The sequence below is a fragment of the Nostoc sp. DedQUE08 genome (assembly GCF_034530895.1).
GTDB lineage: Bacteria > Cyanobacteriota > Cyanobacteriia > Cyanobacteriales > Nostocaceae > Nostoc.
In genome coordinates, this window is record NZ_JAVRCD010000049.1 from 1 (window position 1) to 57,671 (window position 57,671).

Here is a 57,671-nt window from a genome sequence, read left to right on the forward strand (position 1 = left end):
ATGGACATTGCACAGTAGATGACCTCAATTCATCCCTCTATTATGCAACGCCTTTCTTTTTATTGGTGAAATTATCCCTAAGTGTAAATATTTGAAGCATTCATAATTTCTTACTTCTTTGAACAGGTCTTTATACTCTGCACAATATTCATCTACGATCGCAACTGTTGGCTGGGCATCTCTTGCCAAATGTTTTAGGATTTGTAATTCTACATCCATTGCCCTGCTTACCTTCCAGAGTTTTTTCTTTTAATCCTTTTATTCAGAATACTCGGAAAGTGACAGAAGAGGGATATCAAGGCATTGTTTCCAGTTATCTTTGCATTAGGTGGTGAAACAGCAACGGCAGAAATTGCCCGTGCAATTGTGGATGTAGCGCGATGGTGGAGATAATTTAACGGGATTTACAATGCCCCTACCCAATAGCCATTCAAATGAGAATTGCTATAAAGAATAAACAATAAATTTCAGTTGAATGTACATCACTACCCAGAAAGAGGAATTTAGCTATGCTTACATCAATACATCGCTCATGGTATTACTTGCACAGTACTAACTGCTGTGACTGAAGGTGTAAACCCAGCCAGTTTACCCAACTTCTGGGGTACAAAGTCGGTTTCTTTGCTACCTTGAACCTCAGATAAGTAGCAATCTCGCACCGCCAACAACAAGCCTTTGATAGCATCTGGTGTGCCTGTTTTGACTAAATCATCTGCCTTTTTGAAAAAATGCGATCGCCATTTGCCATCGTTATTGCCATACAATTCTATTAAATACCAACCTGCAAGATACTCAGCTAAAGGATCGAGACAAAAACGAATTCTATCTTTGGCAGAACCGATAGTTTGAATCAGGTGCAAACGTTTTTCCAGATAATTGAGGTGTGCTTCCGGGTCATCAATACCCAAAGCTGCTAATGCAGCAATAGCATTTACACGCTTGGCGGTTCCTGGTTGATAACTTTGCTGCAAGCATTCCCAGGCGATGGTTTTGGTAATTTGATGAACAGTGCGGTCATCGAATTGTTCGTCTGTAACATCACGATTGAGTTCATTGATATAACCCAGCATCAAATTAGGAATATTCTCTGGCAACGCAGAAATATTAGATGTTACGTCTTTACTGGCGATTAACTGTTCAGCATAAAGTTTAGCTAGCAAAACAGTGATATTATTTTGACCGACCATCAGAGAAAGACGGTTACAAGCGTCAAAAAATTCCTGGTCAGTAAAGCGATCGCGTTTACCTCGCTGCATGAGATAAGCTTCCATAAAGGACGATAGTTTATTAGCCTCAATCCGCAAGGGTTTAATTATCGTCTTATTAACCCGCCCCAGCTTTTCCTCAAGTCGGGAAGTAATCACCAATGCATTCACCGGAAACTCTGGCGACTCCGGCTCAATTGCTTCTCGTGTAGTGGCATTCATTTCTGAGAATCGGTCTACAATCACTAGAATGCGTTTCTTTCTTAACAAACGTAACAGTAATTCTTGACAAATCGGCTCTGGTTCATCAATTAAAGCTTGCAACTGTCCTCTGATGGCTTCTAAAAGCGGCGACTTACCTTCAGTTACCCGAAATTCTTCTTCTAACAGCACAGGTAACATCAAATGTTTGCAGAGTTGTTGGTCTTCATCTTCAGCCATTGCCCAGCCAGCGATTCGACACGCTAAACTGGTTTTACCTACACCCCCTTCCCCACCAATTACTAGACAACTACGTTGTTTCTCGAAAGTTGAGCGCAAATTCTCATTCATCAGTTGGGGAACTGTTGTACCATCCAGAACAACGGGAATGGGAATGTAACAGGCGCGACTGTTAACTGTATCCTTTTTGGGAAATTGTTCGCGGGCTGCTTTGATATATTTAGCTACCCACGCATCTAATACTCTGGGATGGTAATGAAACCAGCCAACAAATAGCACATATCGCAGAGGTACATTAACGCTGATAAATGGGAGAGAAAAATCTGTGTAGGGTTTGAGGGCGTTGTTAATTTTTAACAACCATAAAGGGGCTACCCGCAAGAAAATTAACCAAATAGAAGGCAATAAGATAAGGTAAGCGGCAATTCCCAAAAGTAATTTATGCTTAAATAGCGATTCTAGAACTCTATCAAAGAGGCGAGTTTCTTTTTCTGCTTTCAGGGCATTGAGAGGGCGACGTATCAGCCTAATGTCCGTCTCTGTGAATTTATCTTTGTATTTTTGTATAGTTGCCAATACCTGCTCAAAGTCTGAGATGACTTTCTGTAACTTGGAGGTAGGTAAAGCATTTGCTTTGTCCTGAAAGCCTGCCGCTATTCCTCCTAAACCTTTGATAGCACCTAAACGCACATAAAATTGGTTATCATTCAACAGGGCAATTAAATTCGGGACAGAAGATACTGCTTCTGTACCCATTGCACCCAAAGCGTAGGCAGAATTGTAACGTACAGTGGGGTTCTTATCTTTTAAGGCAGCAGTTAATACTGGGACAGCTACTTTCGCTTCTACACCAATTTTTCTGAGTGCAGAAGGAACATAAATGCGAACGAATTGCTCCTTGTCTTGTAATGCCGCCATCAACGATGGAACTGCTGCTTTGGCTGCTGTACCAATATTTCCTAAAGCTAAGGTGGCGTACAGGCGGACTTGTCCATCTTCATCCTGCAATGCTGCACTTAAGGCTGGAACTGCTGGTGCTGCTTCTGCACCCAAATCTCCTAAAACTGAAGCGGCGTGCCAACGAAGATTAATATCCTGATTTTTCAAAGCTTCAATCAGAGACGGTACTGCTGGGGAACCGATATTAACTAATGCATCTGCTGCAAGGCTTCTGATGTGGGCATCGTTATCTATCAGCTTCTCAATCAGAGGAGCAATTTTGCTGTCAATAGTGATTTGCGCCCAACTATTGCTTGTGCATAGTAGGAACAGTGTCAGGCATAAGACAACCACCTTGAGCGCACTAAGTAATACTTGTCTGGTATGCTTTGTCATTGAATCGGATTGAATCACCCGATGAACAACTCCAGTCAGAGAAACTATACCTAAGATTGTAATCTAACTGTCAATGTGGGTTAGCGATGTCTACGACGGGCTATGACGCTCGCAGACTCGCTATCGGCGTCGCACTGGTTTACCCCCGCTTTCAACCTTTGGCTTCAACGAAAAGTCAGCACGGGAGATTATAAAGCCTTACCAAATCAACCACTCTTGTAATGGTCACAAAATTACTGACTGGGAAAAATTTGAAAAATTTGTCGAGGTTAATGGGGATAAAACTCAAGTAGAGATGGCTATTGTTTGCATAAATCCTGGAAGATTAAAAATCTAAAATTGAATACAGTTTTGTCTTTAATAAACATTTTGATGAAATTCATAAACAGATTTTTCCTGATAATCTGAAACAAAAGTATTATTAAATACTGATATTAGGATGTCAATATATTTCCACAGTCCCAAACAGATGAAACAACTAGTAACCGAATCACCATCCACCTGGCGTTTTATCCCAATGCTTCAGACATCAGGAGGAGTACAAATGGCGATCGATGCTTGGTTGTTCAACCAATGTGAAAAGGGACAGCACCCGCCTACCTTGCGTTTTTATACCTGGTGTCCTTATGCTCTTTCTTTGGGACATCTGCAAAAACAATGGCCTGCCCAATGGCATAATCTGATTTATCAGGGACAGCCACTCGATCTAGTTCGTCGGCCAACGGGTGGTAGGGCTGTTCTCCACCAAGGAAACTTGACCTACTCTGTGATTACCTCAGCTAGTACTGGAAAAAGCTGGGGTACTTATGAAAAAATCTGTAACTTTTTAATCCAAGGCTGGCAAACCTTGGGTATTGAGTTAAGTTATGGTTCTGCTGGACGGGGTTACATTCATAATCCCAGTTGTTTCAACACAGCAACAGCAGCTGACTTAGTTACTGCCGATGGAAGTAAATTTATTGGTAGTGCCCAACGCAAGGGGAAAAATACCATTCTTCAACACGGCTCGATGATTTTATCTACAGACAAAGGTTTATTTCAGCAAATCTTTGAACAACCGGCTCCGTGGAATACCTCACTTTGCAATACACAGGACGAGGATAACTGGATTGCAAAGATTGTGGAGACATTGACAGAGACGGCAAGACAATACTTTGGTATAGAACTAGTTACCCAACCATTTACCGATCTCGAATGGGAAGATATCCTCAAATTGCGATCGCTGTATGAAGTGCGTTAGCGTAGCTCACCGTAAGTCTCGCCTGTTGCAAAACTTGAGATTATGTAATAAATACGTATAATACCAAAGTTTTTTGGAAGTAAAATCGCTGTACAGTGTAGTTTTGCAGTGTAAATAAAAAGTTGACATTTCAATTTACATCATTTGCTGTAAAAGCGATCGTTTCATTCGTTGCCACACCAGAACAGCGTAACTTCAGTATCACTCAGAAGGATCTGACTGTTCAATCTCTGTTTTTGTAGATTGCATAGACGTTTGTGATTTTGACGATTAGTCTATTGAGAGCGTGTTCGCTGTGGGTGTGCCAGATCGTTTAGTAAACTACCGTTATCTCCCTATTCCCCTATATTCAGCAATTTCGCCATCGCTAACCGTTGCAGTTTACCGGTAGCACCACGAGGTAGTTGCTCTAAAATGTGAATTTGCCTGGGAACTTTGAAGTCTGCCAGCATAGTTGCACAGTGAGCTAAAAGTTCTTTTTCGCTAGCTTCTGCTTTTAGAACAACAGCTGCGTGGATATCTTCTCCTAAAGATTTGTGGGGGACGGCAAAGGCTAAGGCTTCGGCGACGGCGGGATGGCGTAGCAAGACATCATCCACTTCTAAAGGAGAAATTTTTTCCCCACCCCGGTTAATCAATTCTTTAATCCGTCCAGTCAAGCGGAGGTAGCCATCTGCATCAACTGCACCCTGATCCCCTGTACGGAACCAACCATTCACAAAAGCAGTGGCGTTAGCTTCTGGATTGTTTTCGTAGCCATCTATAACGTTGGGTGCTTTTACCACCACCTCGCCCAAGCTTCCCTTAGATAACAGGTTGCCTTCAGAGTCCATAATGCCGACTTCTACGCCAAAGCCATAACCTACAGTACCTGGTTTTCTGACTTTTGGCGGTAGGGGATTGGTGGTCATTAAGTGAGATGCTTCAGTCATGCTGTAAGATTCCACCACAGGAGCATTCAGAGTTGCCTCTAACTGTTCAATGATAATCGGCGGCAAAGAAGCGCTACTAGAGCGAATGAAACGAAAACGGTTCGTTTTGACAATTTCTGGGTTGCGGCTAGCGCGCGCCAAAATTGTCTGGTGCATAGTTGGCGCTGCGGAGTACCAGGTGGGTTTGTAGGTATCTACCAGTTTCCAAAACTCCAAGGCATTGAAACCATTGGGACAAACTAATGTACCACCCGAAGCCAGAGTTGCCAGCAAACAGCCCACCAATCCGTGAACATGGAACAAGGGCATTAGGCATATTGTAGTATCAGCTGCTGTGAGTGAGTAAGCACTAATCAGATTGCCGGCTGAAGCAATTAAGTTGCGATGACGAATCGGCACACGCTTGGGACGACTGGTAGTGCCGCTAGTGTGGAGAATCATCGCTATATCATCAGCGTTGGGGGCTGTGGGATTCGCGGATTCTGCTGGTTGTGAACCTGTTTTGACTGATTCAAAGCTTAATGTGCCGTCAGTATTTATCTTGGCATTAATCACCATCATATCAGGTGTGACACTAGCAATGGCTGCTTCTGACCCTTCAGACAACGTAATCAGTGCTTTTGCTTGGGTATCTTGGTAGTAAAAGGCAAATTCTTCTTGTTTGTATTTGGGATTTAAGGGTGCAGCAGTGCCACATAAGGCAGCAGCCAAAAAGGTAATTGCCATTGGTGAACCGTTAGTCATGGCAATGGCAATGCGTTCTCCCCGTTTCAATCCAAAGCTGTTGAGTTGAGATACCAGTGCAATAACATTCTCGCGCAATTGCTTATAGGTTAGCGATCGCCCATCAGGTGTAACTAGGGCTGGATGATTGTCTTCTCCTACTAAAAGCTCAAATAAATTCATTGGTTTTTCCAACCTGTAAATATATGATTTAGCTTAAACAAAAAATTGTTACTTAGCTTTGAGTTATGAGAGAGTGCTAGAATGCTGTTATTAACAACAATGTTTTAAACATCCTCATAACAATTTCTCTGACAGATTTTTGTTATGGAGATCATCCTGTAAAATCATAAAAGTATACATTGAATAAATTTGTGGCTCTGCGCTCAAACAGATAGAGTTATTACGATTAATTCTCAAAATGCTTTGGGAGTACGCCCTTGGATATAAACTAGAATAAATTCATTCAATAGTTTATATAAATATCTGTGTACTCAATTTTCAAAATATATTAATAGCAATTATGAGTCCCATAAAAATTACTATGTTGGGCGAAAGCTTGGAGCGCCAAGGTGGAATAGTTTCTGTGGAAAAGCTCATTCTTGAAGAAACTACTTCTGATATTCAAATTAAACACATTACAACTTTACCAAATGGTTCTACTGTCTATAAAGTGTTAGTGTTTTTGCAAGCAATAGGTGAGTTATTTTGGAACTTATTAAACCAAAGAGCTGACCTAATTCACATCCATGTTTCAGATAGAGGTAGCGCTTTTCGTCATTCAATCACTACTCTGATTGGTTGGCTATTTCAAAAGCCAGTAATTATTCATACTCATAGTGCTGATTTTCATTTGTTTTACTCAAAACTACCCCAATGGCTTAAGCAGTGGCTAAGTTGGTCGTTTTGTAAATGTACGCGTTTCATCGTTTTATCAGATAGCTGGAAAAAATTCTACATTGAGAATCTTGGCTTGAAATCAGAACAAGTTATTGTTCTGCCTAACCCGGTAAAAATTCCCGCACAAATACCACAGCGAAGAGATTCCAAACAAATATTTTTCTTATTTTTAGGGCGCATTGGTGAGCGCAAAGGTACTTTTGATTTAATTAAAGCATTTGCTTCTATGCCTGTTGCTCAACAAAGCCAAGCTAAGTTAGTTATAGCCGGGGATGGAGATGTAGAACAAGCTCGTAGTTTGCTCCCAACTCTAAATCTTACTGACTACATCACTATTCTTGATTGGGTAGATCGAGAAAAACGCGACGATCTTTTCACTAAAGCTGATGTCTTTGTGTTACCTTCCTACAACGAAGGTTTGCCTATGGCACTATTAGAAGCAATGAGTTGGGGTTTGGCAGTTATCACTACTGGAGTGGGAGGAATACCCGAAATAGTTACTCAAAATCAGAATGGTTTATTAGTTGATCCGGGGGATATTCAACAATTGTCAGAGGCAATGCAATCTTTAATTGCAGACGAAAATCTGAGAATATCTTTGGGAAATAATGCACGAGTCAGAGTTAAAGACTTGGACATCAACAAATATCTTACATCTTTAAGAGGTATTTATACAGCAGTTATCAATTGATAACCATCTTGATGAAAGTAGGTTTAAGTTACTTACCCTATGTATTAAACACCAAATTCAAAAACGACGTAATTTATTCTGTATGCAAGGATAATAGATGTTATCAAGGAAGGAATTTAATTTAAAATTATGAAAATTTAAGGTAGCGATAAAGGTATTATTATTTTATTGTTCTGATTCTTCTAAACTTGGTATACTGGCTAATAAGTGAGGGAATGCAGAAATGAAAACTTTTCCGGAAGTTAAATTGCTTGATACAAGATTTCATAAAGTTCAAGTACAAGAATTAGTTGATTATTTAATAGAAGCAGCAAAAAATAAAAAAAAGACAGTTGTAGGACATGTGAATATCAGAGCAATGAATTTCGCTTATGAAAAGTCTTGGTATCGAGATTTTTTGAATAAAGCTGATTTAGTATTTTGTGACGGATTTGGTGTAATGGTAGGAGCTAGATTCAATGGTTATTCAATGCAATCTGCACATCGAATGACAGCACCAGATTACATAGAAGATTTAGCATTCAAGTGCGAGCAAGAAAACCTTTCTTTATTTTTGTTAGCTGGAAAACCTGGCGTAGTAGATAAGGCAATTACTAAGTTAGGATTGATTGCGCCTAATTTACGCGTACAAGGACATCATGGTTATTTTGATAAATCAGGAAAAGAGAATGATTTGGTAATAGAAAAAATTAATAAATTCCAACCAGATATTTTATATATTGGTTTTGGTATGCCATTACAGGAACGCTGGATTTTAGATAACTTCAATAAAATTGAAACTACTGTATTTTTACCTTTAGGTGCTTGTCTAGATTTTTATACTGACTCTATATATCGCGGCCCGCGTTGGCTGACTGATAATGGTCTGGAGTGGTTAACACGCTTAATTACTGAACCTACTCGTTTAGCAGACCGTTATATTGTAGGCATTCCATTATTTTTTTATCGCGTAGTTAAAAAGCGAATCACTCAAGGAATGATAACAAATCGCTAAATAAATTTTTCTAAATTTTGCATTTGTTATAACCATGACTGCCCAAAAGTGGCTAATTCTTTCCCCTACCTGTGCAGCCAAGACTAGAATTAGAATTGATGTGACATTCTTCTAGTAGCCAAAGTGCCAGACTCTCTGCCATTAAGCGATCGCTATCTTGCCTTAATCGATGAAATTGTCGAAACCACCCTCAAGGGCAAAATTAGCTCTGTAGAACAGGTGTATCAAATGCTGCTTAAAGGAATCTCTTCCGGTACAGGGGAAGTCTTTGAGCTAGCTTTGAGCGATCGCCTGAATTCCCTCCAAAGCCAAGTAGATAACGAAAAAGACGAACTTAAGAAAGCCAAGGCGACTCGCTCTTTGAGAGCCATTAAGACCATTCAAAGTCAATGGCAACGCTGGCAAGAGCAAAACAAAGCAACAGAAGCGATCGCCTCCGCAGTTACAGAAATCACCACAGCCACCGCTGCCGAGCGTCTAGCGACATTTATCCGAGTTACTGACCCCAATCAGAAGTATCCGCTAAATTTACAACAGTTACAGCAGTTGTCCAAGGCATTGCAGCAATTTGCCCAGGCAGATGCTGATTTACAACAATTTTCCGAAGGGATTACCCGTGGTTTAGCTTCTTGGCAGCGATTGCAAGACAACTTGCTCAGTTGGATGTACGAGCAAAAAGAATCTCTGGGGTTTGGCGGTGTACCGGGAGAACGCGGCCCTTGGGCAAGTTGGGCAAAACAACTCAATAGTGAGTTACCCCAAGCACTGCTTCGCACTTTAGCTAGGGAAGAATCCGCAATTGAGTTTGCCGAACGACAGCGTGGTATTACCCTCAGAGATTGGGTGGAAATGGCATTAATTTTACAGTTCTTGCAACGGGGACTAATTAGCTGGTTTGACCAACAAGCTTACGATATTAAGGCTGGGCCAAAGTTGTCCATTTCCACTTTTTTGACCTTTGCGGTGATTTGGAGTCAATTAGCAAGTGGTTTTAGGAGCATTGGGACAATATACAGCGATGCCTGTTCTCAAATCATGCTCCAGATTTTGCGAACCTTTGCCCAGCGTCCGTATTTTCCCTTTTACGGCGGGATTTTTGCCTCTTTTACTGGCACTTATTTACGAGATGCCCTAGATTATTTAGATGAACCACTGCGACGAGGCGAGGGAACCCAAGAAAAAGCGCGGATTTTGACACTTTTAGGTTATTCTCAGCGTGCTTTAGGACAATACCAGCGCTCAATTGATTTTCATCAGCAAGCGTTAGAGATAGCCAGAAATGCAGGCGATCGCACCTGTGAAATTGCCAATCTCAACCACCTCAGCCGTACCTACGTACAACAGCAAGATTATGCTGAAGCAATTAATTACAGTCAACGAGCATTAATACTGAGTCGGCAAGCAGGCGATCGCACAGGAGAAGCAAACGCGCTGGTAAATTTGGGTTACAGCGAAGTCATGCAAGCTCAGGAATTGGAAAACTTAGAACCCGAAACCTATGAAGCCGCAATTAATTATTTGGAACAAGGTTTAAAATTATCAGAAAAATTAGGCGATCTGCAAAGTAAAGCCTTATGTGTCAGCAGCTTAGGAATTGCCTATTTAGTAATCGGAGAACACCAAACTGCAATTAAATATCTTGAAGATGGTTTTAAAACAGCGCAAGTTTCCGGTGATTTGTATCTCCAAGGGCGGAACTTAGTTTATTTAGCAGAAGCTTATTATCACCTGCAAAATTCTGAAAAAACTGTTTACACAGGTTGCTTGGGAATGTATCTTTTAGAGCAAATTGCTTCTAATGAGTGGCGTCAAGCAGCAGGGTTACTGACAATTTTACAAGGACAAATCGGGGCAGAAGCTTTCCAAAAGTTCTTACAACAACATCGCCCGAAAATTATTGCGGTTATCGGTGTAGATGGTTACGATCACATTCCGCAATTGTTAGAAGAATATAAAGGAGATATGTGAGAACCGAAAAAACCAGGCGATCGCTCGCTCCACAGCTTAACAAATCACAACAGTCTCCTCAAGTATATTTTCTAGCATAACTCTATATTTAGCTTGCTTATTTAAATGAACTGTGGTAATTTCATTGTAGTTAAAACTACTGTAATTCGATCGGTTTGCAGTAGTTTGCTACACTACTCTAGTTAATAAATTTGTTGTCAATAGGTAGTTGAAAAGCTGGTATCAGTAAATTAGTAACGTATTTACGGTTATTAGCCAAAAGTTATTTGTAGCATTGTCCACTGGACATGATTAAACAATACGTCTTTGCAGCGATAAAAACTGCGTAGTTTACCGCCGTAGGCATCGCCCACCGAGCCATAATTCTTTATTGTTATCGCTAGTTTAATGGTGAAGCGATCTCTATCGACAAACCTTGAGGCTTTCAGCAGCAGTGAGGCAACGCTGTAGGTCTACCCAATCCATACGTAGGAGTTGAAAATTATGGTGCAAACTTCTCTCGTCCGCCCCAGCAATCCCTTTCAGCCACCGACTTTCGTTTCCATTGAATCAGAGCGTCGCCATCGCCAAGAACGCTTGGCAGCAGCTTTTCGGGTATTTGCGCGTTTGGGTTTTGCTCAAGGATTGGCAGGACATATCACTGCCCGAGATCCCGAACTTACCGATCATTTTTGGGTAAATCCCTTTGGGATACATTTCAGTCGCATTCGCGTATCAGACCTGATATTGGTAAATAGTGAAGGTCAGGTAGTCCAAGGTGAAGGCAAAGTTAGTCAAGCAGCATTTGCCATTCACTCTCAAATCCACGAAGCCCGCCCCGATGTCATCGCAGCGGCTCATGCTCATTCTTTCTATGGCAAAACTTGGTCATCTTTGGGTCGGTTGCTCGATCCGATTACCCAAGATTCCTGTGCTTTTTACCAAGATCATGCTCTATTTGATGATTTTACAGGCATTGTCTTAGAAACAAGCGAAGGAAAACGCATTGCCCAGGCACTAGGAACGAGCAAAGCGGCGATTTTACGCAACCACGGAATATTGACCGTGGGACACAGTGTGGATGAAGCCGCTTGGTGGTATATCAGGTTAGAGGATACTGCTAAGGCGCAATTGCTAGCAGAAGCTGTAGGAAAACCCATCCTGATTGACCACGACATCGCCTTAAAGATCCAACAACGCGGTGGTACTCACCAAGCAGGCTGGGGTGGATTCCAGTATTTATGGGATGAAATTACCCACGACCAACCAGACTTATTGGATTAGGGAATAGGGATTGGGGATAGGGCATTGGTCGAATGGTACTAAGAAAACCCTAAAGGCTTGTTTCGTCTTGTTCCCAGCCTAGAGGCTTGAGAATGTATTTAAAGTGGGCTTCTGCCTCTTGTCAAGCTACTGGAGGCTCCGCCTCCTAGAATGGGTTCCCAGCTTAGAGGCTCTTAACCAGTCAGAACGAGACTTATTGGATTAGGTATTGGCCAAACAGGGTATGGAGAAGAGACAAAGGAGACAAGAAAAAAGGGGGACACAAGGGAGAGATTTTCAATAATTCCTCCTTGTCTCCCTTGTCCCCCTTGTCCCCCTTGTCTCCCTTATCCCCCTGCTCCCCAACATTTTTAGGAGAATTAATTATGCCAATTGAATTTATTGGATTGATTCGGACAAAACGGACTTCGGAATTAAATAGTGCATCAGGTGGTCTGGGCGATGACATCATCGATCCAGCTTATGTTCGTGAATTTGCCAAAGCCCATGAAGAAGGAGGCTTTGACAAAGTATTGATTGGCTATAGTTCTAGTAGCCCGGATGGTTTGACTGTTGCTAGTTTCGCAGCTTCAGCAACCGAGCGATTGGGCTTTTTAATTGCTCATCGTCCGGGTTTTGTGGCACCAACTCTGGCAGCTCGCAAGGCAGCTACCCTTGACCATTTTACCAACGGTCGGATCGCAATACATATTATTACCGGTGGCAGTGATGCTGACCAGCAAAGAGATGGTGACTGGCTAGATCATGACAGCCGTTACCGTCGCACCGATGAATATTTAGAAATTGTTCGTCGTGTCTGGACAAGCGACACTCCCTTTGATTACGAAGGTGAATTCTACCGCATCAAGGATGCTTTCTCTGCGATCAAGCCGCTGCAAAAGCCCTACATCCCGCTTTACTTTGGTGGTGCATCTGGGCCAGCCGTACAGGTAGGAGCCAAACACAGTAATGTCTATGCCTTGTGGGGTGAGCCAATTGCCGCAGTTAAAGAACGAATTGCAGAGGTGCGTGCTGCCTTACCACTCGATCGCTCCATTCGCTTCAGTGTCTCTCTGCGACCGATTCTTGGTGCTACAGAACAACAGGCTTGGGAAAAAGCACATAGTATTTTAGCGCGAATTCAAGAGTTACGAGGAGGCGCAAAATTAGCTACCCCAGCTAGACCACAGGCGGTAGGATCGCAACGTCTGCTAGATTTTGCCGCCAAAAATGAGATTTATGATAAGCGTCTATGGACACCGATCGCCGCAGCTACTGGTGCGGCAGGTAACACTACTGCTCTAGTGGGTACACCAGAACAAGTCGCAGAGGCTTTGGTTGATTATTACGATGCAGGTGTGACTACCTTATTGATTCGGGGCTTCGATCCTTTAGAGGATGCGATCGCTTATGGGCGTGATGTTATACCTTTAGTACGTGCAGAAGTCGCACGACGAGAACGGCAAACAGTTGGAGTCAGCAGTTAATACCCCGGTAAACAAAGATAAACTAGGCTAAAGCCCTCTTGCTTCTTGCTTTATTCCAACTACAAATTTTGACGCAGACCTACTTGGAATAATTTACTCAATACTCAAAGAAGTCCTGCTGATTCATATAATCGTTTAAGCATTGCTGAAATTTTTGTACCATAATCTAAATCTGCTGACCATCGCCCTGATAGCTGATCGATTAATGGCGCAATCCCGCGTGTGACAAAACGAAATCTGGGATCTACTACTTCCTGTACCAAAGGTTCTAAACTAGCGTAAGCTTTCAAATGTTGAACGTGCGCCCTAACTCCAATTCTCGCACTTGGGAAAGACGCAGCCTCCGAACCGCCACCGATCGCACCTAAGCCTGCAAAGTTATTTTGCTCAGGTTTAATATCACCACCAAACCGTAAAAATCCCGTTTCTACACACATTTGGCAAAAGGCAATATCATAGTTCACTCCCTCTATACCTGCTTCTTCCCGATAAAGTTTGGGGATGTCAGGAAACTTTGTTATAGCATTTTCATTATTATTTCTTAAAAATAATTGTAACTGTACTTCGGAAGTATTACCGTTCGACATTACCCGCGAAAATTGACCGGGGCAAACTACTAAATTCGAGCGCAAGCTAACAGTACGCGTCGCTGCATCCCAATTAACTGCAACATTAAAATCTCGCAGTTCGATTGCTTTGACATAAACTACTTTGTGATAGGTAATGCGATTGACATTAGCCGCTTTTGAAAGGTCAATTCGGAGAAGGTCTACTAAATCAATGGGGATGTAAGCATTCCCATTAACTAAAATTCCTTGCTCGGTGTAACTTTGTCCATTAATATTAATATTAATAGGTGGATAATTTACTTGGGCTGGAGTTCCGGGAGTGGGGTCAATTACACGACTCCAAGTCACCAATCCATCGACAATTCCCAAAGCAAAATCGCGGCGACGAGTTTGCAGCAAAGCCCGATCCTCTGGATTGCTGAGAAACCCCACTTGCATCAACAAAGCTGGCAGCGTTGTCTGGCGACAAAATGCTAAACTACCCAATCCACTATCTGTATCTGGCTTGACTCCCCGATTCGGTAATTGGGGTACGCGGCGCAACAATCCTACTAGTAACTGTTCAGCATTGCTCTTGCGATCGCTATTATTAGTGATGTAGAAAACGCTAGCCCCACGCACAGAAGGGCTGTTAGCCGCATTAGCTGCAATTTCTAGGGCGACATCACCCCGGCGGCCGCGGGAATTGATCCAAGAGATAGTTTGGGCGGCGCTTAAGTCATCAGGAACCGCTAAAATTTCCAAACTCCGCGCTCTCAGTTCCGTGACAATCAAATCCCGCAGCAAAATCATTTCTTTTGCTTCACTTGTACCACCTGCGATCGCACCTAGGTCTATTCCTCCCGCTTCTTTGCCTCCATGAGCTGCTGATATAAAAATACGCCCCATTTTCAGTATTTCCTCTGATAAAATTAAGTTTAAGCAATTGTATACATCATTCTTGGTCTAGCAACAAGAATATAATAGCGATCAGAAGTCATTTGTCCTTTGTCCTTTGTCCTTTTTTCAAAGTTAATGCCCAATGACCAATGACCAATGACCAATGACCAATGACCAATGACCAATGACTAATGACTAATGACTAATATATGCAAATCCCCCGCTTGCACCCAGACACAATTGAGGAAGTTAAACTACGGGCTGATATTGTAGATGTCGTCTCGGAATACGTAGTTTTACGCAAACGAGGAAAGGATTTTGTCGGTTTGTGCCCTTTCCATGATGAGAAATCTCCCAGTTTCACCGTTAGTCAAACCAAGCAAATGTATTATTGCTTTGGCTGTCAAGCTGGGGGAAATGCGATTAAGTTTGTCATGGAGTTGGGAAAGCGTTCTTTTGCTGATGTGGTGCTGGATTTAGCGCGGCGTTACCAAGTACCTATACAAACTCTCGAACCCGAACAACGTCAAGAATTACAGCGTCAACTATCTTTGCGCGAGCAGTTATATGAAGTTCTGGCTTCCTCAGCACAGTTTTATCAACACGCCTTGAGACAATCCCAAGGACAAAAAGCACTTGAATATTTGCAATCTAACCGCCAACTCAAAGAAGAAACTATACAGCAATTTGGTTTAGGTTATGCTCCCGCAGGATGGGAAACTCTTTATCGTTATTTAGTGGATGATAAACATTACCCAGTGCAAATACTGGAAAAAGCGGGATTGATTAAGCCACGCCGGGAAGGTGGTGGGTATTATGATGTATTTCGCGATCGCTTGATGATTCCCATCCGTGATGTCCAAGGACGCGTTATTGCCTTTGGTGGGAGAACTTTGACTGATGAACAGCCTAAATATCTGAATTCACCCGAAAGCGAACTTTTTAGTAAAGGTAAAACATTATTTGCCCTCGATCGAGCCAAAGATGGTATTTCTAAACTCGATCGAGCCGTGGTGGTGGAGGGATATTTTGATGCGATCGCTCTCCACGCCGCTGGTATTAATAACGCTGTTGCCTCACTCGGTACAGCTTTAAGCTTAGAACAAGTCCGGTTAATATTACGCTACACCGAATCGAAACAATTAATACTCAACTTTGATGCTGATAAAGCTGGAATCAATGCCGCAGAACGGGCGATTGGTGAAATTGCCGAACTCGCATACAAGGGCGAAGTTCAGCTAAAAATTCTCAATTTACCCGATGGCAAAGATGCTGATGAATACTTGCATAGTCACACTCCAGAAGATTATGGAGAACTGCTAAAAAATGCGCCACTTTGGCTAGACTGGCAGATTCAGCAAATTATTCAAGACCGAGACTTAAAACAGGCTACTGATTTTCAGCAAGTAACTCAGCAAATAGTCAAATTACTTAAAAATATTGCTAACAGCGATACACGCAACTATTACGTTTCTTACTGTGCAGAAATACTCAGTTTAGGAGATACCAGACTTATACCCTTAAGAGTCGAAAATCTGTTAACTCAAATTGCTCCGGCTGCGGCTACATATTCTAGGCCTGTGTCAGCGAAGAAAGCATGGGGAGGTGGCAAATCCTCACTGTCCATTCCCAACTCCTCACTCCCTACAGAACGCAGCCTTTTAGAACACGCAGAGGCATTATTATTGCGAATTTACTTGCATTGTCCCGAACAGCGTCAAATGATTGTTGACGAACTAGAGGAGCGAGATTTGCAATTTAGTCTTTCCCACCACCGATTTTTATGGCAACAGATTTTAGAAATTTCATCCGGTGATGGAGAGACGCAAAGTTTTTCGTCTCTACCAAATTTAATTTCCCGCCTTCAAGATCGGTTCTTAGAATTTGACAGCGAGATCGGGTTAATTTCCCATTTATTTCATGTGGATGAAAAAAACCAAAAAGAAATACTGCGGACTGGGCAAGTAGTTCAAGCTGCGATCGCTTGTATGGATTTAGTGATGCTTGAAAAACGCTATCGTCACTTTTTGGAACTATGGCAACAAACCGATCCAGAAGCGGAACCAGAGCGCTATGAATACTATTATCAGGCTTTCTACACTGAAAAAATCAAGCTTCAACAAATAGACCGACAACGCTTGTTTTCCATCACCGAGCTGTTATAGTCTTGCACTCACGCTCAACCTAAATATTGATTAGTAGGGGTGCAAGGCCTTGCGCCCCCCTACTTCTAAAATGGTTGTATCCCCAGCAAAGTTAGTAAATCCAGAGAGGCGAGGTGTTGATAAGCTCGATCTATAACTCGCTTACCTCTAAGAAATCCTGTATTAGCTCCAGGACAAATATACTGGAGAGTTTCTGGTGTAAAACGTTCTAACAATAATCGAAGACTCTGAATTTGCCTTGGCCAGTGAAAGGTTTTAGCTGTCCGTAATGGTACTGCTTGACCGTGCTGGTTAGGGAGTAAATGGCGACCAGAAAATAATATACCCCCAAGTTCGCTGTAGTAGAGACAAGATGAGCCGGGAGAATGCCCTGGTGTCCAAATCACTTGCATAGCTGCATCAAGAGTAAATTCTTGTCTAAAGGTAGTTACGGTTAAGCCTGGTAATAAATACGCTTCTTGCTCTTGAATCAGCACCTCGCAGCCAAAAGCTTGCTGAAATTCAGCAGTCTTGCCAATAGCACCGCGATGGGTGACAAATAACCAACGCACGCCTCCATGCGCTGCTAAAAAATCTTGATTTGTTTTTTCTAGTGCAGGGCAATCTATGAGGATATTGCCTTCATTTCTTACAATAAAATAAGAGGTTCCCCCTAATGTGTCCCGATTGGGTGGAAAGGCAAAAATGCTCTCTTGTGCGAAGTCCGATTGCAGAGAACCTCCGCTGAGAACTTCGTCAGGGAAGACAGCCCGTGGTGGCTTAGTTGTATGACTTGGCTGTTGAGGTAAAGGGCACATAATCAAAGAACCGAAACTGAGGAGTTGTGGACAATTTGATGACAGTGCGGAAATTCTCAAGAATTGCAACTTGAGCGTTAACCAGCACTGTTAACCGTTGTAAAAAAAATTGGGATTTGAGGTCTGCCTTGTAGTTAATGCTATGGTGCTGAAGCTACTGGTGGGGCGTTTTGTCAAAATTACTGAAGAGAACATGGCATTTTGGTTTCTGTTTATCCTCCTGCTGGGGCTTGCTACTTATCTAATGGTGCAGCGCAGCGTTGCTCGCATCACCCGCACACCAGTATGGTTGTTGTGGCTGGTTTTAATGACACCAGCATTTCTGTTGAGTGGATGGACGCTAATCTACGGAGCGAAACAACCTCCACCGCCAGGGCTGATCCTCTGGTCAGTATTTGTCTGCACAGTCTTGTACTGGGTGTTGTTTCAATGGGGGCGTCAAGTACCAACAGATACGCAGACAGACGAAGCCCAAACCCCAGCCTCAGAATCACAACCGACTATCCAGCCTATCCCAGAACCAATAGTGCGTCCCATTGAACCAGCCGAAGAAACTCAACTGCGAAATTGTTTTCCTTGGTCTGTATACTACGTTCAAAATATTGAGTATCGTCCACAATCTGTGATTTGCCGGGGTCAGTTGCGAACTAAAGCTAGCAACGCTTACCAGCAGATTAAAACTAATATTGAAGCACAATTTGGCGATCGCTTCTTGCTGATTTTTCAAGAAGGCTTCAATGGCAAACCTTTCTTTGTCCTAGTTCCCAACACTCAAGCTGCGAAACAGACAGATACACCACGACGCAACCAGGAACGATTAACTCGACCAGGATTAGCGCTGATGCTGCTAGTAGCTACTTTGATCACTACTACCTTGGTGGGAGTGCAAAATACTGGTGTTACTCTGCCGCCTATCTGGCAAATTGGATCTTTGTTCAAACTTCTATCTAACCCAGATGTCCTATTCAAGGGATTGCCTTATGCTTTAGGACTGATGGCTATTTTGGGCACTCACGAACTTGGGCATTATTTAACAGCTAAATTTTACAAGATTCGCTCGACGTTGCCTTACTTTATTCCCGTGCCTTTCTTCTTGGGAACTTTTGGCGCATTTATTCAGATGCGTAGTCCTATTCCCAACCGCAAAGCTTTATTTGATATTAGTATCGCTGGGCCAATTGCAGGTTTTGTTGTCACCTTGCCACTACTAATATGGGGTTTGGCTCATTCTGATATAGTTTCCCTGACTGAAAAAACCCGACTTTTAAATCCTGATGCTCTCAATCCTAAATATTCAATTTTACTGGCTATACTCTCGAAGTTAGCTTTGGGAAGTCAGTTAACAGCAACATCAGCCCTCGATTTGCATCCAGTTGCAGTAGCAGGTTTTTTAGGACTAGTTGTCACAGCGTTAAATTTAATGCCTGTGGGACAATTAGATGGAGGTCACATTGTCCATGCGATGTTTGGACAACGAACTGCGATCGTAATTGGTCAAATCGCTCGTGTGTTGTTGCTGTTACTTTCTTTAGTTCGGGAAGAATTTTTGGTGTGGGCGATTATCTTATTATTTATGCCGTTGATTGATGAACCTGCACTGAATGATGTCACTGAATTAGATAACAAACGTGACGTTTGGGGGTTACTGGCAATGGCTTTGTTGATTGTAATTATTTTGCCATTACCGCAAGCGATCGCTAACTTTTTGCAAATTTAAAAAGTAAACATATCAGCGATCGCATTCTCAAACTTTATCGTTTTGCTAATTCTGGAGTCCGCCCTTTTAAGCCAATCATCAATTTCAGCATAAATACTTTTAATATAGGTACTCGCTGCAAAAACCATAAACCCAGACGACGAACCACCACCACGGGGAAGAAATTATTAGAGAACATCCGATCTAACAAATCGGTGAAACCTAAAATTGTCAGATTCTCTAGCTTGCGCCAGCGTTCATAACCTTTGAGAATCTGAATATCGCCAATATCTTTACCCGCTTTGTGCGCTGCTTGAATTACTTGCGCCAAAGCTGCGGCATCCCGAATACCCAAATTTAAACCTTGTCCGCCGACGGGATGGCAATTGTGCGCCGCATCACCAATTAATGCCAGTCGCGGGAGAACATAGCGATCGCTTTGCATGAGTTGTACTTGAAAAACAAAGCGATCGCCAAGTAATTCCAGTTTCCCCATCCGATTGCCATAGCGGCGGCTGAGTTCTGCCAAAAATTGCTCGTCATTTAAAGCACACAAAGCTTTTGCTTCTTCATGGGGGGCTGTCCAGACAATGCGGCAACGGTTCCCCGGTAAAGGTAAAATCGCAAAGGGGCCGCTAGACCAAAATCTTTCGTAAGCGGTGTTATTGTGGGGTTTTTCTGGTTTGACAAAGGCGACAATGCAAGATTGCCAATATTTCCAGCCCGAAGTTTTGATTCCAGCTGCTTGCCGAATTGGCGATCGCGATCCATCTGCTGCTACAACTAATTTGCTGCGAACTGTCTTGAGGCGATCGGCAATTTTTATCTCGATGGCGACTATATTCTGCTGGTATTGCGTATTTACCACTTCCGCCGGACACAAATAAGTCACATTGGGGCAATCTTGGACGAAATCTTGCAACGGCTGCAACAAAGCTTGGTGTTCCGCTACATAACCCAACTCTGCTGTATTTATATCATCTGTGGTAAATTCGACCACATCGGGGTGATCGGCATCCGAAAGACGGACTCGGCAATACTTGGCGATTTGCGGCAACATTTTGTCCCAAACGCCAATTCCTTGATAAATTAGCGACGAAAGTTTGTGAACTGCATAAGCTTGTCCCTTGGCTACCGCCGCAGATGCTACTTTCGCCTCAATCAGCAAGACACTCAAGCCAGAATCTTTTAAAGCAGAGGCTAGAGTTAACCCAATAATCCCACCGCCGACAATTACCAGATCGTATTCATATCCCCGCTCATTTGGCGGTGTTAATTGAGGGGAAATTTGCTCAAGCTGCGTTGTGGTCATTGTTAAGTTAGATTACAGCGTCTTAACTCTTATTTTGACGCGATCGCGCCTTCTTGAGCAAGTTAACAATTCAAAATTAAATAGGACTTACGCACCCAAAAACCTGAAAACTTGATCCCCCCTAACCCCCCTTAAAAAGGGAGGGATATAAAAAGCCCCCTTTTTAAGGGGGTTGGGGGATCTCTTATTCATCTGAATTATTTGCTGACTCGATAGACTGGTCTAACCTGACGATAAGTATTAAGTAAGCTCAGAAATTTCTGACCATCAAAACTTATCGGGTCAACTTTTTTACCAGAACGGTCTACTAAATGGTGCGTAGTGATGCGATCGTCTGGAACTTGACTTTGAGCAATTAACCAAGCAAGAGAATGATATTGAGCTTCCGTGTAGCCGCTATGGGTTTGTTGGCTGCTACTGTCATAACTATCTGGCGGTGTTTCCAAAGAGACGTGATAAGCAAAATTATTCACAGACGCGGGTAAATTCGGATTAGTCTGTACAGTTTCCACTCCCTGCGAACCATCAAACACAGAGTTAGCTGCACCAAAAGCCCGCTTGTCTGGCGGTACTAGATAAACTACCGTTCCGTCTAACTTGATTAAAGCGTGGTAACTTGCTTGCACACCTTCATCGCTATGGGCTACTTGAAAGAAATTGATGGCGCTAGAAGCTGAATAACCAGTTTCATGGATGACGATAATTGGTTGATTGTTGAGAGGAACGCCGTTAACATCTTGGGCGTAACGTTCACCGTAGTTACTTGGATCGACTGAGACAACTTGATAATTAGGTCTGTACTGTGCAAAAGCTTGAGTGGTTATGTATCTTGCGACAGGCTGGTTAGTCTTGACTGGGGACTTGATAACATTTTGAAATTTCTTCTCTGGCTCTTTCGCTGATTGAAATTGCGCTTGGGGATATTTACTGAAAGCTGTAACCTGTGGATTGGCTGCACGGGAGGTTGTCGGATTGTTGTGTAATTTTGTTGCTCGTCCAATTAGCAGCACTACAATTAGAGTGGCGAACATCAGCCAGATTAGTAGCACCCTAGTCACCCAGTCTGTAAACTTCATTTTTCTAATACCCGTAAAACCGTAGATATTAATTTATAGCTAAACTGGCGTGTCAGTTGTAGAGGCGCACTTCTGTAAACCCCCTACCGCTTATAGTATCCAAATAATAATCGCTATAATACCTTAATTCTAGTCAAATATACCTTGATAATCCCTGCAATGGTACTGTTAAAAGCCATTTAATTTCAATGCCGTGGGTAGTGAATTCGTAAGTGTGAAAATCTTCATCGTGTAGCGCTCTTAATGATGTTTTACCCACATCCTCTTCACCAATGACTAGCAGTTTAGAAAGATATTATCCTTTGGCTTCTAACCTGGCTCGAAGATAGTTCAAAATTGCCTGCGTTCCCTGCTCAACAATTTCAGGCGGCGGCGAGCTTAGTTGTGGATTGTTCTTGAGGAATAGCCTTGTCAAGTTTGAGAGTTGACAGATTTCTAGCGGTAGGCTGCTGAGTTGATTGTTAGAGAGGTATAGCTCAGTCAAGTTTGAGAGTTGGCAGATTTCTGGCGGCAGACTGCTAAGTTGATTGTCAGAGAGGTCTAGCTCAAGCAAGTTTGAGAGTTGACTGAATTCTGTCGGCAGACTGCTGAGTTGATTGTTAGAGAGGTGTAGCTCAGTCAAGTTTGAGAGTTGGCAGATTTTTGGCGGCAGACTACTGAGTTGATTGTGATTTAGGACTAGCATTGTCAAGTTAGAGAGTTGGCTGAATTCTGACAGCAAACTACTGAGTTGATTGTTAGAAAGGTATAGCTCAGTCAATTTGGAGAGTTGGCTAAATTCTGGCGGCAGGTTGCTGAGTTGATTGTGATTGAGGGCTAGCGTTGTCAAGTTGGAGAGTTGGTTAAATTTTGGCGGCAGGTTGCTGAGTTGATTGTGATTTAGGGCTAGCGTTGTCAAGTTGGAGAGTTGGCTAAATTCTGGTGGCAGATTGCTGAGTTGATTGTGATTTAGGGCTAGCGTTGTCAAGTTGGAGAGTTGGCTGAATTCTGACGGCAGACTGCTGAGTTGATTGTTAAAGAGGGATAGCCATCTCAAGTTGGAAAGTTGGCAGATTTCTGGCGGCAGGCTCCTTAGTTGATTGTTATTGAGGTCTAGCGCTGTCAAATTGGAGAGTTGGCAGACTTCTGGCGGTAAGCTACTGAGTTGATTTTGATCGAGGGCTAGCGCTGTCAAGCTTGAAAGTTGGCTGATTTCTGGTGGCAGACTGCTGAGTTTCTTGTTATAGAGGGATAGCACCGTTGCTTTTTCCCTGGCAGCTCGTTCAATAATTTGCAACAGTTCTTCGTTTGTCACCTGCAAACCTCACCAACTTTGTAGCGATATTTACCAGATTAGTGTATCGCAGGTTATGGGGAGTGAGGCTAGATTAATGTGTTCTATCTGCGTAGAAAGGGCTGTAATATTTAAATTTGCAGGGTGCTTAGGATACAATACTTGTCGTAGGCGATCGCTTGGCAATAACATTTACTCCTTAACGGAGTTCAAAGACTCGTTAACGGAGCTAAAAGACTCGTTAACGGAGTTCAAAGACTCATTCACGGAGCTAAAAGACTCGTTAACGGAGCTAAAAGACTCGTTAACGGAGCTAAAAGACTCGTTAACGGAGCTAAAAGACTCGTTCACGAGTATAAAAGACTCGTTAACGGAGTTCAAAGACTCATTCACGAGTATAAAAGACTCGTTAACGGAGCTAAAAGACTCATTCACGAGTATAAAAGACTCGTTAACGGAGTTCAAAGACTCATTCACAAAGTTCAAAAGGTGTGCTAGCGCGAAAGCGGAACACATCCTACAACTACGATCGCTTTATAATTGCGATCCTAAATCATTCGTGAAAAATTAGATCCCCGACTTGTTCGAGAAGTCGGGGATGTGGACATCGCGCATTTTCACAACTCATTTAGGATTGATATAATTGCGATGTCTACGATGGTCACTGAGCTTGTCGTTCGCGGAGCGTCTCGTAGAGAAGTGCGGGCTATTCGGCGTCGCAGCTATAAAACAAATCCATAAGTACTTATCCCAATTCTCTTGATGGAGAAACGGTTTCGTTAATTTGAGAAGACGGTTTATTCAAGAAGAAACTCCAAATTCTTTGAATAGCTATTATTAGAAAACCAATCACGATCGTTCCTGCTACCACTGGTAAAGCTAGCGCCAGCACAGACAGTCCGATGGCGATGAGCAGCTCAATGGTTGACACAACAGGATTGGTTAATCCACCGGAAACGCCTGTAGAACTTATCCGCAATATATTCGTTAATCCCTGAGTTAATCCTGCGGTTCCACCACCAGCAACTAAAGCTAACGTCCATTGCGCCAGTGGATTCATCTCTGGAGCAACAGATGCTGTGACAATTGTCCCGGTGATAAATGCCGCAGGAGTGGCAACAACATCCAGCAGATGATCCAACCAAGGAATGTAATAACCGATAATTTCTAGCGAACAAGCGACTGCAAAAACAATTACAGCTTGAGGTGTTTCCACCCAATCAAAGTTAGTCGGTAAATCTAAATGTCCAAAAACTGAAGCCACACTCAATGCTAGCAGTGGTACAAATACTCGAAAGCCAGCCGCCGCGCTCAAACTAATCCCCAGTAATAATTCAATAAATGTATTTAGATTGAACAAAGAATTTAAATCCATAGTAAGACTCAAGTTATACTCCTAGTGTTTTTTCCATCTTTGAGCTGAACGGAGTAACAACTCTAAGCTGTGATCCCAAGATAAGAAACTTGGCAGAAATATTTCATCTGACTATATGTAGAATCAGTTAAATCCCACCTGTGTCAATACTGCGTAGGTTTTGCCTAAAAAATAACTCCAATGTAGGTTGCGTTTCGTTCCTCGGTAAATTACCCCCCTTAATCCCCCCTTATAAAGGCTACCGTGTATACACAAGTCGAGTTGGCAATCAAATCAACAAAAAACAACAGAAAATTTTTTTTAAAATCTTTGATTTTCCGTTAGGACTCTATCAATAAGCTGACACTATTGATAATCAGTTCGCTTAACTCAAAACCTTGCCTACCAAGGCTTGTATCTTACCAGGCAATGATTTTAGGACTTGTGTATACACCGTAGCCTTATAAAGGGGGGAAATAAGAAATCCAGTTCCCTCCCCTTTATAAGGGGAGGGTTAGGGTGGGGTAAAAGCTTGGTTAATAAGCTATTTCAGACTTGTATGTAAACCGTAGCCTTAGCAAGGGGAGAGGAGACAAAGCGTATCTTTGGTGGGGTTCTTCGGCTCTAATAAGCAATCAAGCCACATGATATAAGGACGCTTTTGCATAATTCTGCCGTCGCCAACCTTGATAAATCAGGTCAAAATGAGCCAATGGTGAGTTTCAGCAAAACAGACTTTATGAAAAGATGCCGAAAATATCACAATCTTGGAAAATAATAAAGTAAGTCGAGTATCACAAGACTCACTTGATATCCTCATTTATTCTAGGAAAATATGACTCATTCTTTCCTTGAACGCCTGCGTAGTCCAGATAGCCCAGTCCTCGTTTTCGACGGGGCGATGGGAACCAACTTACAAACCCAAAACCTGACTGCTGAAGACTTCGGCGGCCCGCAGTATGAAGGTTGTAACGAATACTTAGTCCACACCAAACCCGAAGCTGTCGCTAAGGTTCACCGAGACTTTCTTGCGGCTGGTGCTGATGTCATTGAAACCGATACCTTCGGCAGTACATCCCTTGTGCTGGCAGAATATGACTTGGCAGACCAAGCCTATTACCTCAGCAAGACAGCCGCAGAATTAGCCAAGCGTGTGGCTGCGGAATTCTCCACGCCAGAAAAACCCCGGTTTGTGGCAGGTTCCATCGGCCCCACAACTAAACTCCCAACTTTGGGACACATTGACTTTGACACCATGAAAGCTACTTTTGCCGAACAAGCAGAGGCGCTGTGGGATGGTGGTGTCGATTTATTTCTGGTGGAAACTTGCCAAGATGTGCTGCAAATTAAGGCAGCGCTGAATGCCATTGAAGAAGTGTTTGCCAAAAAAGGCGATCGCCGTCCGTTGATGGTGTCTGTGACAATGGAAAGCATGGGGACAATGTTGGTTGGTTCAGAAATCAGTGCTGTGCTGACAATTCTGGAACCTTACCCAATTGATATTCTCGGTCTAAACTGCGCCACAGGCCCAGACTTGATGAAACCACATATCAAGTATCTGGCAGAACATTCACCTTTTATCGTTTCCTGTATACCCAACGCGGGTTTACCTGAAAACGTTGGCGGTCAAGCGCACTACCGCCTGACACCGTTAGAATTACGGATGTCGCTGATGCATTTTGTTGAAGATTTGGGTGTCCAAGTGATCGGGGGTTGCTGTGGGACGCGTCCAGAACACATTCAACAATTGGCAGAAGTCGCTAAAGGTTTGAAGCCAAAAGTTAGACAACCAAGTTTAGAACCAGCAGCAGCATCAATTTACACCACTCAGCCCTACGACCAAGATAATTCCTTCTTGATTGTTGGCGAACGTCTCAACGCCAGTGGTTCCAAGAAATGCCGCGATTTGCTAAATGCGGAAGATTGGGATGGACTCGTTTCAATGGCGAGGGCGCAAGTCAAAGAAGGCGCACACATCCTTGATGTCAACGTCGATTATGTGGGACGCGACGGCGTGCGCGATATGCACGAATTAGTTTCGCGCATTGTCAATAATGTGACATTGCCTTTAATGCTTGACTCCACCGAATGGGAAAAGATGGAGGCGGGTTTAAAGGTTGCTGGTGGTAAGTGTTTGCTGAACTCCACCAACTACGAAGACGGGGAACCGCGCTTTTTGAAGGTGCTGGAGTTAGCGAAAAAATACGGTGCTGGTGTAGTCATTGGTACTATCGATGAAGATGGAATGGCGCGGACAGCAGACAAAAAGTTTGCGATCGCTCAACGCGCATACCGTCAAGCTGTAGAATACGGCATACCACCCACAGAAATATTCTTTGATACCCTTGCCTTACCCATTTCCACCGGGATTGAAGAAGACCGAGAAAACGGTAAAGCTACAATTGAATCAATCCGGCGGATTCGTCAAGAATTGCCTGGATGTCATGTAATTTTGGGTGTTTCCAATATTTCCTTTGGTTTAAATCCAGCCTCGCGGATGGTGCTGAACTCGGTGTTTTTACATGAAGCGACGACGGCGGGAATGGATGCAGCCATTGTCAGCGCTAATAAAATTTTACCGCTCTCGAAGATTGACGCCCGCCATCAAGAAATCTGTCGCCAGTTGATTTATGACGAACGGAAATTTGAGGGTAATGTTTGCGTTTACGATCCCTTGGGAGAGCTTACCACAGCGTTTGCCGGGGTAACAACTAAACGCGATCGCTCCTTAGATGAAAGTCTCCCCATCCCAGAACGTCTCAAACGTCACATCATCGATGGCGAACGCATCGGCTTAGAAGAACATCTGAAAAAAGCCTTAGAAGAATATCCCCCCTTGGAGATTATCAACACCTTCCTGCTAGATGGCATGAAAGTTGTCGGGGAATTATTCGGTTCTGGACAAATGCAGCTACCCTTCGTTTTGCAATCTGCGGAAACCATGAAAGCGGCGGTGGCGTTTCTCGAACCGTTCATGGAAAAATCAGAATCGGGTAACAATGCCAAGGGAACCTTTATCATTGCCACAGTCAAAGGCGATGTCCACGACATTGGTAAAAACTTGGTGGATATCATCTTGTCCAACAACGGCTACAAGGTGATTAACTTGGGGATTAAGCAGCCGGTGGAAAACATCATCAACGCTTACGAACAGCATAAAGCTGATTGTATTGCAATGAGTGGTTTGCTGGTAAAATCCACCGCCTTCATGAAAGAGAATTTGGAGGTATTCAACGAAAAGGGAATTAGTGTCCCTGTGATTTTAGGTGGTGCGGCGTTAACTCCCAAGTTTGTCTATGATGATTGCCAAAATACCTACAAAGGTAAAGTTGTTTATGGCAAAGATGCCTTTTCTGACTTGCACTTCATGGATAAATTAATGCCAGCAAAGGCAACTAATAACTGGGAAGATTTGCAGGGATTTTTGAACGAAGTTGAAACTGCTGAAGTTTCGACTAATGGCCACAAAGAACCAAAAGCGACAACTGCTGAAGAAACATCTGCTGAACCAAAAGTAGTAGATACAAGGCGTTCCGAAGCTGTGGCAATAGATATTGAACGTCCCACACCGCCTTTCTGGGGAACGAAGTTATTGCAGCCTAGTGATATTCCCATCGAAGAAATATTCTGGCACTTGGATTTACAAGCTTTGGTTGCTGGACAGTGGCAATTCCGCAAACCAAAGGAACAATCTAAGGAAGAATATCAGGCTTTCTTAGCGGAGAAAGTGTACCCAGTTTTAGAAAGTTGGAAACAGCGGATTATTGAGGAGAATCTGTTACATCCGCAGGTGATTTACGGATATTTCCCTTGTCAAGCCGAGGGGAATTCTCTACATATATATGACTCAGAAAGTCAATCACAACAGATTGCAACTTTCGAGTTTCCCAGACAAAAGTCTTTAAGGCGGCTGTGCATAGCAGATTTCTTTGCACCGAAGGAGTCGGGAATTATTGATGTCTTCCCAATGCAAGCGGTGACTGTCGGGGAAATTGCCACAGAGTTCGCTCAAAAGTTGTTTGCTGCCAATCAATACACCGATTATCTGTATTTCCACGGTATGGCGGTGCAGGTGGCGGAAGCTGTAGCTGAGTGGACACACGCTAGAATTCGCCGGGAGTTAGGTTTTGCTGCTGAGGAACCCGATAATATTCGGGATATATTAGCACAACGCTATCGTGGCTCGCGGTATAGTTTTGGGTATCCAGCTTGTCCAAATATCCAAGACCAATACAAGCAACTGGAGTTATTGCAGACTGACAGGATTAACTTGTATATGGATGAAAGCGAACAACTTTATCCAGAACAGTCTACCACTGCGATTATTACCTATCACCCGTTAGCCAAATACTTTAGCGCGTAAAATCCTACTCGTTAAAGTAATACGTTTGGTGTTAGTGATATTTTGCCCTGAAAAATCCCCCTTCAAAGCCTCTCTTCTTCTAGGCTACGGTGTGTATACAAGTCCTTCTCACCCCCTCTAACTCCCCCTTGCTAAGGGGGAGAACCGGATATTTCCCTCCTTAGTAAGTAGCAGAACCGGATATTTCTCCCTTGTAAAGGGGGAGAACCGGATATTTCCCCCCAATACATCGGGGGGATTAAGGGGGGTAAATCCAAGGTTTGGGCTTCATTACCAAGATGTGTGTGTACCGTAGCCTTCTAGGAGATGTAGTGTATACAAACGAAACAAGGTACTGTTATTTTGATGATTGTTCCGGGAATCCTGTAGTTGTATACCCACCAAATTTATTAATCTCTCAGCTTAGGTAGGCTTATTTATGCAACTCATCACCTCGTTAGATATTAGAAATTCAGAATATTTATCAAAAAATCGCCTCATCAGTTATCATCACCAGTTGCGTTTAATTTTTTCGCTGGGTAATCAGGTAAAAAACGTTCTGGAAATTGGGATTTTTAATTCTCTATTAACAGACATCCTGAAGAATAATGGATACAACGTCTCCACTGCTGATGTTGACCCCAGCCTCAAACCAGAAATAATTTTAGATTTGACTACAGATTTTTCCTTACCAAAAGATAAATTTGATGCGATTGTCTTATTTCAAGTGCTGGAACACTTCCCCTACCCTGAGTCAGAAGAAGCATTGAGAAAACTTGCTATTGCAACCAAGAAATTTTTGGTGATTTCAATTCCTTATTGCACTCAATACCTTTCGTTTCAAGTGAAAACCTCTTTCTCCGGCAGACCAAGGCATTTACTATTCAATGTGCCAAAATTCTGGAGTACAACGCCAGTCTGTGACGAACACTGCTGGGAAATGGGTTTAAAAGGATATCCGAAAACGCGGATTTTAAACTCTGTTGCCAAAGCTGGGTTAACTGTTAAGCAAGAATTTATCGATCCTACTTATCCATACCATTATTTTTTGGTGTTGGAGAAGAATTCTAGTAATACTTAAACAGCAATCTGGGGAGTGGGGAGTCGGAAGTAGGGGAATCCGAATCAGAAAATGGCGGCAAACAATGCTCAAAAAAGGTGCGATCGCCTCAGCTATGCTTTTAAAATCCTAATTGGTATCATACCCTTCTATGTTCTCCGGGTTTATCCTGGAAAACAGATGGCTAGGTTGTATTACCTACTATCATCGTTTCAGATACTAACATCGAAAATTACCAATTATGCTAGAACAAGGCACTATCAGTATTCATACTGAGAATATTTTCCCGATCATTAAGAAGTCGCTCTATTCAGATCACCAAATCTTCTTGCGGGAACTGGTATCCAACGCTGTAGACGCCATCCAAAAGCTAAAAATGGTATCCCGTGCCGGCGATTATGCTGGAGACATCGGCGAACCAGAAATTGAAATTGCCATTGACAAAGATAAGAAAACTCTATCAATTTCTGATAACGGTATCGGGATGACCGCAGATGAAGTTAAGAAATATATCAATCAAGTCGCCTTCTCTAGTGCTGAAGAATTTATTCATAAGTATGAAGGCAAATCAGATCAACCGATAATCGGCCACTTCGGTCTTGGTTTCTACTCTTCTTTTATGGTGGCGCAAAAGGTAGAAATTGATACCTTATCCTATCAAGAAGGGGCACAGGCGGTTCACTGGTCTTGTGATGGTTCGCCAGCTTTCACCCTGGAAGAATCGCCCAGGACAACTCGCGGTACTACTATTATTCTCAGCCTGCAAGGGGAAGAAGAAGAATTTCTCGAATCTGCACGAATCAAGAATCTTGTCAAGACATACTGCGATTTCTTGCCAGTCCCGATTAAACTAGATGGCGAAGTAATAAATAAGCAAAAAGCACCGTGGCGAGAGTCTCCAAGTAATCTGACTAAAGAAGATTATTTAGAGTTTTACCGCTACCTGTATCCTTTTCAGGAAGAACCTTTGTTATGGGTACATCTAAATACAGACTATCCCTTTATCATCAACGGGATTCTGTATTTCCCGAAAATGCGACCGGATGTAGATGTTACCAAAGGGCAGATCAAGCTATTTTGCAATCAAGTTTTTGTTAGCGACAACTGCGAAGAAATTATCCCGCAATTTTTGATGCCGATGCGGGGTGTGATTGATAGTACCGATATTCCCCTAAACGTATCGCGCAGTGCTTTGCAAGGCGATCGCACCGTGCGGAGAATTGGTGACTACATTGCCAAAAAAGTAGGCGATCGCCTCAAAGAACTTTTCCGCGACAACCGCGAACAATACATTAGCGCGTGGAAAGACCTCGGCACTTTTGTAAAATTCGGCGTTCTCAACGACGAGAAATTCAAAAAACAAATCGAAGATATCATTGTCTTCCGCACCACCGCCAAGTTGACAGAAAAAGTTGCTGCTGAAACTCCAGTCGTTGAAGTACAGTCTTCAGACGGCGATGCTTGGCAAGATGTCACTCCTTCACCCAGTTCTGACTCAGCACCCAGCGCTCCTTATACTACGCTGAAAGAGTATCTAGAACGCAACAAAGAACGCAACGAAAATCGGGTTTTCTACAGCACCGATGAAGCAACCCAATCTACATACATAGAACTGCACAAAAATCAAGGCTTGGAAGTCCTTTTTATGGACTCCTTCATCGACACTCACTTTATCAACTTCCTAGAGCGGGAATATCAGGATGTGAAGTTTACGCGGGTAGACTCAGATTTAGATAATACCCTGCTGGAACAAGATAAAGATAAGGAAATTGTCGATCCCAAGACGAATAAAACTCGGAGTGAGACGATCAAAGAGTTATTTGAGAAATCCCTCAACAAACCCAAACTCAACATCCGTACCGAAGCTTTGAAATCAGACGATCCTCATGGTACACCACCTGCGATCGTGCTTTTACCAGAAATTCTCCGCCGCCTGCGGGAAATGAACGCCATGATGCAGCAGCAGTCAGCAGAGTTTCCCGAAGATCACATTTTGCTGGTGAATACTGCTCACCCGCTAATTCAAAATCTGGCAAATATTAACCAAGGTAGTATCATTCAAGGTAACGGTGAATCGTCTACAGATCAGTTAGTGAACTTGATTTGTCAACACGTTTACGATTTAGCGCTGATGTCTCAGAAAGGATTTGACGCTGAGGGAATGAAATCCTTCGTCGAGCGATCGAATGAGGTACTCACCAAGCTGACGGAACAAGCGAGTAAATAGTGGTGAGTGGGCATTGGGCATTGGTTCAATAACTAATAGTTATTCTTCCCCTGCTCCCCTGCCTCCCCTGCTCCCCCTGCTCCCCCTCCTCATCTCCCCACTTCTGCTGCCTAAGACCTAAAATGGAAAGGCTGTATTAAAATAACAATCTGGAGATAGTAGCTATGTCCCGTCGCTGTGAATTAACTGGTAAGAAGGCAAATAACGCTTTTTCTGTTTCTCACTCCCACCGCCGTACTAAACGCCTTCAGCACGCTAATCTGCAAGACAAGCGGGTTTGGTGGGAAGCCGGAAATCGCTGGGTGAGATTAAAATTGTCTACCAAAGCAATTAAAACCCTACAAATTAATGGGTTAGAAGCAATGGCAAAAGAAGCTGGCATTAACCTAAATCATTACTAAGTAATCTGGATTTCATAACCTGAAACTTTTGTAGGTTGGAATATAGGTGATTCGTAGTGGCGCACAGCTAGCTGTGCGCCACTAGTGTTTATTACACCTTGAGTAGCAGGTAGGCTCTCTATATTTTGAATTCTGTTGGCAGTAAGAGAGAAATATAGGAATCCATTTTGATTTGGAGAACTAACTTGGTTTTGCAGGCAAGAGGCAAGACCAAAAAGACTCTTTGAATTATACTGAGTTTTTTCACGCAATCAAATATGAGTTCTTTATGTAATTTTTACACTACGGATAAATCCCGGTGTCTCTGAATAAAAATACTTACCAGTTTTCTATTTTTAATAATTGAAGTTAGACCGCTCTATACCCAAAATTAATTATGAATTGATTTTGTAATTGCTCAACACTCTTAACAAGAGACCGAGATAGAGATTAACTGAATAAATAGAAAAACTGCCCGACCTCAAACAACTATCGAACAAGGCAAAAGAAGCCTTGATAGTAAAGCTATGAAGGAAAATCCAAAAACTAAAAACCGCACAGCAAACTACAAGTAATCAAGACTCTCTACTAACCAAGACTAGTTGAGCAATTACAAATAAACAAGGGAATACTGAAAGCAGGTAGTCTATTTTATTTATAATTTATGACAGCGAATAGTTATGAAGCGTCGAACCACTTAGGGCTGCAAGAGTGTCACAAACAGCTACAGCTAACGGTTCAATATCAAAAAATATTGGCGAGGATTCTAGCTAAGATTCGCGCATCTGTAAATATAGAATCTCTCTGTTCGACTTCTTGTCAAGATATTTGTCGGCAATTGAAGATTGAGCGAGTTGCAATCTACCGCTTCAATGAAGACTGGAGCGGTAGTTTTATCAATCGCTTGGGCTTTGCAGAACATCCTTGGGATGCATTGACCGCCTTTGGACAGGATTTAGTTTGGGAAGATTCACATTTGCAAGAAACTCAGGGAGGGCGATATCGCAAAAATGAGCCGTTTGCTGTAGCTGATATTTACGATGCAGGGCACGCTCGTTGTCATATTGAAGTATTAGAACAGTTTCAGATTCGGGCGTATGCGATCGCACCGATTTTTATTGGTGCAAAATTGTGGGGAATGCTTGCAGCTTATCAACATTCCGCTCCTCGGCAATGGTATCCTCACGAAGTCGAATTCTTTGCCCAAGCTGCCAGCCATCTTGGTGTAGCAATGCAGCAGACAGAAACCCTAGAACAAACCAAACAACGCACAGCAGAACTGCAAGATGCGATCGCACGCCAACGTGCGTTGACGGAAGTGGTAGGAAATATTCGCTCCTCTGTAAATACTGAAATTATTCTAGATACTGCCTGTCAAGAACTCTGCAAACTCCTGAAGTTAGAGCGGGCAGCAATTTATCGCTTTAATGAAGATTGGAGCGGCGAATTTGTCAGCCAATTCGGCATGGTAGAGGCGCAGTGGGATAGAATCAATCCCTTTGGCAGAAATCTCGTTTGGCAAGATACCCACCTCCAAGAAACGAAAGGTGGACGCTACCGCAATAACGAAAGTTTTGTTGTCAACGACATCTACCAAGCCGGACACTCGCGTTGTCACATTGATATTCTGGAGCAATTTAAGATTCGGGCGTATACCTTAGCGCCCATCTTCATCGGCCCAAAACTGTGGGGATTGATAGCAGCATATCAACACTCTGGGTCGCGTCAATGGGCAAATTACGAAGTGGAGTTTCTGGGACAAGTAGGGGCACAATTGGGAGTCGCGATTCAGCAAGCCGAGAATTTGGCTCAGTCAAAACAACAGGCTTCTGCCCTACAAGATGCGATCGCAAGGCAACGAGCATTAACTGAAGTGGTTGGGAAAATTCGCTCCTCTTTAAATATTGATTTAATTCTAAAAACTACTTGCCAAGAAGTATGTAAACTGCTGCGAGTTGAGCGGGTTGGCGTTTATCGCTTTAATCCAGACTGGAGTGGCGAATTCGTCAGTAATTTTGGTATGGTTGAGGCACAGTGGGACAGTATTAATCCCTTTGGCAAAAATCTCGTTTGGGAAGATACCCACCTTCAAGAAACCAAAGGCGGACGCTACCGCAACAACGAAAATTTTGCTGTAGAGGATATTTATCAAGCTGGACACTCGCGCTGTCACCTAGAGATTTTGGAGCAGTTCAAGATTCGCGCTTATGCGTTAACCCCAATTTTTGTAGGACGGAATTTGTGGGGATTGCTGGCTGCCTATCAACATTCCGCACCGCGCCAGTGGGATAGTGTGGAAGTGGAATTTTTGGGACAGGTTGCTAGCCAACTGGGAGTGGCACTGCAAAGTTCTCAAATGGTGACTCAAATTCAAACTCGCGCTGATGAACTGCAACAATCGGCTGAACAGCGCCGGATTTTATTTGATTTGGTCGTCAAAATTCGGGAATCTTTGGATTTGGAGACGATCCTTAAGACTACAGTACAGGAAGTGCGGCGATCGCTAAATACAGATCGAGTTGGCATTTTCCGCTTCGATCCGAATGTTGGTTTTTGCAGTGGTGAATTTATTGCTGAAGATGTCTTACCCAAGTTCGATTCTGCCCTCGCTGTGAAGGTGCAAGACTATTGCTTCGGCGATCAATACGCACCCCAATATCGCCAAGGGCAAGTGCAAGTAATATCTGATGTCAACAGCGTTGGCTCGAAAGTACCTCATCTGGATGTGATTGAGCGATTCCAAGTCAAAGCACAGATTATTGTGCCATTGATGGAAGGGGATGAACTGTGGGGGTTGTTGTGCATTCACCAATGCACCCATACACGTCATTGGGAAGAAGCGGAATTGGAATTTGTCACTCAAGTGGCGGCTCAACTCAGTGTAGCGCTGCGTCAAGCCAACTTATTTCAACAATCTAGTTTGCTGGGTCAAACTCGTGAAGAAGCGAATCAACTCGCCCAAGCACTGAATGAACTGCGTACTGCCCAAATGCAAATTATCCACGCTGAAAAAATGGCCAGTTTGGGGCAACTGGTGGCGGGAGTTGCCCATGAAATTAATAACCCGATTAATTTTATCCACGGCAACTTAGAACACGCTCATCAATACACGCAAGAATTGCTTCGCTATGTGCAACTTTATTGGCATCATTATCCTGATGCCGCACCAGAAATCCAAGAGTTCTTCAAAAAAGCCGAAATAGCGTATTTGGTCGAAGATTTACCTCAATTATTCCAGTCCATGCAGGTCGGCACTGAACGCATTCGGGAAATTGTCACATCTTTGCGGAACTTCTCGCGCCTAGACGAAGCTGACTTCAAACCAGCAAATATTCACGAAGGCATCGACAGTACATTAATGATTTTACAAAACCGTTTGAAGCCTTCAGCTGATAGCCTCACCATTCATGTGAGCAAAGATTATGGTACTTTACCTCTAATAGAATGCTATCCCGGTCAGTTGAATCAGGTATTTATGAATTTGCTGTCCAATGCCATTGATGCTCTAGAAGAACGAACCACAAAGGAATCTTCTGAAGCACTGGCAAAAAACCCCTGCAAAATCCGAATTTCTTCCTCCCTGCTCAATAAAGATTGGATTGTCATTCGCATCGCCGACAACGGACTCGGCATAGATGAAAAAGTCCTTTCTCGACTGTTCGATCCATTTTTTACTACTAAGGTTGTCGGTAAAGGTACAGGTTTGGGACTGTCTATCAGCTATCAGATAGTTACAGAAAAACACAACGGTAAAATATACTGCCAATCTGAGCTTGGCAAAGGTACAGACTTTGTGATTGAGTTGCCGATTCGTCAGGTAACAACTAAAAAATAACTAGCTAATAGCAATTCTTTATGAAGGCGCATAGAAAGAACCCCACCGCCTGCGGCACCTCCCCTTGGTAAGGGGAGGTTGGGAGGGGTCAAAATAATGTGTAGCCTCATATAAAATTGGTATCAGGTCAAGGAGTTAGACCAGGAATAAACAAAGAAGCAAAGTGATGATTTTTCCAACTCACCTGAAAAATTATCACTCGGCACTCAGTACTGTTTTGGTAACAGCAGTATTACATAATTGTTTTACCTTTTCTGTTACCCAATCAACACGATCCTTTCCCCAAAACCTCTCACCTTCAACTACCCAAGTCGGGACTCCGGGACAGCCAAACTGTTCGTATTCTGCCAAAGCTGCCACTGCTGCAAGTTTTGCTGCTTCCCCGTAGATTAACTCAAGAATGCGATCGCCATTCAACCCAACATCATCTGCAACTTTCTTAATCACAGACTCATCGTTGACATCAAGCTGATCGATGTACGTCGCTCGAAAGAACGCGGCATCAAGCAGATGCTCCTTCCCAGTTCCACAAGCCGCGTAATACGCTCTTGCAGGAAGTTCTTCGCGGCCAAACTTCATTTTCTCCCAGCGTTTTACCCACCGACCAAATTCTTCAAACTCCTTGAGCCGAATTTCAATGCCGTACTTTTTTGCCCACCGTAGACAATCTTCTTTGTGATACGACGATAACAGGGCGTTTTCACTTCGTCCTTGTAAATCAACTATCTTTATACCTCGCTCCTTTGGTATGTAAATTGGTCGTCGTTCAATATCAACAGGTAAACCCTGCAAAGCTTTTTCAGCAAGAGCGATACCAATATATGAATTTGACGAATGGTATATCGAGTATGAGTATACTTTGATTCGCTGCGACATCTTGGCTACCGTAGCTACCTAACTGATAATATTACGAACTAGCGATCGCAGCAGTAGGCAATATTCAATCATCAAAGTCCCCAATCCCCAATCCGTATCTGATTGCTACAGTCGCGGTGAAAAATACTAAGCTGGTAGATAGCACGTTAAAACTTTAGCGGAAATTCGCGATCGCATTCATCGGCGGTTTAGAATTCCCCATTGGCGAACTACCTGTAATTACATTATGTTTGATGCATTATCTGACCGTTTAGAATCCGCCTGGAAAAAACTGCGGGGACAGGACAAAATTTCTCAATCCAACATTCAAGATGCATTGCGCGAAGTGCGCCGCGCCCTGTTGGAAGCAGATGTCAATCTCCAGGTAGTAAAAGATTTTATTAGCGAAGTCGAAGCCAAGGCACAGGGAGCCGAGGTGATTACCGGCGTGCGACCTGACCAACAGTTCATCAAAATTGTTCATGATGAACTGGTGCAGGTGATGGGAGAAGAAAATGTTCCCATCGCAGAAGCCCAGGCACAGCCTACTATTATTCTCATGGCTGGGTTGCAAGGTACTGGTAAAACCACAGCTACCGCTAAGTTAGCCTTACATCTGAGAAAATTAGAGCGTAGCTGCTTGTTGGTGGCGACAGACGTATATCGCCCAGCAGCGATCGACCAGTTGGTGACGTTGGGTAAGCAAATTGACGTACCAGTATTTGAACTAGGAAGCGACGCCGATCCCGTAGAAATCGCAAGGCAAGGTGTAGAACGCGCCAGAGCAGAAGGTGTCAACACGGTAATTATTGATACTGCTGGTCGTCTGCAAATTGACGAAGATATGATGGCGGAATTAGCCCGCATCAAAGCAACCGTCCAACCCCATGAAACTCTGCTGGTCGTGGACGCGATGACTGGTCAAGAGGCCGCAAATCTTACCCGCACCTTCCACGAACAGATTGGAATTACTGGGGCAATTCTCACCAAGTTAGATGGTGATAGCCGTGGTGGTGCTGCGCTTTCGGTGCGAAAGATTTCGGGAGCGCCGATTAAATTTGTGGGCGTGGGTGAGAAAGTCGAGGCACTGCAACCGTTTTATCCCGATCGCATGGCATCCCGAATTTTGGGAATGGGCGATGTGCTAACTTTGGTAGAAAAAGCCCAAGAAGAGTTTGACTTAGCTGATGCTGAGAAAATGCAGGAGAAAATTTTGTCAGCAAAGTTTGACTTTACTGACTTTCTCAAGCAGCTGCGGATGCTAAAGAACATGGGTTCTCTGGGAGGCTTGATCAAGATGATTCCAGGGATGAACAAGCTTTCAGACGATCAACTCAAACAGGGAGAAACCCAGTTAAAGCGCTGTGAGGCGATGATTAACTCCATGACTCGCCAAGAACGCCACGACCCCGATTTATTAGCCAGTTCTCCCAGTCGGCGGCGGCGGATTGCTGCTGGCTCAGGCTATAGAGAGTCAGATGTCAGCAAACTGGTGGGTGATTTCCAAAAAATGCGATCGCTCATGCAGCAAATGGGTCAAGGCGGCTTCCCTGGAATGCCGGGAATGTTCGGCGGTGGCGGCGGTATGGGCAACGCCTTCGCCGGTGCTGGTAATCGTCCCGCAGCCCCAGGATGGCGAGGTTATGATGGTGCCTCAGCCACAAAAAAGAAAAAACCCAAAGATAAAAAGAAAAAAGGCTTTGGCAATCTTTAGTCATTAGGCATGGGGCATTGGTAATTTGCTAATGAGCGAATGGCACTAACGAAAAGGCGAAAGGCTTGTGTCACCTCGTTCCCAGTCTGAAGACTGGGAATGTATTCCAAGAGGCTCTGCCTCTGGTCAAGCCACTGGAGGCGGAGCCTCCAGGCTCTTAACCCGTTAGGGTAAAGCTTATAGCTTTACAATCGTGCCATTCGCTAATGACCAATGACAAAGGACAAATCACTAATGACAAATAGCAGCAAATGCTAGGCAGTGCTAAAATTAGCATTTCGACCTCAGAATTTATTAGCAGAGGAAACTAACCCTTAATTTATCGGCAGCAGCCAGATTTAGGTTACTTCCTCACCAATTAGTTGCTAATTAATATCTAACTACAGGAGAATGATTCTTCAACCATGATCAAACTGCGCTTGAAACGATTCGGTAAAAAGCGGGAAGCAAGTTACCGCATTGTCGCCATTAACAACCTCGCTCGCCGCGATGGCCGTCCCTTAGAAGAATTGGGTTATTATAACCCCAGAACTGATGAAGTGCGACTAGACGTTCCCGGTATCGTCAAGCGACTACAACAAGGCGCTCAACCCACTGATACCGTTCGTCGCATTCTAGTAAAAGCTAATGTTTTTGAGCAGGTCAGTGCAACAGCCGCATCATAATTTCGGAACAAAACTCCCAACAGCTAGCCCCAACTATGTTGAGCTGGTTCGGTTTTTGGTACAGCCGTTTTTGGAATCTCCAGAAACATTAAGCGTCGATTGTGAAATTTCTCAGGCCCTCAACCGGGTTTGGGTTCGCATCGCCTTTGAAAGCACAGATAAAGGAAAAGTGTTTGGTCGAGGGGGACGCAATATTCAGGCAATTCGTACAGTAATTGCCGCAGCCGCAGCCGCAGCTGGGCAATCAACATACCTGGATATCTACGGCAGCACCACTCCGGGCCGGGAGGGTATGTCTTTTGATGAAGACACTGAAGATCGATCGCCACCGCCGATTAAGAGAGAACCGCGAAATGATGGGCCTAAACCCATTGTTAAACCGCGCCTCCGTTAGGTTGAAACTAGAGAGTAAATCTGAGCGGTTGTTGTTACCTCCGCTCAGAATTTTTATAAAGATGGAAAGTAACAAAAAGATTTTTAAATCTTTTTTTGAACTCTTCACCAGTAGGGGCTATGCCCTCACCCCCAGCCCCTCTACCATGTTGGGAGGGAGTAAATTCTCCAGTTCCCTTTCTCCCAATATGGGAGAAGGGGTTAGGGGATGAGGGCAAGCTGTACGCCCCTATGGATGATTAATTTGTTGCAAATATTTTTCAAAATGTAGGTAATAAAAGTATAAATTCGCCGTTAGCGAGAAAAATTAACCTTTGTCAAATACAGATCCTCACCAATTAAGAAATACTATGGCAGGTGCCTTAACAATTCAGCTGCCGAATATTACCAGTGCGATCGCTCTAGCTGGAGATGGAGAAGAAAATCTCAAAATCTTATCTCAGCAAACAGGAGCCACTTTAGTGCTACGCGGACAGGAATTAGTGATTTCTGGTACTGAAAAGCAAATTGATTTGGCTTCTCGATTAGTGCGATCGCTTGAAGACCTCTGGATTAAAGGCAATACTATTTCCAGTGCGGATATTTTAACAGCCCGTCAAGCCATAGATAGCGATCGGCAAGGGGAACTACAAGATTTACAGCGAAATGTCCTCGCCAAAAGTCGCCGGGGTGAAGAAGTCCGTGCCAAAACCTTCCGCCAGCGTCAATATATCGACGCACTCCGCAAACGCGATCTTACCTTTGGAATTGGCCCTGCTGGTACTGGCAAGACTTATCTCGCTGTTGTTGTCGCCGTCCAAGCACTCCTTGCCAACCAATTTGAAAAGCTAATTTTAACTCGCCCTGCTGTCGAAGCTGGTGAAAAGCTCGGTTTTTTGCCTGGAGACTTACAGCAGAAAGTTAATCCCTATCTTCGTCCACTTTACGATGCTATTTATGAATTTATCGATCCAGAAAAAGTACCCAGTTTAATGGAACGCGGTGTAATTGAAGTCGCACCACTGGCTTATATGCGGGGACGCACCCTTAATAACGCTTTTGTAATTGTAGATGAAGCGCAAAATACTACACCTGCTCAAATGAAAATGGTTTTGACTCGTTTGGGTTTCCGTTCGCGGATGGTGATTACAGGCGATATGACACAAACTGATTTACCACTTCACCAACAATCGGGTTTAGGAGTAGCTTTACAAATTTTAAAACACGTTGAAGGTATTGCTTTTTGCGAATTTTCTCAAAAAGATGTCGTGCGCCATCCGCTAGTTCAGCGCATTGTTGCGGCTTATGAACAATACGAAAAATAGGGATTGAGAATGGGGCATGGGGCATTGGGCATTAGTTATACCAATTTGAAAAAATAATGCGACAAATAAACCATTTGTAGAGACGCGATTCATGAGCCAGCGCGTTGCGGGGGTTCCCACGGCAGTCGCTCATGGGGGAACCCCCAAGACCGCGCTGCCTCCCCGTTGTAGCGACTGGCGTCGCGTCTTTACCCAAGGATATGTTGCAATCATTAATTGAATTGGTATTATGAATCATCGTTTAACCAACGACAAATGACAAAGGACAAATGACAAATGACCACAACATTAAAAGACTTTTTAGAAGCTTGTGAGACTCTTGGAACTTTGCGTTTAATTGTTACTAGTAGCGCGGCTGTATTAGAAGCACGGGGCAAGATTGAAAAACTATTTTATGCAGAATTACCAAAGGGTAAGTATGCAAATATGCACACCGAAGGCTTTGAATTTCATTTGAATATGGACAAAATTATTCAGGTTAAATTTGAAACAGGTGAAGCGAAAAGAGGTAACTTTACAACCTATGCCATTCGGTTTTTAGATGATAAACAGGAGTCTGCTTTAAGCTTATTTTTACAATGGGGTAAACCAGGAGAATATGAACTAGGACAAGTGGAAGCTTGGGAAACTTTAAAAGAGAAGTATGGGGAAGTTTGGCAACCTTTACCAGCAGAAATTTAATACACCTAAACTGATAGGGGTGGAGGAAATCGGATATCTGCACTGAACTGCTCGATATTAACGCTGCGATGAATCGGTAAAACATATTCTAAATTTTCGTGGGGACGGGGAATAATGTGATTAGAAAGTACCTCGCCACCGTCAACTCGCAGCACCGCCTTTAATCCTGCTGTCACTGCTACATTCACCTCGCCTATAGCTCCTCGAATTAAGACAGTAATTCGTCCCAAATCAGTGTTTTCATAACCAACAAGGGTTACACGGGCAGCTTTACACATGGCATCTCCCACTTCCACTGCTGTGGGAACGCCATAAACTTCAATCATACCTAATGCCAATGTCATGCTATCACTATAAATTTGGGATAGGGCTAATTATCTCACTACAAAGTTTTAATTTATTACAGAAAATTACTTAATTTTTAATCGGTAAACAATAACCATTAAATACAAAACTGCTAATGCTTGTAATCAAGGTAATTTGGAGTTTTTGCTTGCTGTTTTTATTCCTTATGTGGGATGGTGAAGCTTTTGCAGGAGAGTTATCTCAAAGGTTAGCAAATTTTCCTCAATGGGAAAAACTAACTTCAGTGCAACCTGCTTCGGGTGATTTAGTTTACCCTGAATGGATGGCTGGAACTTGGAAAGTTACAAGTACCTTAGTAGATTTAGCTGCACCTTTAGCACCAGAAATTGTAACACCAGGGTTTGAAGGTAATCATCGGCAATTAAATCAGCCTGTGAGTTTTGTAGTAAGATTTGTGAAACAGCAACCACCTATTTCTGGATTAAAAATACTTACTCGGATAGGTGACAAATCCCCAATTTTAGTAGCGGATAGAGCGTTTAATAGCTTGAATTTGGCAAGAGCTTATTTAGGGGATAAAGCAGTGTTATCAGTCAAAGTAGATCCAGATTCACCTAATCGTCAAATTACGTTCTTGCGTAGCAGTCGCCAACTAGTTTCTATTGTGACTGCACGTGCTACAGAAACTACCCCTGATGGCAAGTTCATCACCACAGAAGTGTTTCAACAACTATTTAAAGGCGGTTCGCGCCCCTATTTAAACTCTGTAGAATCGACTACGGCTTATCATCAAGTTTCAACATCTAATCCGGTGATTGAAGCAGATCAAGTTACTGCTGTCTATCTTTCATCCCAAGATCCAGATTACTTTAAAGCTGGTTTTCGACCAGTTGCTCTCTACCGCTATCGCCTCGAATTTTTCCCTCAAGAGCTACCAACTACTCCCAAAGAGTGATTTGTCATCTAGCTCTTGACTACTTTTGTAATACATTTGTAGTATATAAATTCCAAGTTTACGATCGCGCTCTTGGACGGTGTGCATCATGGCCAAATTTCAAGATATTGTCAATTACTTTCGCTCTGATTGGAAGCTGAGTCTCTTTAGTATTGGAGCATCCAGCGTTTACGAAGTTATTGATTTGGTTGTCCCTTATGCGATCGGACAGATTTTAAACATTTTATCTGCTCAACCCTTGGACAAACCACTTCAAAGTGCGATCGCAACTTTTTCGGACATCACCAATTACCCAGTTAATAAAACTCTATCTTTGGGTGTATTACTGGGTTTAATTTTCGTTGTCACCGTAGTGAGAGCGCCAACACAACCCTGGTTAACCAATTGGTTTCATTGGGATATAGCTTTCAGGTCGCGTCGAGAGAAAAACGAAACAGCGATCGCTAAAGTTCTGACTCTGCCACTAGAATTTTATGATGAAAATAACCCTGGACGCATTGCCGGCAGAGTAGCTAGAGGTGTTGCTAACCACACTTGGGCATATCCCGAAATCGCCGGACAGTTGATTCCTAAACTGGCTCGTGTACTGGGGATTTTTGTGTTTATCTTGTTCATTGAGTGGCGGATTGCAATTTTGTATCTAATTTCCTTTGTAATTATTCTCAGCTTCAGCTTGAAGGGTTTACAACAGCTAATTAGGTACGAAACTCGTCTGGATAAATATGGAGAGAACACCGAAAGCCGCACTTCCGAATTAATCACCAATATCAAAACGGTGAAAGCATTTGCTACAGAAGCTAGAGAACTGAAGCGGCAAAAGCAACGTTTGAATCGCGAACTAATGGTGCTTGATTATCGCATCCACAAAGGTTATACGATATTGGGTACTTGGCAAAGAACCGTAATTCAGTTTTGTGTGTTTGCAATACTGGGTTTAACTTTAGCAGCAACAGTAAATGGGAGAATTTCTCTCGGTCACTTTGTCATGACCTTAACTCTTTCTAGCATGGCTTATGCCGAATTAGAACCTATTGGTAGCTTGGCAGAAGTTTTTGCCCGTCGTTATTCTTCCATGCTGCGGTTTCACGAATTTCTGCAAGAGCCAACTGCATCTGATTCAGCTAGTCTCTTAGAAGAAAGCAACCAGACAGAATCACCTTATAAATTTACTGGAAAAATTGAGTTGTCGCACCTCACTTTTGGATATGATGCCAACCGTCAGGTTTTGCAAGATATCAACTTGTTGATTGAGCCATACCAAACAGTGGCATTAGTGGGGCGTTCCGGTTCTGGTAAGTCTACTTTAGTGAAATTGTTGTTGCGATATTTTGAACCTCAAGCAGGTCAAATTCTGATTGATGGTCAAGATATTCGCACTTTGGATGTCGGTAAGTATAGACGAAGATTAGCGATCGTTCACCAAGAAGTAGACGTTTTCAACGGTACTATCTTGGATAACCTGACTTATGGCAGAACGAATGCCACTTTCGAGCAGGTTCAAGAAGCCTGTAGAATTGCCAGAGTCGATGAAGTAGTGCAGCACTTACCCAAAGGTTATTACACTGTCGTGGGAGAACGAGGTGTCAGGTTATCTGGAGGACAAAGACAACGCTTGGGAATTGCTAGAGCGTTGTTAGTGGAACCAGACGTGCTGGTTTTTGACGAAGCCACCTCTAGTTTAGATTATGAGTCTGAGCGTTCAATTCAGCTAGCGATGCGATCGATTCAGGGCACTTGCACCACCATTGTTATTGCCCATCGTTTAAGCACAGTCCGGGAAGCTGATAAAATTGTCGTTCTAGAGCAAGGAAAGATTGTAGAAGTGGGTAGCCACGATGAACTCTTGCGTCATGAGGGTATTTACCGCCGCTTGCACTCCCTGCAAGAAACAGGAGAACTCCTGAGTTAGGGGACATACACATTTTGGATTTTGGATTAACCCCATAAATGAATCCACCTGATTAAATCGACTTTATTCACAATAAGGTCGATTTCTTTATAGATATCTTCAGAAATTAAATATGTGTTATCTAAAACCCTTTCGCGCCTGTTCGGTGGTATAACTAATATTATCAAGTGGGGAATTTGCTCCTATTCCCCAAGAAAAGCGTTAGCCATTGAAATTAGTTTTACGCGCTTGGATGAAGCGCGATAAGTAAAGTAAACGATCCATTGATCGCTACTGGAATACTAATCACTAATCGAAGTCTTCCAATCAGAAAAAACTAAGATTTACTCTTATCTGCTTCTTTCTGTGCCGCCTCACTGTATTTTTTATAAAGTTGAGTACGAATTTTAGCTTCTTGATAACGGCTGTGGGTTTGTGGTACCGTACTCATTAAATCTGAAGCCCGTTGCCACTTAGCAGCAATCTCTAACCACTGAGTTGAGGTTGTAGCTGTTTTTCCAGATGCAGAAGCTTGGTTGGCAATTCGCACAGATATTTGAAATGGATCGTCAGAAGGCTCAGAAAAGGTATTGTTAGGAGCGCGAGACGGTATTTGGGCTTTGCTATCGTTAGTGTTTTCTGTAGTTAAAGATTTGGAAGTTTCTGGTTGTATTAGGTTTTTCAATTTATTACCTAGCTGGGCATAAACAACCCAACTAAGCAATAACAGCGAGCATAAACCTGCTGCTGCTAATATCTTTGTTTTAGGTTTATTTTTGTATTTTTCTTTGTTAATGAGTACTAAAGGACGAGAGACTTGAGTTTTAGGATAATTTGGTTTTCCTAGTTCAGCTTGAGCTTCTGTGAAATCTTTAATTAATTGCTTTACAACATTTGGCTGAATTAATGTAATTTCCTGTGACCAAAGCAATTGATTTTCGCGATCGCTATCTATTTCTTTTAACCACAGCAATTGTTGTTCTCGAACAATCCGACTGTTGATCTTGACGCGGCGAATGTGACGTGGGGCGATAGACTCAAGAATTTGCTGGATTTGTTCTACCAGGGGAGATTGCTCAAGTTGCTCTACTTTAGCTGCCTCGCACAGAATTTGTAAGACACCATCAGAAAAAATGGCTCTAGTTCTGACACACGACTGGGCTAGCTTTTCGTTCAATAGCTGAATAATCGCCGCAACGCTGCCTTGGTGAGCTTGCCAAGCTATATCGTTTATCCGGTCTATCACCTGAAATTTAGTGATAGCTCTTCCACCCTGACTGATTAACGTATTCATTAATTTAGGGACTCTTTTCTACTGACCTTGATCTTGTCTTCGATTTTACGAGTAAAAAGATGAGTTGCCAAATAATATCATAAATATGGAAATATAGAGCCTTCCTTTGCGGTTTGTAAGGAAGCTCGCTGATGGTCAGTTAATTTGTACGCTTACACGCCTTGAAAATGTGGAATTCTTCGGTTGAAACTGCGCTTTCAAGTTAACGCCTATGCTGACGGACAATTTACCTGTTTGATATAGTACACGATCGCGTCTTTTTGTGATAGTGCGAAGCACCCGCCACATGCGATCGCAAATCTATAGCTAGATAATATCAGGGTCAACGCCAAGCGATCACAGTTGTTCTTTCAACCTTTCCACCTGCGACTCTGCTTGTTCTCTCACCAATCTTTCCTGTTTCAGTGCCTTTGCCAACTCCTCTGGAATCAGCAACTTTTCTCCAGTGTCTTCTCGATAAAAACCGATCAGTTGCCATTCTATTTGCAAGCGCAGCTGCAAAAGTTCACATCGACTATCTGTAATTGGCCCATACACCTCACCTCGCAGTCGATACCCTTGCAATTTCTCCTTAATCCACTCTCCCTTGGGATCAAATAACCAGTACTCTATTACGCCTAATTGTTCATAGAGCGTCTTCTTGAAACCCGTGTCCTGGTTTTTAGTACCCTCGGAGGTCATTTCAAGGATTACTACAGGCACTTGTCCCTCTTCCCATATCTTGTAATTATCCCGTCCTCCAGGAGCGACATTAAAAATCACCATTACATCAGCAGCTACCCGTAACCTTGGAAAACCCTGAGCATAATAGAGAAACTGGTTACTCAAAACCGTTGCTTGCCGATCCAGCAAATATTGCCTCAATACTTCTAAAGTTGCCAGTAAAGCACATAAATGAGCATAACTTTCTGCTAAAGGTTCACCATCCGAGCTTGGATAAAAAACTTCTGTTGATTGAGAACTGGGTAAGAGGCTAGTCACGTCGCTTCTCTTCGAGACGCCAAGGGCGAACGCTCCGAATTCAAAATTCAAAATTAACAATTTCCATAAATAAATTTAGTTGCCTGTATCCTTTTCTGTTTCGGTCATCATTAGCCACCTGTTGAGAAGATGCCTGGATGATTATATTATCTCAGGCACTTTCCTTGAAATTTCTAGAACTGCCGAGTAAATGAAGAAGACAAAGGTGATGAGAGAGAATAACCATGTCCAATGTCCCTCAAGAGTGCTGTTAGCGGAAAGCTAAGGTTTAGCCCGTGCTGTTAGCGGCTAGCTAAGGTTTTGCCCAATGCCCAATCCCCAACAATGTTGTTCAAATACCAAACAAAATAGTTATATCGGGATACTTTTGTGAGGAATTATCGTTTTTTTTAGCTTTTTGCCACAATGGCAATACTAAATAGCACAGCGATCGTTACATTAGAAGATATATAAATAAAAATCAACAATGATTTTTTTTCGTTCGCAGTTCACACAAAATCATGAGTGCAAGTACCATTATTTCCGATAATCCCTTACTCCAAGGCACTGGTTTACCTCCATTTACAGAGATTAAACCAGAACGAGTAGTACCCGCCTTCAATCAGTTGCTAGCAGAACTTGACCAGCAACTTGCCACCTTAGAGGCTAATGTACAGCCGACTTGGAGTGGTTTAGTAGAACCCTTAGAAAAGCTGACAGAACGGCTTACCTGGAGTTGGGGGGCGGTAAATCATTTAATGGGTGTTAAAAATAGCCCGGAACTGCGCGAAGCTCATGAAATCGTACAGCCACTAGTCGTACAATTTATCAACAAACTCGGTCAAAGCCAACCCATCTACAATGCTTTTAAGGCACTTCGTAGCAGTGATAGTTGGGCAACTTTAGAATTAGCCCAACAGCGCATTGTAGAAGCCGCCATTCGAGATGCAGAACTTTCTGGGGTAGGCTTAAAAGGAGAAGCAAGAGACCGTTTCAACGCCATTCAGATGGAGTTGGCAGAACTTTCTACTAAATTCTCTAACCATGTACTTGATGCCACAAAAGCCTTTAGCTTAACCCTGACAACAAAAGCGGAAATTGACGGTTTACCACCAAGTTTGGTGAGTTTAGCCGCTCAAGCTGCACGAGCCGCAAAAGAAGAGAATGCCACACCAGAAAATGGCCCTTGGCGCATTACTTTAGACTTCCCCAGCTACGGCCCTTTCATGCAGCACAGCACCCGTCGAGATTTGCGTGAAAAGCTCTACAAAGCTCATATCACTCGTGCTTCTAGTGGCGATTTAGATAATAACCCGTTAATTGTGCGTATTTTGGAGTTACGGCAAGAACTCGCAGATATACTTGGCTTTAAGAGTTTTGCCGAATTGAGCCTTGCAAGTAAAATGGCTCCTAACGTTGAGGCAGTTGAAGCACTATTAGAAGAACTACGCCAGGCCAGTTATGATGCTGCTGTCAAAGACTTAAAAGAACTCCAAGCTTTTGCTGCATCTTATGGAGAAGAATATCAAGATTTAAAACATTGGGACATCAGCTTTTGGGCAGAACGCCAACGAGAAGCAAAATTTGCCTTTACCGCTGAAGAATTACGTCCCTATTTTCCCCTTCCCCAAGTGCTAGATGGCTTGTTTGGACTTGTTAAGCGGCTATTTGGTGTTACAGTAACCCCTGCTGATGGCCAAGCCCCAGTATGGCATGAAGATGTCCGTTATTTTCAAATAGCCGATGAAACTGGTTCTCCCATCGCTTACTTCTACTTAGATCCCTATAGCCGTCCAGCAGAAAAACGTGGTGGTGCTTGGATGGATGTATGCATCAATCGTGCCAAAAATGAAAATGATGCAACTGCCATCCGTTTGCCTGTGGCTTATTTGATATGTAACCAAACTCCCCCAGTAGATAGTAAGCCGAGTTTGATGACTTTCTATGAAGTAGAGACTTTGTTCCACGAGTTTGGTCATGGATTGCACCACATGCTCACCAAGGTTGACTATGCGGGAGCCGCAGGTATCAATAATGTGGAATGGGATGCAGTGGAACTACCCAGTCAGTTTATGGAAAACTGGTGTTATGAGCGACCCACTTTGTTTGGTATGGCTAAACACTACGCAACTGGAGAAGCTCTACCAGAGCATTATTATCAAAAGCTGCTAGCGGCGCGTAATTATATGAGTGGTACTGGTATGTTACGGCAAATTCACCTTAGCAGTGTTGATTTAGAACTACATTACCGCTATCGTTCTGGCAGCAATGAAACTCCAGCAGATGTGCGTCATCGCATAGCTAAGACTACTACTGTTTTACCACCACTTCCAGAAGATTCAATACTGTGTTCTTTTGGGCACATTTTTGAGGGTGGTTATGCAGCAGGTTACTACAGTTACAAATGGGCTGAGGTACTAAGTGCTGACGCTTTTGCCGCTTTTGAAGAAGCTGGGCTAGAAAATGAAGAAGCTATAAAAGTGACAGGTCGGCGTTATCGGGATACAGTACTAGCACTCGGTGGTAGCAAGCATCCAATGGAGGTGTTTAAAACTTTCCGGGGTCGTGAACCAAGTACGATCGCTTTGCTCAGGCACAATGGTTTAGTAAGTGCTGCTGCAAACTAAACAACACAACTGTAGAGATGTTGTATTGCAACGTCTCTACATCAAATCTTTGCTTATACAAATTCAATCGATGAATCGGTGTAAAGTCAAGACGCGATTCATCGCGTCTCTACAAATGGTCTATTTTTTCCATTCTTTTTTCAAATTGGTATAGCAACAGTCAAGGTGGTTAGGACATCAACAGACGATAAAACTTAGACACAAAAAGGCTTTTCACCCAGTCCCCAGTCCCCAGTCCCCAGTCCCCAGTCCCTTGCTATATTAAAAATTTTTTCCTAGTTTAAGGTGTTCCTGGAAGAATGGGTTCTCCGGCAACATCATCTAAACGGATGCTGCTTAACAAATTTCGCCACTCTGCTTTCAGGGCTGCATCTTGAGGATTTTTTTGACGCAGTTCAGCCAACGTTGTCAGTGCCTCGTACCATATCCCATTTTGGGCATAGATAGCATAGCGCTTTAGAGGTTCTGCCGTTTCTAGTTGTTTGACTGTTGGTTGACTGAGGTTAACTCGTTTTATTACCCCTTCAACAAAACTTGGAGGAGCATTCTGTTGCTTGTCACAGTTAATTGTGAAAAACCAGCGGTATTGTTGGCCTACTGCTAAAGTGGGAGCAGTGCTAGGCAAAGAAACGCGGATGACTCCGGGCTTATCCGGTAGAGCGATCGCTTTTTTGTATACCTCGTTAGCATCTGGATCTTGCAACACAAATTCAACTGTATAGGGCAAATCTTTGGTATATGGCACATAGAAAAACCAACTTGGATGTTCTACTGTTGTTTGTCCCCAGACATTAATCACTGAATTAGCTTCCTGAGTAAAGGGGACTAAAGCAGTCAGGTCAGGTTTAGTAAGTGGACATCCCTCCGGCCCGGTGCGCTTCGCTCCACCACGAACGCGACCTCCAGGAGGGGAGCCAGCTGGAATTGGAGGTTGATTAAAGGTTTTAGCTTGAGCAAGGATTGTTTTAGCATCAGAGCGATTAGGGGTTGGTTTCGCCAGTACTGGAGTCAGACTAACTGATAAACTTGTACAGCTAAAAGCTACTACTAAAAACAGCTTTATCGGTTGTGAATTTGAATTCATAGAAACCTGACCTCATCGGATTTTAGATTTTAGATTTTAGATTTTAGATTGGGCACTGGGCGTTAGGAGTGCTGTTAGCGGAAGCGGGGCGTTTAGCCCGTGCTGAGTTAGGAGTTAGGAGTTTTGTTTATCTCCTTGTCCCCTTGTCCCCTTGTCCCCTCATCTCCTCTGCTCCTCTGCTCCCCTGCTCCTATTCCCCATTCCCCGCCCGCACTTTTGTTTTTGAATTACTATAAATTGACATTAAAACTCCCATAGCTAACAACGATAAAGCCGACGGTACGAAAGGCACCCAAGCACCTGAAATTAACAGACCAAAGCAAACTACATACAAAACGCTAGAAGCAACACCCATTGCCAACGCCAACCAGGGTAAAGAAAACCTGCGCCAAGCTAGGACTCCCCCAATCAAAGACCAGACCCAAATCCAGATTACCTCCGCCCACCATGACCAAGCCCGCAGCAACGGCCGCCCATCTTGGACTGCACCAAGGATCTGGCTGACCATGTGAGCTTGTACCAGTACTCCTGGCATTTGCTCGTCTAAAGGAATGCCATAAGGTGTAGACCAAGTGTCTGGAGAATCCCCCTTTGCAGTCACACCAATCAAAACAATCCGGTTTTTGATGGCGTTGGGGTTAATTGGACTAGATAAAAATTGCGTTAGCGTTACCTGTTCGGCTATTTCTTTTGAAGAACGATAGTTGAGTAAGATTTGACCGCCATTCGCATCAATATTTTGATAGCCACCAGTACGAGACTTCAGATTCTCAAAAATAGTCTTACCCAACTGCAAATTTCCTTCAGGGGTGAACTTTGTTTGAATTCCTAAAGGGTGCAGATAAAGGGATGCTAGTTGTAAACTGAAGGAATATGGAGTAAAACACGATGATGTGGTCTCCTGATTCATGAACAGAAGATGCCGACGAATAACTCCATCGCGATCGTGAATAAAGTCACTGAATCCCAGATTTGCTGGAGGGATTTCTGGTGGCGGCTTAATGCCTTTGATATTTCCTGTGCGATCGCTCCCTTTGCATACGCCAACCAAGTTCTGAGTTTGCTGGAGACGAGTAATTAAATCTGGCTCTTTGGCCTGAAAATCACGGTAGACATCTAAGCCGATCGCGCGGGGTTGGTATTGATTCAGTTTTGCTAAGAGTTTATTCAGAGATTTTTCCGAAATAGAAGCTCCAATTAAGGACTCGCCATTTTGTCTTTGAATTGCTAAATCTTCATCGTCAATTGTGATAATCAACAGTCGAGGATCGAGTCCTTCTGTGGGGCGCGATCGCATCATTAAATCAAAGGCTTGAATCTCTGGATTTTCTAGCAATCCCACCAATCTCACGCCACAAACCAAGGCTGTAACTGCCAAGCTGGATAACACAGTTCTCTTAAATCTGCGTTTGTTAGACAAAGGTAAACTTGCTGGCTCTTCATCTTCAGATTTTGTAGACCTTAATTCATCCCAAGTCGGTGGTATCTGCGCCGGATTTTGGCAAATTACTGGTAGCCAAGTCGCACAAGGAAATTTATCTTCAAGTCCTTGCAAGCGTTCCCGCGCTTGGCGTACCGCTTGATATAAAGACTCGCCACCGGCAAAGCCTTGGAGAAAATATTTTAAAAACTCCTTCGCAACCTGGTCTGGGACGGGTTCGCGCATGACAATTATTTGAGGAATTTGCAAATCAGCCAATTCTCGCGCCAACCCCAATCCATCACAGGAGTTGAATATAGCTAATTGCAAACCATTTTCAATGGCTTTTTTGAGAGCGTACTTTAACTCGCCAATGGTAAGACTATCAGTTCTATTCAGGTAAATTCGTCCGCTTTCTCCATTTCCTTGACTGGAACTGTGTCCGGCAAAAAAGAGAATATCCCAGTTTTTTCCCCAGAGATGCTCAGTCAAGTCCTTACGTTGTGGTTCTACCAAAAAGCTCACCTGTGCGTTACTACACTGTTGCAGTAAAGCTCGATCGGCTTGGGTATCAATCCCTTTACTATTGCCGACAATTGCCAAAATATTGACTAATTGATTGAGAGTGCGTGGCTTGTGAATGCGATCGTAAGATGGTGAAGAAAGGGCAATTTCAGCTTTGGGATAGCGTTCTAATAACTCCCACAGATGCCAGGGTAATAGCTGCAATTGGCTATTTTCTGTTTGCAAAATTACCCGTACTTCGTCGCTGGATGATAATCTTTCTAACCATTTTTCCCTCAAAGGGCGAAATTCCTCTGCTCGCAGCCAGGTATTAAAGCGTGCCCGCAAAATATGAGAAGCGTTTTCGCAGTCTTGCACCATCGATACATTCGTCACTTGCATTTTGTCAGCATGGAGGCGATAACGATTACCTATCTGCCGATAACTAGACTGCCAATGACTATAATAGAGCGGCATTTCCGGGAATGAAGGGAGCCTCCCAGTGATTTCGGTTGTAGCACGCTCGTGTTCTTCACCAATTTGGAGGGTGACAGCAAACCCCTGCTCAAAACTACCCTCTCCAAATTTGATCGCCACTAATTTACCCATAACCGTCGCTATTTCCCCATGCAAGATCGTGCCCTGTTCTAATGTCCGATCGCAAGCTTCACAAGTATCTACAGATTTTTTTCAAAATCCCCAAAAACTAGCTTGGATTTTTAATTTTTAATTTTCAATTAATGAATTATCACTTAATAAATTACTGACAAACAAGGAAGATAGTTACATATTTCAAATTCGGAAATATTCGGTAATACTGGTATTATCCAAGGCGACCCTAACACTAAATTGCTCTGTAGGTTCACCACGAAACTGCAACTGAATGTAGTTGTCTGATTTTCTCGATTGAGCGTCAAGAAATATTGCTCCTGAACTATCTATAACAGTGAGATGAACTCCTGGTGGCAAGTAAATTTGATTTCCAGTGGCGTGCAATTGGAGATGAATACTAGTTTGTCGATCTTTTTCGGGGCTGATTTCTACAATCAACATCACAGGTTGGTTGTGGATTTGGATACCTAAATCAATCACTTTTGCCCGTTTAGTAATTGATTCTGGTTGTTTGAGGGTATCTAATTCTAAAGTTTCAACACTGCGAAAGGCATAATTTGGCATAAGTTCCGGCACATTCCACAGCGATTCAATAGTTTCCCAACCAGTCTCAAATATACCAGCAAACCATTGGCTCAAATTCACTAATGAATTAGCTGGGGATTGACGCAGTTCCCAGATGCGGTCAATAAACGCTTCTAATGGTTGCAGTTGCGCTAAAGGAACTGTTTGGGTTGTCACACTAGGGATAAAACCAAGCAGCCTTGCTTCTTCGAGCGATTCATCAAATTGAACTATTAAATAACCCACCCGTTCTTCCCAAGTTTCTGGAGGAATAAAACATATCTCCTGATGCAGATGGACAGGGCGACACTCCAGACGGCCAATTGAGGGCAGTTCTAAATCAGCGACATCCCCACAAAGGCGCACAATCGGGTTCCAACTGTCACTAGCTTGAAGATCGGTAGGAATATCCATCATCTGCAAGTAGTCATTCACCACCCATACAGCTAAAGTATTCAGCCGGACTTGCTCTGCTTTTTCAAGATTTGGTTGCTGGTTAGCAAATTGCTGGGCAGTTATGCGAGCTGTTTGGGAAATCGGCAATGTTAAAGCGAAATCATCTAGCTGATAGGTGGAGTTATTCATAAGTCAATTTCTAGGGTTCAATGCTGCTATGTATATATCACCCGCATTCAATAAATTTATGCCACAAAACTGAATACTGGAAAAAGATAATTGGGATTGGGGACTGGGGACTGGGGACTGGGGATTAGGTAAAAATATCCCATAAAATTGAGGGATTGTTTGTATATTATTAAGATGATATGGGAGATAGAGGTTTTGAGTCTTTAGACTTCTATCAAGATAGCGTCAAGCTACTAAAAGCAGCTTATCGACTAGCAGATAGGTTGCCAACTTTTGAGCGTTACAATTTGAGCGATCAATTACGAAGATCGGCTTGTAGTGTTTTACTGAACATAGCTGAGGGCTACGGACGTTATCATTATCTAGATAGATTGCGTTTTATGTACATTGCTTGTGGTTCATTAACTGAGACTAAAAGTGCTTTCATTATTGCTGAAAGCCTGGGGTACTGCAATACAGAACAATTACACTGGGTTAGTCAACTTAAAGACCAGATTGAAAAAGGTCTTAAGGGTTACTGTCGTTTCATTCGTTCCCAACAACAAGGTAAAGAAGAGTATGGCACTAGATTAGGTAATTGGTGATTAGTGATTGGGAGATTTGAGGTTTTGAGCTAGATGAACGAGTCCCCAATTCCCAATCCTCAGTCCCCAGTCCCCAGTCCCCAGTCCCCAATTCCCAATCCCCAGTCCCCAGTCCCCAGTCCCCAATTCCCAATCCCCAGTCCCCAATCCCCAGTCCCCAGTCCCCAATCCCCAAATCACAACCAATTACCAATCAATACATAAGCAGACCAAAAGCTTGGCGCTCTGTAATTGGGGTGTTTCAGCAGTTGTAGTTGGGCACGATGGACTGCTTCGGCTTTGGTGATTTTGCCACTCTTGAGTTCTCGATAGAAGGCACTAACAAACATCGCTGTTGATTCATCATCAATTTGCCACAAAGAAGCGATGGTACTACGTGCCCCAGCTCGGACAGCTGCTCCTGCTAGACCCAGTGCTGCCCGGCTGTCTCCTGTTGCTGTCTGGCAAGCACTCAAAACTAATAATTCTACTACGGTTTTACCCTGGCTGTGGAAGAGAGTATCAAAATCTTTGACATTTATCTGACCATCGAAATCTAAAATAAAAGTGTCTTCGAGGCGGGAGCTAAACTGACCGTGGGTTGCCAAATGCACTATGTTGAATGAAGCAGCATCAATTTCACTTTCCAAATTCTTTTTCTTAAAATCCCCATCCAATAGGCTAGTTGTCGAAACTCCTGCTTTCGTAATACCGTCAAATTCAGATTTGATCGCTAGCAATGGTGCAAACTTGGGAAATCCTGGCGGTGGCTGAGTCAGTCCTGCGGTTAGCGCTCTGAGTTGCTGTTTAATTAGCGGTTTCGGGTCGAGGAGTTGTAGACCGACGCTCAGGGCGATCGCATACTTCTCTACTAAATATTGTTTACCATCGTAAAGAGCTGCCATTGGTAAATTGCGTAATGGCCCATCTAGGACGAACACTAACGTATCGACACCACTTTGCTGCAATTGTGACTCAATGGGTTTAAGCAGCCAACTGTAAACTTGTTGCGATTGGGTTTGGACGATCTTAGTAGCAGTTGGATCGACAAGATTTCTTCGCAGTTTTATTAAGAGTTGCTCTACTTCCCCTTGGGAAATCTTCGTACTATAGCTTTGCAGAGATTGTTTGGGAATTTTGACAATTACCTGGAGTTCGTCACGAAGAATAATTGGATAAAGGATGGCAGCCTTAGTATTGTCTTTGTCTACTACTCGATCGAGGGCTACTTTTTGACCTTGCAGACAAGCTTCCTGAAAGAAGTCGTCTAATTCTGCTAGTTGGAGTGCTTCAATCCGTTGGCGTGCTTTATCCAATATTTTTTCATTTGGTTTTCCTTTTTGAGATTGCAGCAGTAACTCTACTGACTGGCGGTAGACGGGTTCTACACTGTCCCGGAAATCAAATTGTACATCCTGGTTTACTACATCTTTATTGACTACTAAATCTCTGCGGAGAGATTCAAGAGTGTCTACAGCAGCATCATAAGCGGCGATCGCACCATTAATATCTTTTTGTGCCCAAAGCAATCTACCTAACTGCCACTCCAAGCTATAGGTAATTTCTGGTGCATTGCTACTCTGTGCCAAAGCTAATCCTTGCCGAGTCAGGTCTTGCGCTTCTGGCCACTGTCTGGTTTCTTCGTACAAGCCGCCTAAACTCTTTAGAGCATAAGCCTCTGCCCGCTTGTCTTCTAAGCTGCGGGATTGCTGGATGGCACTAGCGAGTAATTTTGCTGAATCTTTTGTACTTAATCCTGAGTAAAAACTATGACTCGATGCTTGTAAGACACCACTCTTGACTTTTGCCAAACTTTGTGAAAAGTTAACATGAGCGTAAATACTCGCACGGCTGAGAGGGAGTTGCCTGAGTTGGGACTCAATCGATGGCAAAAGAGTTTGCACCTTTGCCCATTCTTTATCTTCGATTAGTAGTCCCAGGTGATTGAGTTGTGCTTGAACTTTTGTGAGGGGTGAGGGAGATACTGCGACTGTTTTTTGATAATAGGCGATCGCCTGTTCCTTTTGATTTTGTTTGCGGGCATTATTCCCCAAGCTGAACAGACTAGCCCCAATATCAGCGCTTGATTGGAGATTTTGAGCAATTATCAGACTTTCTTCTAATGCTTGGCGTGACTTTTTCAAATCGCCCAATACCAAAAGGGCATCACCGAGCGATCGCAAACTCACTGTCTTTTCTAGAGAATCTGGTTGAGATTTTAACGTCTGACTTATTCGATCGAGGGTTTTGATCGCTCGCGGGTAAAATCCTTGGGTGCGCCAAGCTTGTGCTTGATTGATTAGCGATCGCACCACACCACTTTGATTATCTGCTTGTTTGTAAATTTCTTCTGTTTGCTGCCAAGTTGCCAAAGCCGCTTCGGACTTTCCCATTGCCAATTGCAGACGACCTTGAATATCTAGTGATTGGGCAAATATTTGCAGATTTTGGTTTTTATCCGGTTCTTGGAGTACATTTAAGCTTTCTGTAATTGCCTGCTGCGCCTGATTCCATGCACCGAGTTGCTGGTAAGCTAGGGAAAGATTACCCAATGTGACTGCTAGTCCAAGGCTC

39 protein-coding genes and 1 pseudogene (1 of these 40 running past the window's edge) are annotated in these 57,671 nt (G+C 43.3%); 23 read left to right on the top strand and 17 right to left on the bottom strand.

Annotated features, from left to right (window positions below; genetic code table 11):
- Nucleotides 1-45: 45 nt before the first annotated feature.
- Nucleotides 46-219: pseudogene (locus tag RMY64_RS26685) on the bottom strand (IS701 family transposase); the annotation flags it as partial.
- 311 nt (nt 220-530) lie between these two features.
- Nucleotides 531-2,999: a HEAT repeat domain-containing protein gene (locus RMY64_RS26690; protein WP_322701584.1), complete on the bottom strand. Its 2,469-nt coding sequence runs from the start codon at nt 2,997-2,999 to the stop codon at nt 531-533.
- 451 nt (nt 3,000-3,450) lie between these two features.
- Between RMY64_RS26690 and RMY64_RS26695 the strand changes: the two genes are divergently transcribed.
- Complete coding sequence (locus RMY64_RS26695; protein ID WP_322701585.1) at nt 3,451-4,221, top strand: biotin/lipoate A/B protein ligase family protein; 771 nt, start codon at nt 3,451-3,453, stop codon at nt 4,219-4,221.
- Between the two features lie 335 nt (nt 4,222-4,556).
- Here RMY64_RS26695 and RMY64_RS26700 read toward each other — a convergent pair whose 3' ends face one another.
- Nucleotides 4,557-6,059 (bottom strand): acyl--CoA ligase, encoded by a 1,503-nt coding sequence (locus tag RMY64_RS26700; RefSeq protein ID WP_322701586.1) that lies wholly within the window; start codon nt 6,057-6,059, stop codon nt 4,557-4,559.
- Nucleotides 6,060-6,399: 340 nt separating this feature from the next.
- Here RMY64_RS26700 and RMY64_RS26705 point away from each other — a divergent pair, with 340 nt between their 5' ends.
- From RMY64_RS26705 to RMY64_RS26725, 5 genes are all read left to right on the top strand, one after another.
- Nucleotides 6,400-7,467 (top strand): glycosyltransferase family 4 protein, encoded by a 1,068-nt coding sequence (locus RMY64_RS26705; protein ID WP_322701587.1) that lies wholly within the window; start codon nt 6,400-6,402, stop codon nt 7,465-7,467.
- Nucleotides 7,468-7,690: 223 nt separating this feature from the next.
- The gene (locus RMY64_RS26710; RefSeq protein WP_322689745.1) at nt 7,691-8,461 is read left to right on the top strand and encodes a WecB/TagA/CpsF family glycosyltransferase; all 771 of its coding nucleotides are present in this window, start codon (nt 7,691-7,693) and stop codon (nt 8,459-8,461) included.
- Nucleotides 8,462-8,584: 123 nt separating this feature from the next.
- Nucleotides 8,585-10,429 (top strand): tetratricopeptide repeat protein, encoded by a 1,845-nt coding sequence (locus tag RMY64_RS26715; RefSeq protein ID WP_322701588.1) that lies wholly within the window; start codon nt 8,585-8,587, stop codon nt 10,427-10,429.
- 483 nt (nt 10,430-10,912) lie between these two features.
- The gene (locus RMY64_RS26720; protein WP_322672528.1) at nt 10,913-11,692 is read left to right on the top strand and encodes a class II aldolase/adducin family protein; all 780 of its coding nucleotides are present in this window, start codon (nt 10,913-10,915) and stop codon (nt 11,690-11,692) included.
- A gap of 365 nt (nt 11,693-12,057) precedes the next feature.
- Nucleotides 12,058-13,158 (top strand): LLM class flavin-dependent oxidoreductase, encoded by a 1,101-nt coding sequence (locus RMY64_RS26725; RefSeq protein WP_322689742.1) that lies wholly within the window; start codon nt 12,058-12,060, stop codon nt 13,156-13,158.
- Between the two features lie 104 nt (nt 13,159-13,262).
- Here RMY64_RS26725 and RMY64_RS26730 read toward each other — a convergent pair whose 3' ends face one another.
- Nucleotides 13,263-14,615: an N-acetylmuramoyl-L-alanine amidase gene (locus tag RMY64_RS26730; protein ID WP_322701589.1), complete on the bottom strand. Its 1,353-nt coding sequence runs from the start codon at nt 14,613-14,615 to the stop codon at nt 13,263-13,265.
- A gap of 200 nt (nt 14,616-14,815) precedes the next feature.
- Between RMY64_RS26730 and dnaG the strand changes: the two genes are divergently transcribed.
- The gene (dnaG, locus tag RMY64_RS26735) at nt 14,816-16,771 is read left to right on the top strand and encodes a DNA primase (protein ID WP_322701590.1); all 1,956 of its coding nucleotides are present in this window, start codon (nt 14,816-14,818) and stop codon (nt 16,769-16,771) included.
- A gap of 65 nt (nt 16,772-16,836) precedes the next feature.
- Here dnaG and RMY64_RS26740 read toward each other — a convergent pair whose 3' ends face one another.
- Nucleotides 16,837-17,568 carry an MBL fold metallo-hydrolase gene (locus RMY64_RS26740; protein ID WP_322672524.1) on the bottom strand — a complete coding sequence of 244 codons (732 nt, stop codon included), beginning with the start codon at nt 17,566-17,568 and terminating at the stop codon, nt 16,837-16,839.
- Nucleotides 17,569-17,761: 193 nt separating this feature from the next.
- Between RMY64_RS26740 and RMY64_RS26745 the strand changes: the two genes are divergently transcribed.
- Nucleotides 17,762-19,285: a site-2 protease family protein gene (locus RMY64_RS26745; protein ID WP_322701609.1), complete on the top strand. Its 1,524-nt coding sequence runs from the start codon at nt 17,762-17,764 to the stop codon at nt 19,283-19,285.
- Nucleotides 19,286-19,319: 34 nt separating this feature from the next.
- Here RMY64_RS26745 and RMY64_RS26750 read toward each other — a convergent pair whose 3' ends face one another.
- From RMY64_RS26750 to RMY64_RS26760, 3 genes are all read right to left on the bottom strand, one after another.
- A complete protein-coding gene (locus RMY64_RS26750) occupies nt 19,320-20,576 on the bottom strand; it encodes an FAD-dependent hydroxylase (RefSeq protein ID WP_322701591.1) in 1,257 nt (418 codons plus the stop codon).
- A gap of 197 nt (nt 20,577-20,773) precedes the next feature.
- Nucleotides 20,774-21,652 (bottom strand): peptidoglycan recognition family protein, encoded by an 879-nt coding sequence (locus RMY64_RS26755; protein ID WP_322683183.1) that lies wholly within the window; start codon nt 21,650-21,652, stop codon nt 20,774-20,776.
- Between the two features lie 295 nt (nt 21,653-21,947).
- Entirely contained in the window at nt 21,948-22,946 is a 999-nt protein-coding gene (locus tag RMY64_RS26760) for a leucine-rich repeat domain-containing protein (protein ID WP_322701592.1), read from the bottom strand.
- 240 nt (nt 22,947-23,186) lie between these two features.
- On the opposite strand from RMY64_RS26760, the gene RMY64_RS36915 reads away from it, so the two are divergent.
- A complete protein-coding gene (locus tag RMY64_RS36915; RefSeq protein WP_416212162.1) occupies nt 23,187-23,423 on the top strand; it encodes a hypothetical protein in 237 nt (78 codons plus the stop codon).
- A 247-nt stretch (nt 23,424-23,670) separates the two neighbouring features.
- Here RMY64_RS36915 and RMY64_RS26765 read toward each other — a convergent pair whose 3' ends face one another.
- A complete protein-coding gene (locus tag RMY64_RS26765; RefSeq protein WP_322683185.1) occupies nt 23,671-24,300 on the bottom strand; it encodes a DUF4126 domain-containing protein in 630 nt (209 codons plus the stop codon).
- A gap of 814 nt (nt 24,301-25,114) precedes the next feature.
- Between RMY64_RS26765 and metH the strand changes: the two genes are divergently transcribed.
- From metH to RMY64_RS26790, 5 genes are all read left to right on the top strand, one after another.
- Nucleotides 25,115-28,642, top strand: a complete 3,528-nt coding sequence (metH, locus tag RMY64_RS26770; protein WP_322683186.1) for a methionine synthase — start codon at nt 25,115-25,117, stop codon at nt 28,640-28,642.
- Nucleotides 28,643-29,060: 418 nt separating this feature from the next.
- Complete coding sequence (locus RMY64_RS26775; RefSeq protein WP_322683187.1) at nt 29,061-29,702, top strand: class I SAM-dependent methyltransferase; 642 nt, start codon at nt 29,061-29,063, stop codon at nt 29,700-29,702.
- A 220-nt stretch (nt 29,703-29,922) separates the two neighbouring features.
- Complete coding sequence (gene htpG / locus RMY64_RS26780) at nt 29,923-31,908, top strand: molecular chaperone HtpG (RefSeq protein WP_322701593.1); 1,986 nt, start codon at nt 29,923-29,925, stop codon at nt 31,906-31,908.
- A 164-nt stretch (nt 31,909-32,072) separates the two neighbouring features.
- Nucleotides 32,073-32,309, top strand: a complete 237-nt coding sequence (gene rpmB / locus RMY64_RS26785; RefSeq protein WP_322683189.1) for a 50S ribosomal protein L28 — start codon at nt 32,073-32,075, stop codon at nt 32,307-32,309.
- A 643-nt stretch (nt 32,310-32,952) separates the two neighbouring features.
- The gene (locus tag RMY64_RS26790; protein WP_322701594.1) at nt 32,953-36,123 is read left to right on the top strand and encodes a GAF domain-containing protein; all 3,171 of its coding nucleotides are present in this window, start codon (nt 32,953-32,955) and stop codon (nt 36,121-36,123) included.
- Nucleotides 36,124-36,318: 195 nt separating this feature from the next.
- On the opposite strand, the gene RMY64_RS26795 is transcribed toward RMY64_RS26790, so the two are convergent.
- A complete protein-coding gene (locus RMY64_RS26795) occupies nt 36,319-36,999 on the bottom strand; it encodes a DsbA family protein (RefSeq protein ID WP_322683191.1) in 681 nt (226 codons plus the stop codon).
- 226 nt (nt 37,000-37,225) lie between these two features.
- Here RMY64_RS26795 and ffh point away from each other — a divergent pair, with 226 nt between their 5' ends.
- The 5 genes from ffh to RMY64_RS26820 all read left to right on the top strand — a co-directional run bounded on the left by ffh (nt 37,226) and on the right by RMY64_RS26820 (nt 41,735).
- Entirely contained in the window at nt 37,226-38,692 is a 1,467-nt protein-coding gene (gene ffh, locus RMY64_RS26800; protein ID WP_322689727.1) for a signal recognition particle protein, read from the top strand.
- Nucleotides 38,693-39,096: 404 nt separating this feature from the next.
- On the top strand, nt 39,097-39,357 hold the full coding sequence (rpsP, locus tag RMY64_RS26805; RefSeq protein ID WP_322672514.1) for a 30S ribosomal protein S16: 261 nt from the start codon (nt 39,097-39,099) through the stop codon (nt 39,355-39,357).
- Entirely contained in the window at nt 39,320-39,751 is a 432-nt protein-coding gene (locus tag RMY64_RS26810; protein WP_322672513.1) for a KH domain-containing protein, read from the top strand. Before rpsP ends, RMY64_RS26810 begins: the two co-directional genes overlap by 38 nt.
- A 349-nt stretch (nt 39,752-40,100) precedes the next feature.
- Nucleotides 40,101-41,054, top strand: coding sequence for a PhoH family protein (locus RMY64_RS26815; protein WP_322672512.1), 954 nt, complete (start codon nt 40,101-40,103; stop codon nt 41,052-41,054).
- A gap of 276 nt (nt 41,055-41,330) precedes the next feature.
- Nucleotides 41,331-41,735: a ChuX/HutX family heme-like substrate-binding protein gene (locus tag RMY64_RS26820; RefSeq protein ID WP_322672511.1), complete on the top strand. Its 405-nt coding sequence runs from the start codon at nt 41,331-41,333 to the stop codon at nt 41,733-41,735.
- Between the two features lie 5 nt (nt 41,736-41,740).
- Here the strand turns inward: RMY64_RS26820 and RMY64_RS26825 are convergent, their stop codons facing one another.
- Nucleotides 41,741-42,079 carry a carbon dioxide-concentrating mechanism protein CcmK gene (locus RMY64_RS26825; RefSeq protein WP_322672510.1) on the bottom strand — a complete coding sequence of 113 codons (339 nt, stop codon included), beginning with the start codon at nt 42,077-42,079 and terminating at the stop codon, nt 41,741-41,743.
- Nucleotides 42,080-42,195: 116 nt separating this feature from the next.
- Here RMY64_RS26825 and RMY64_RS26830 point away from each other — a divergent pair, with 116 nt between their 5' ends.
- Nucleotides 42,196-42,996 (top strand): DUF6816 family protein, encoded by an 801-nt coding sequence (locus RMY64_RS26830; RefSeq protein ID WP_322701595.1) that lies wholly within the window; start codon nt 42,196-42,198, stop codon nt 42,994-42,996.
- Between the two features lie 88 nt (nt 42,997-43,084).
- Entirely contained in the window at nt 43,085-44,905 is a 1,821-nt protein-coding gene (locus RMY64_RS26835) for an ABC transporter ATP-binding protein (protein ID WP_322701596.1), read from the top strand.
- A gap of 316 nt (nt 44,906-45,221) precedes the next feature.
- On the opposite strand, the gene RMY64_RS26840 is transcribed toward RMY64_RS26835, so the two are convergent.
- Nucleotides 45,222-46,178, bottom strand: a complete 957-nt coding sequence (locus RMY64_RS26840) for a hypothetical protein (RefSeq protein WP_322683195.1) — start codon at nt 46,176-46,178, stop codon at nt 45,222-45,224.
- 336 nt (nt 46,179-46,514) lie between these two features.
- Complete coding sequence (locus RMY64_RS26845) at nt 46,515-47,159, bottom strand: Uma2 family endonuclease (protein WP_322701597.1); 645 nt, start codon at nt 47,157-47,159, stop codon at nt 46,515-46,517.
- Nucleotides 47,160-47,659: 500 nt separating this feature from the next.
- Here RMY64_RS26845 and RMY64_RS26850 point away from each other — a divergent pair, with 500 nt between their 5' ends.
- A complete protein-coding gene (locus tag RMY64_RS26850; protein WP_322701598.1) occupies nt 47,660-49,765 on the top strand; it encodes a M3 family metallopeptidase in 2,106 nt (701 codons plus the stop codon).
- 280 nt (nt 49,766-50,045) lie between these two features.
- Here the strand turns inward: RMY64_RS26850 and RMY64_RS26855 are convergent, their stop codons facing one another.
- The 3 genes from RMY64_RS26855 to RMY64_RS26865 form a co-directional block, all read right to left on the bottom strand.
- Complete coding sequence (locus RMY64_RS26855; protein ID WP_322689720.1) at nt 50,046-50,849, bottom strand: DUF928 domain-containing protein; 804 nt, start codon at nt 50,847-50,849, stop codon at nt 50,046-50,048.
- Nucleotides 50,850-51,039: 190 nt separating this feature from the next.
- The gene (locus RMY64_RS26860; protein ID WP_322701599.1) at nt 51,040-53,382 is read right to left on the bottom strand and encodes a CHASE2 domain-containing protein; all 2,343 of its coding nucleotides are present in this window, start codon (nt 53,380-53,382) and stop codon (nt 51,040-51,042) included.
- 183 nt (nt 53,383-53,565) lie between these two features.
- A complete protein-coding gene (locus RMY64_RS26865) occupies nt 53,566-54,534 on the bottom strand; it encodes a DUF1822 family protein (RefSeq protein WP_322701600.1) in 969 nt (322 codons plus the stop codon).
- Nucleotides 54,535-54,713: 179 nt separating this feature from the next.
- On the opposite strand from RMY64_RS26865, the gene RMY64_RS26870 reads away from it, so the two are divergent.
- Nucleotides 54,714-55,118, top strand: coding sequence for a four helix bundle protein (locus RMY64_RS26870; protein WP_322672501.1), 405 nt, complete (start codon nt 54,714-54,716; stop codon nt 55,116-55,118).
- A gap of 176 nt (nt 55,119-55,294) precedes the next feature.
- Here RMY64_RS26870 and RMY64_RS26875 read toward each other — a convergent pair whose 3' ends face one another.
- Nucleotides 55,295-57,671 carry the 3' portion of a CHAT domain-containing protein gene (locus tag RMY64_RS26875; RefSeq protein ID WP_416212161.1) on the bottom strand. 347 nt of this gene lie beyond the right edge of the window, so only the last 2,377 of its 2,724 coding nucleotides appear in the window; its start codon lies off the right edge, out of view; the stop codon is at nt 55,295-55,297.

Coding starts and splice junctions, on each gene's coding strand:
- RMY64_RS26795 (WP_322683191.1), bottom strand. CDS start 36,999: ATGTCGCAGCGAATCAAAGTATACTCATACTCGATATACCATTCGTCA.
- metH (WP_322683186.1), top strand. CDS start 25,115: ATGACTCATTCTTTCCTTGAACGCCTGCGTAGTCCAGATAGCCCAGTC.
- RMY64_RS26705 (WP_322701587.1), top strand. CDS start 6,400: ATGAGTCCCATAAAAATTACTATGTTGGGCGAAAGCTTGGAGCGCCAA.
- RMY64_RS26745 (WP_322701609.1), top strand. CDS start 17,762: ATGGCATTTTGGTTTCTGTTTATCCTCCTGCTGGGGCTTGCTACTTAT.
- RMY64_RS26825 (WP_322672510.1), bottom strand. CDS start 42,079: ATGACATTGGCATTAGGTATGATTGAAGTTTATGGCGTTCCCACAGCA.
- RMY64_RS26810 (WP_322672513.1), top strand. CDS start 39,320: ATGTTTTTGAGCAGGTCAGTGCAACAGCCGCATCATAATTTCGGAACA.
- RMY64_RS26790 (WP_322701594.1), top strand. CDS start 32,953: ATGACAGCGAATAGTTATGAAGCGTCGAACCACTTAGGGCTGCAAGAG.
- RMY64_RS26835 (WP_322701596.1), top strand. CDS start 43,085: ATGGCCAAATTTCAAGATATTGTCAATTACTTTCGCTCTGATTGGAAG.
- RMY64_RS26710 (WP_322689745.1), top strand. CDS start 7,691: ATGAAAACTTTTCCGGAAGTTAAATTGCTTGATACAAGATTTCATAAA.
- RMY64_RS26750 (WP_322701591.1), bottom strand. CDS start 20,576: ATGACCACAACGCAGCTTGAGCAAATTTCCCCTCAATTAACACCGCCA.
- RMY64_RS26840 (WP_322683195.1), bottom strand. CDS start 46,178: ATGAATACGTTAATCAGTCAGGGTGGAAGAGCTATCACTAAATTTCAG.
- rpsP (WP_322672514.1), top strand. CDS start 39,097: ATGATCAAACTGCGCTTGAAACGATTCGGTAAAAAGCGGGAAGCAAGT.
- dnaG (WP_322701590.1), top strand. CDS start 14,816: ATGCAAATCCCCCGCTTGCACCCAGACACAATTGAGGAAGTTAAACTA.
- RMY64_RS26775 (WP_322683187.1), top strand. CDS start 29,061: ATGCAACTCATCACCTCGTTAGATATTAGAAATTCAGAATATTTATCA.
- RMY64_RS26740 (WP_322672524.1), bottom strand. CDS start 17,568: ATGTGCCCTTTACCTCAACAGCCAAGTCATACAACTAAGCCACCACGG.
- RMY64_RS26720 (WP_322672528.1), top strand. CDS start 10,913: ATGGTGCAAACTTCTCTCGTCCGCCCCAGCAATCCCTTTCAGCCACCG.
- RMY64_RS26815 (WP_322672512.1), top strand. CDS start 40,101: ATGGCAGGTGCCTTAACAATTCAGCTGCCGAATATTACCAGTGCGATC.
- ffh (WP_322689727.1), top strand. CDS start 37,226: ATGTTTGATGCATTATCTGACCGTTTAGAATCCGCCTGGAAAAAACTG.
- RMY64_RS26765 (WP_322683185.1), bottom strand. CDS start 24,300: ATGGATTTAAATTCTTTGTTCAATCTAAATACATTTATTGAATTATTA.
- rpmB (WP_322683189.1), top strand. CDS start 32,073: ATGTCCCGTCGCTGTGAATTAACTGGTAAGAAGGCAAATAACGCTTTT.
- RMY64_RS26870 (WP_322672501.1), top strand. CDS start 54,714: ATGGGAGATAGAGGTTTTGAGTCTTTAGACTTCTATCAAGATAGCGTC.
- RMY64_RS26695 (WP_322701585.1), top strand. CDS start 3,451: ATGAAACAACTAGTAACCGAATCACCATCCACCTGGCGTTTTATCCCA.
- RMY64_RS26850 (WP_322701598.1), top strand. CDS start 47,660: ATGAGTGCAAGTACCATTATTTCCGATAATCCCTTACTCCAAGGCACT.
- htpG (WP_322701593.1), top strand. CDS start 29,923: ATGCTAGAACAAGGCACTATCAGTATTCATACTGAGAATATTTTCCCG.
- RMY64_RS26865 (WP_322701600.1), bottom strand. CDS start 54,534: ATGAATAACTCCACCTATCAGCTAGATGATTTCGCTTTAACATTGCCG.
- RMY64_RS26830 (WP_322701595.1), top strand. CDS start 42,196: ATGCTTGTAATCAAGGTAATTTGGAGTTTTTGCTTGCTGTTTTTATTC.
- RMY64_RS26700 (WP_322701586.1), bottom strand. CDS start 6,059: ATGAATTTATTTGAGCTTTTAGTAGGAGAAGACAATCATCCAGCCCTA.
- RMY64_RS26730 (WP_322701589.1), bottom strand. CDS start 14,615: ATGGGGCGTATTTTTATATCAGCAGCTCATGGAGGCAAAGAAGCGGGA.
- RMY64_RS26855 (WP_322689720.1), bottom strand. CDS start 50,849: ATGAATTCAAATTCACAACCGATAAAGCTGTTTTTAGTAGTAGCTTTT.
- RMY64_RS26860 (WP_322701599.1), bottom strand. CDS start 53,382: ATGGGTAAATTAGTGGCGATCAAATTTGGAGAGGGTAGTTTTGAGCAG.
- RMY64_RS26820 (WP_322672511.1), top strand. CDS start 41,331: ATGACCACAACATTAAAAGACTTTTTAGAAGCTTGTGAGACTCTTGGA.
- RMY64_RS26725 (WP_322689742.1), top strand. CDS start 12,058: ATGCCAATTGAATTTATTGGATTGATTCGGACAAAACGGACTTCGGAA.
- RMY64_RS26755 (WP_322683183.1), bottom strand. CDS start 21,652: ATGAAGTTTACAGACTGGGTGACTAGGGTGCTACTAATCTGGCTGATG.